Annotated in this window: 56 protein-coding genes, 1 tRNA gene and 2 riboswitches (1 of these 59 only partly in view); of the genes, 30 read left to right on the top strand and 27 right to left on the bottom strand. The window is 57.2% G+C overall.

Features of this window, described 5'->3' with window-relative positions; genetic code table 11:
* Both Z945_RS0108365 and Z945_RS0108370 read right to left on the bottom strand, forming a co-directional pair.
* A protein-coding gene (locus tag Z945_RS0108365; RefSeq protein ID WP_025051652.1) for a glutathione S-transferase crosses the window boundary here: on the bottom strand, positions 1–23 show its start. Its footprint begins 586 nt before the window's first position; only the first 23 of its 609 coding nucleotides appear in the window; the start codon lies at positions 21–23; its stop codon lies off the left edge, out of view.
* Between the two features lie 78 nt (positions 24–101).
* Positions 102–722 carry an FMN-binding negative transcriptional regulator gene (locus Z945_RS0108370; RefSeq protein ID WP_025051653.1) on the bottom strand — a complete coding sequence of 207 codons (621 nt, stop codon included), beginning with the start codon at positions 720–722 and terminating at the stop codon, positions 102–104.
* 61 nt (positions 723–783) lie between these two features.
* Positions 784–924: riboswitch (FMN riboswitch) on the top strand.
* 79 nt (positions 925–1,003) lie between these two features.
* On the opposite strand from Z945_RS0108370, the gene Z945_RS0108375 reads away from it, so the two are divergent.
* A complete protein-coding gene (locus Z945_RS0108375) occupies positions 1,004–1,456 on the top strand; it encodes a 6,7-dimethyl-8-ribityllumazine synthase (RefSeq protein ID WP_025051654.1) in 453 nt (150 codons plus the stop codon).
* A gap of 50 nt (positions 1,457–1,506) precedes the next feature.
* Here the strand turns inward: Z945_RS0108375 and Z945_RS0108380 are convergent, their stop codons facing one another.
* From Z945_RS0108380 to Z945_RS0108395, 4 genes are all read right to left on the bottom strand, one after another.
* On the bottom strand, positions 1,507–2,199 hold the full coding sequence (locus tag Z945_RS0108380; protein ID WP_025051655.1) for a thiamine ABC transporter ATP-binding protein: 693 nt from the start codon (positions 2,197–2,199) through the stop codon (positions 1,507–1,509).
* Entirely contained in the window at positions 2,186–3,742 is a 1,557-nt protein-coding gene (locus Z945_RS0108385) for a thiamine/thiamine pyrophosphate ABC transporter permease ThiP (protein ID WP_025051656.1), read from the bottom strand. The genes Z945_RS0108380 and Z945_RS0108385 overlap by 14 nt, the downstream gene beginning before the upstream one ends.
* Positions 3,718–4,698, bottom strand: coding sequence for a thiamine ABC transporter substrate binding subunit (gene thiB / locus Z945_RS0108390; RefSeq protein ID WP_025051657.1), 981 nt, complete (start codon positions 4,696–4,698; stop codon positions 3,718–3,720). Before thiB ends, Z945_RS0108385 begins: the two co-directional genes overlap by 25 nt.
* Before the next feature lie 34 nt (positions 4,699–4,732).
* Positions 4,733–4,914, bottom strand: a riboswitch (TPP riboswitch).
* A 55-nt stretch (positions 4,915–4,969) separates the two neighbouring features.
* A complete protein-coding gene (locus Z945_RS0108395; RefSeq protein WP_025051658.1) occupies positions 4,970–5,542 on the bottom strand; it encodes a TetR/AcrR family transcriptional regulator in 573 nt (190 codons plus the stop codon).
* Between the two features lie 101 nt (positions 5,543–5,643).
* On the opposite strand from Z945_RS0108395, the gene Z945_RS0108400 reads away from it, so the two are divergent.
* From Z945_RS0108400 to Z945_RS0108425, 6 genes are all read left to right on the top strand, one after another.
* A complete protein-coding gene (locus tag Z945_RS0108400) occupies positions 5,644–6,210 on the top strand; it encodes a carboxymuconolactone decarboxylase family protein (RefSeq protein ID WP_025051659.1) in 567 nt (188 codons plus the stop codon).
* A gap of 163 nt (positions 6,211–6,373) precedes the next feature.
* Complete coding sequence (gene aroC, locus Z945_RS0108405) at positions 6,374–7,477, top strand: chorismate synthase (RefSeq protein WP_025051660.1); 1,104 nt, start codon at positions 6,374–6,376, stop codon at positions 7,475–7,477.
* 69 nt (positions 7,478–7,546) lie between these two features.
* The gene (locus Z945_RS0108410; protein WP_025051661.1) at positions 7,547–8,521 is read left to right on the top strand and encodes a DMT family transporter; all 975 of its coding nucleotides are present in this window, start codon (positions 7,547–7,549) and stop codon (positions 8,519–8,521) included.
* A 9-nt stretch (positions 8,522–8,530) separates the two neighbouring features.
* Positions 8,531–9,124: a cob(I)yrinic acid a,c-diamide adenosyltransferase gene (gene cobO, locus Z945_RS0108415; RefSeq protein WP_025051662.1), complete on the top strand. Its 594-nt coding sequence runs from the start codon at positions 8,531–8,533 to the stop codon at positions 9,122–9,124.
* A gap of 2 nt (positions 9,125–9,126) precedes the next feature.
* Entirely contained in the window at positions 9,127–9,897 is a 771-nt protein-coding gene (locus Z945_RS0108420; RefSeq protein ID WP_025051663.1) for an SDR family NAD(P)-dependent oxidoreductase, read from the top strand.
* A gap of 109 nt (positions 9,898–10,006) precedes the next feature.
* Positions 10,007–10,954: a cyclase family protein gene (locus Z945_RS0108425; protein WP_025051664.1), complete on the top strand. Its 948-nt coding sequence runs from the start codon at positions 10,007–10,009 to the stop codon at positions 10,952–10,954.
* A gap of 62 nt (positions 10,955–11,016) precedes the next feature.
* Here the strand turns inward: Z945_RS0108425 and Z945_RS0108430 are convergent, their stop codons facing one another.
* A complete protein-coding gene (locus tag Z945_RS0108430; protein WP_025051665.1) occupies positions 11,017–11,886 on the bottom strand; it encodes a branched-chain amino acid aminotransferase in 870 nt (289 codons plus the stop codon).
* A 159-nt stretch (positions 11,887–12,045) separates the two neighbouring features.
* On the opposite strand from Z945_RS0108430, the gene Z945_RS0108435 reads away from it, so the two are divergent.
* From Z945_RS0108435 to dxs, 5 genes are all read left to right on the top strand, one after another.
* Positions 12,046–12,558, top strand: coding sequence for a MarR family winged helix-turn-helix transcriptional regulator (locus Z945_RS0108435; RefSeq protein WP_025051666.1), 513 nt, complete (start codon positions 12,046–12,048; stop codon positions 12,556–12,558).
* A complete protein-coding gene (locus tag Z945_RS0108440; protein WP_025051667.1) occupies positions 12,555–13,256 on the top strand; it encodes a response regulator in 702 nt (233 codons plus the stop codon). The genes Z945_RS0108435 and Z945_RS0108440 overlap by 4 nt, the downstream gene beginning before the upstream one ends.
* 127 nt (positions 13,257–13,383) lie before the next feature.
* On the top strand, positions 13,384–13,626 hold the full coding sequence (locus Z945_RS0108445; RefSeq protein ID WP_025051668.1) for an exodeoxyribonuclease VII small subunit: 243 nt from the start codon (positions 13,384–13,386) through the stop codon (positions 13,624–13,626).
* Between the two features lie 6 nt (positions 13,627–13,632).
* A complete protein-coding gene (locus Z945_RS0108450; protein ID WP_025051669.1) occupies positions 13,633–14,499 on the top strand; it encodes a polyprenyl synthetase family protein in 867 nt (288 codons plus the stop codon).
* 9 nt (positions 14,500–14,508) lie between these two features.
* The gene (dxs, locus tag Z945_RS0108455; RefSeq protein WP_025051670.1) at positions 14,509–16,437 is read left to right on the top strand and encodes a 1-deoxy-D-xylulose-5-phosphate synthase; all 1,929 of its coding nucleotides are present in this window, start codon (positions 14,509–14,511) and stop codon (positions 16,435–16,437) included.
* Positions 16,438–16,444: 7 nt separating this feature from the next.
* Here dxs and Z945_RS0108460 read toward each other — a convergent pair whose 3' ends face one another.
* The 7 genes from Z945_RS0108460 to Z945_RS0108490 form a co-directional block, all read right to left on the bottom strand.
* On the bottom strand, positions 16,445–17,224 hold the full coding sequence (locus Z945_RS0108460; RefSeq protein WP_025051671.1) for an ion transporter: 780 nt from the start codon (positions 17,222–17,224) through the stop codon (positions 16,445–16,447).
* Between the two features lie 73 nt (positions 17,225–17,297).
* A complete protein-coding gene (locus Z945_RS0108465; protein ID WP_025051672.1) occupies positions 17,298–17,882 on the bottom strand; it encodes an exopolysaccharide biosynthesis protein in 585 nt (194 codons plus the stop codon).
* Positions 17,883–17,889: 7 nt separating this feature from the next.
* Positions 17,890–18,750, bottom strand: coding sequence for an SDR family oxidoreductase (locus Z945_RS0108470; RefSeq protein WP_025051673.1), 861 nt, complete (start codon positions 18,748–18,750; stop codon positions 17,890–17,892).
* 41 nt (positions 18,751–18,791) lie between these two features.
* A complete protein-coding gene (locus Z945_RS0108475; RefSeq protein WP_025051674.1) occupies positions 18,792–20,042 on the bottom strand; it encodes a glycosyltransferase family 4 protein in 1,251 nt (416 codons plus the stop codon).
* Between the two features lie 66 nt (positions 20,043–20,108).
* Positions 20,109–21,071: a sterol desaturase family protein gene (locus tag Z945_RS0108480; protein WP_025051675.1), complete on the bottom strand. Its 963-nt coding sequence runs from the start codon at positions 21,069–21,071 to the stop codon at positions 20,109–20,111.
* An 11-nt stretch (positions 21,072–21,082) separates the two neighbouring features.
* Positions 21,083–21,838 carry a class II aldolase and adducin N-terminal domain-containing protein gene (locus tag Z945_RS0108485; protein ID WP_025051676.1) on the bottom strand — a complete coding sequence of 252 codons (756 nt, stop codon included), beginning with the start codon at positions 21,836–21,838 and terminating at the stop codon, positions 21,083–21,085.
* Positions 21,839–21,849: 11 nt separating this feature from the next.
* Positions 21,850–22,269, bottom strand: coding sequence for a VOC family protein (locus tag Z945_RS0108490; RefSeq protein WP_025051677.1), 420 nt, complete (start codon positions 22,267–22,269; stop codon positions 21,850–21,852).
* Between the two features lie 49 nt (positions 22,270–22,318).
* Here Z945_RS0108490 and ade point away from each other — a divergent pair, with 49 nt between their 5' ends.
* The 5 genes from ade to Z945_RS0108515 all read left to right on the top strand — a co-directional run bounded on the left by ade (position 22,319) and on the right by Z945_RS0108515 (position 28,330).
* Entirely contained in the window at positions 22,319–24,121 is a 1,803-nt protein-coding gene (ade, locus tag Z945_RS0108495) for an adenine deaminase (protein ID WP_025051678.1), read from the top strand.
* On the top strand, positions 24,118–25,581 hold the full coding sequence (locus Z945_RS0108500; RefSeq protein ID WP_025051679.1) for an AMP nucleosidase: 1,464 nt from the start codon (positions 24,118–24,120) through the stop codon (positions 25,579–25,581). Before ade ends, Z945_RS0108500 begins: the two co-directional genes overlap by 4 nt.
* A 140-nt stretch (positions 25,582–25,721) precedes the next feature.
* Positions 25,722–26,012, top strand: coding sequence for an HU family DNA-binding protein (locus tag Z945_RS0108505; protein WP_025051680.1), 291 nt, complete (start codon positions 25,722–25,724; stop codon positions 26,010–26,012).
* A gap of 144 nt (positions 26,013–26,156) precedes the next feature.
* Complete coding sequence (locus Z945_RS0108510; protein WP_025051681.1) at positions 26,157–27,296, top strand: histidine kinase dimerization/phosphoacceptor domain -containing protein; 1,140 nt, start codon at positions 26,157–26,159, stop codon at positions 27,294–27,296.
* 113 nt (positions 27,297–27,409) lie between these two features.
* Entirely contained in the window at positions 27,410–28,330 is a 921-nt protein-coding gene (locus Z945_RS0108515; protein ID WP_025051682.1) for a DMT family transporter, read from the top strand.
* On the opposite strand, the gene Z945_RS0108520 is transcribed toward Z945_RS0108515, so the two are convergent.
* A complete protein-coding gene (locus Z945_RS0108520) occupies positions 28,296–28,814 on the bottom strand; it encodes a glutathione peroxidase (RefSeq protein WP_025051683.1) in 519 nt (172 codons plus the stop codon). The genes Z945_RS0108515 and Z945_RS0108520 overlap by 35 nt on opposite strands.
* A gap of 138 nt (positions 28,815–28,952) precedes the next feature.
* On the opposite strand from Z945_RS0108520, the gene msrB reads away from it, so the two are divergent.
* Complete coding sequence (gene msrB / locus Z945_RS0108525; RefSeq protein ID WP_025051684.1) at positions 28,953–29,402, top strand: peptide-methionine (R)-S-oxide reductase MsrB; 450 nt, start codon at positions 28,953–28,955, stop codon at positions 29,400–29,402.
* Positions 29,399–29,914 carry a peptide-methionine (S)-S-oxide reductase MsrA gene (gene msrA, locus Z945_RS0108530; RefSeq protein ID WP_025051685.1) on the top strand — a complete coding sequence of 172 codons (516 nt, stop codon included), beginning with the start codon at positions 29,399–29,401 and terminating at the stop codon, positions 29,912–29,914. The genes msrB and msrA overlap by 4 nt, the downstream gene beginning before the upstream one ends.
* A 54-nt stretch (positions 29,915–29,968) precedes the next feature.
* Here the strand turns inward: msrA and Z945_RS0108535 are convergent, their stop codons facing one another.
* The 10 genes from Z945_RS0108535 to Z945_RS0108580 form a co-directional block, all read right to left on the bottom strand.
* Positions 29,969–31,972 carry a hydantoinase/oxoprolinase N-terminal domain-containing protein gene (locus Z945_RS0108535; RefSeq protein ID WP_025051686.1) on the bottom strand — a complete coding sequence of 668 codons (2,004 nt, stop codon included), beginning with the start codon at positions 31,970–31,972 and terminating at the stop codon, positions 29,969–29,971.
* Positions 31,973–32,037: 65 nt separating this feature from the next.
* Positions 32,038–33,066: a tRNA epoxyqueuosine(34) reductase QueG gene (gene queG, locus Z945_RS0108540; protein WP_025051687.1), complete on the bottom strand. Its 1,029-nt coding sequence runs from the start codon at positions 33,064–33,066 to the stop codon at positions 32,038–32,040.
* Positions 33,067–33,129: 63 nt separating this feature from the next.
* Entirely contained in the window at positions 33,130–33,795 is a 666-nt protein-coding gene (fzlA, locus tag Z945_RS0108545) for an FtsZ-binding protein FzlA (protein WP_025051688.1), read from the bottom strand.
* A gap of 56 nt (positions 33,796–33,851) precedes the next feature.
* Positions 33,852–34,571, bottom strand: a complete 720-nt coding sequence (mtgA, locus tag Z945_RS0108550; protein ID WP_025051689.1) for a monofunctional biosynthetic peptidoglycan transglycosylase — start codon at positions 34,569–34,571, stop codon at positions 33,852–33,854.
* 16 nt (positions 34,572–34,587) lie between these two features.
* A complete protein-coding gene (locus tag Z945_RS0108555; protein ID WP_241434484.1) occupies positions 34,588–35,190 on the bottom strand; it encodes an SGNH/GDSL hydrolase family protein in 603 nt (200 codons plus the stop codon).
* 88 nt (positions 35,191–35,278) lie between these two features.
* Positions 35,279–39,811 (bottom strand): glutamate synthase large subunit, encoded by a 4,533-nt coding sequence (gene gltB / locus Z945_RS0108560; protein ID WP_025051691.1) that lies wholly within the window; start codon positions 39,809–39,811, stop codon positions 35,279–35,281.
* Positions 39,808–40,251 (bottom strand): GFA family protein, encoded by a 444-nt coding sequence (locus Z945_RS0108565; RefSeq protein WP_037970811.1) that lies wholly within the window; start codon positions 40,249–40,251, stop codon positions 39,808–39,810. Before Z945_RS0108565 ends, gltB begins: the two co-directional genes overlap by 4 nt.
* Before the next feature lie 92 nt (positions 40,252–40,343).
* The gene (locus Z945_RS0108570; RefSeq protein ID WP_025051693.1) at positions 40,344–41,777 is read right to left on the bottom strand and encodes an NAD(P)-dependent oxidoreductase; all 1,434 of its coding nucleotides are present in this window, start codon (positions 41,775–41,777) and stop codon (positions 40,344–40,346) included.
* Between the two features lie 155 nt (positions 41,778–41,932).
* Positions 41,933–42,739, bottom strand: a complete 807-nt coding sequence (locus Z945_RS0108575; protein WP_025051694.1) for an undecaprenyl-diphosphate phosphatase — start codon at positions 42,737–42,739, stop codon at positions 41,933–41,935.
* Positions 42,739–43,725 carry a complex I NDUFA9 subunit family protein gene (locus tag Z945_RS0108580; protein ID WP_025051695.1) on the bottom strand — a complete coding sequence of 329 codons (987 nt, stop codon included), beginning with the start codon at positions 43,723–43,725 and terminating at the stop codon, positions 42,739–42,741. The genes Z945_RS0108575 and Z945_RS0108580 overlap by 1 nt, the downstream gene beginning before the upstream one ends.
* A 171-nt stretch (positions 43,726–43,896) precedes the next feature.
* Here Z945_RS0108580 and Z945_RS0108585 point away from each other — a divergent pair.
* The 4 genes from Z945_RS0108585 (at position 43,897) to Z945_RS0108605 (ending at position 46,646) form a co-directional block, all read left to right on the top strand.
* Positions 43,897–43,982 (top strand) — tRNA-Leu (locus tag Z945_RS0108585).
* An 83-nt stretch (positions 43,983–44,065) separates the two neighbouring features.
* A complete protein-coding gene (locus tag Z945_RS0108590) occupies positions 44,066–44,506 on the top strand; it encodes a DUF6538 domain-containing protein (protein WP_152541092.1) in 441 nt (146 codons plus the stop codon).
* Between the two features lie 365 nt (positions 44,507–44,871).
* A complete protein-coding gene (locus tag Z945_RS0108600) occupies positions 44,872–45,426 on the top strand; it encodes a site-specific integrase (protein ID WP_152541093.1) in 555 nt (184 codons plus the stop codon).
* Between the two features lie 185 nt (positions 45,427–45,611).
* The gene (locus Z945_RS0108605; protein ID WP_025051699.1) at positions 45,612–46,646 is read left to right on the top strand and encodes an AAA family ATPase; all 1,035 of its coding nucleotides are present in this window, start codon (positions 45,612–45,614) and stop codon (positions 46,644–46,646) included.
* A gap of 981 nt (positions 46,647–47,627) precedes the next feature.
* Here Z945_RS0108605 and Z945_RS0108615 read toward each other — a convergent pair.
* Together Z945_RS0108615 and Z945_RS0108620 are read right to left on the bottom strand one after the other, a co-directional pair.
* The gene (locus Z945_RS0108615; protein ID WP_025051701.1) at positions 47,628–48,521 is read right to left on the bottom strand and encodes an MBL fold metallo-hydrolase; all 894 of its coding nucleotides are present in this window, start codon (positions 48,519–48,521) and stop codon (positions 47,628–47,630) included.
* 26 nt (positions 48,522–48,547) lie between these two features.
* Positions 48,548–49,189, bottom strand: coding sequence for a DsbA family protein (locus Z945_RS0108620; protein WP_025051702.1), 642 nt, complete (start codon positions 49,187–49,189; stop codon positions 48,548–48,550).
* A gap of 96 nt (positions 49,190–49,285) precedes the next feature.
* Between Z945_RS0108620 and Z945_RS0108625 the strand changes: the two genes are divergently transcribed.
* The 7 genes from Z945_RS0108625 (at position 49,286) to Z945_RS0108655 (ending at position 57,315) form a co-directional block, all read left to right on the top strand.
* Entirely contained in the window at positions 49,286–50,218 is a 933-nt protein-coding gene (locus tag Z945_RS0108625) for a LysR family transcriptional regulator (protein WP_025051703.1), read from the top strand.
* Positions 50,219–50,349: 131 nt separating this feature from the next.
* Positions 50,350–51,297, top strand: coding sequence for a LysR substrate-binding domain-containing protein (locus Z945_RS0108630; protein WP_241434492.1), 948 nt, complete (start codon positions 50,350–50,352; stop codon positions 51,295–51,297).
* 121 nt (positions 51,298–51,418) lie between these two features.
* Positions 51,419–52,948 carry an amidase gene (locus Z945_RS0108635; RefSeq protein ID WP_025051705.1) on the top strand — a complete coding sequence of 510 codons (1,530 nt, stop codon included), beginning with the start codon at positions 51,419–51,421 and terminating at the stop codon, positions 52,946–52,948.
* 4 nt (positions 52,949–52,952) lie between these two features.
* Positions 52,953–54,236 (top strand): TRAP transporter large permease, encoded by a 1,284-nt coding sequence (locus Z945_RS0108640; RefSeq protein WP_025051706.1) that lies wholly within the window; start codon positions 52,953–52,955, stop codon positions 54,234–54,236.
* A 23-nt stretch (positions 54,237–54,259) separates the two neighbouring features.
* Positions 54,260–55,234, top strand: coding sequence for a TRAP transporter substrate-binding protein (locus Z945_RS0108645; RefSeq protein WP_025051707.1), 975 nt, complete (start codon positions 54,260–54,262; stop codon positions 55,232–55,234).
* Between the two features lie 57 nt (positions 55,235–55,291).
* A complete protein-coding gene (locus Z945_RS0108650; RefSeq protein WP_025051708.1) occupies positions 55,292–55,819 on the top strand; it encodes a TRAP transporter small permease in 528 nt (175 codons plus the stop codon).
* A 68-nt stretch (positions 55,820–55,887) separates the two neighbouring features.
* Entirely contained in the window at positions 55,888–57,315 is a 1,428-nt protein-coding gene (locus Z945_RS0108655) for an FAD-binding oxidoreductase (protein WP_025051709.1), read from the top strand.
* Positions 57,316–57,428 lie beyond the last annotated feature (113 nt).

Raw genomic sequence — 57,428 nt, forward strand, 5'->3', positions numbered from 1 at the left:
GTCGGGGAAAAGGCCAGTTTCATGGGGTCACTCCAGTTTGGGTTTGTCTTAGTATCATCCGTGCTGCCGCAAGGCGCAATCGTGCCGTTCCACGGCTGTCGCTATTTACCTGTACCTTGCATCAGCGCGGCAAGGATGTCGGCCTCGCTGCCAAAACCATAGGCCGCTGCCCGCCCTGCCGCGGCCATACGCACGGCGTCGGGTTTGTTCTGGCCCAGTTTCCATGTGCCATCCACCCCCATGATCCGCATCCGGCACGGCACAATCATGCGCATCATCTTGTCCATCGCGTCTGGCGTCATCTTGGTCGTCTTCCACGGTACCTTTGGCAACAACCTGTCTTCATACATCGCTGACTGACGATCCAGCAAATTACGCAGCTCGTCTTGCGGACGTCGCTCGACCGTGCCTGACAGATGCACCGCAACATAGTTCCACGTCGGAACCTGATCCGGAACGCCGTACCAGTCAGGCGAAACATAGCTGTCTGGTCCGGACACGGCGATTTTTGCTGCCATCGGGGCCTTTAGTGCGCGGACGATCGGATTGGACCGCAACAGATGCAACTCAGCCGTGACGCCATCATCGCTCAGCAGAAACGGAATATGGCTGAGCAACGGCGTGTCTGCACCGTTCACCGCCAAGACGCCAAAGCCACGCTCGCGGGCAAACGCCAGATTACGCGCAGCATCAGCGTCATGGTAAACCGGGTTGGGATGCATGACCGATCTCCTCTGACGGTACGTCTGCTCTTGCACAGACCACAGGACAGGTGCAGGCTGCAAGTATTCTCAGGGCGGGGTGCAATTCCCCACCGGCGGTAGGGGGCACGCCCCAAGCCCGCGAGCGGCCTTTCACGAGGTGCCAGCAGATCCGGTCAAATTCCGGAGCCGACGGTCATAGTCCGGATGGAAGAGAATGCACGCAATGCGGGGGCTTTGGGCCATCTGAATTGTGCGCGAATCGCCTTGGGTGGACGTGTCTGAACCAAAGGAGATTCATTATGACGACACATGGCAAAATTGCCCCCGCCCGCTTTGCATTCATCAAGGCCCGTTGGCACGCGGATATCGTGGACCGCAGCCTAGACGGGTTTAGCGAAGCGATCCCCCTTAACCAGATCGACGTCTTTGACGTGCCCGGCGCTTTCGAGATGCCCCTGATGGCACAGAAGCTGGCCGGGACGGGCCAGTATGCGGCAATCATCTGCGCAGCTTTCGTGGTCGACGGCGGCATTTACCGCCATGATTTCGTGGCCAGTGCGGTGGTGGACGGGTTGATGCGGGTCGGTCTGGATACCGGGGTTCCGGTGCTTTCCGTCTCGCTGACGCCGCATCACTATCAGGAAACCGATCATCACAATGCCATCTACCGCGATCATTTCGTGGTGAAGGGCCGTGAAGCGGCGTCCGCAGCACTTCAGACACTAGAGGCTATGAACAAGGTTCCGGCTTAGTCGTTTTCTTTTAGAGAAAACGGCCGGAAACATTGAAAGTTTCCGCGCCCTTATCCAAGGTAGGCCTTCAGCTCCGGCGGTGGATTGTCCATCAGTTCTGCCGCCGGTTCAGGTGCCCGCGCGACACCATCGTCGACAAATATCACCTGATCCGCAATCCGGCGCACATCTTCGGGCGTATGGGTGACCATGATCAGACCGGCACCTGTTTCGGCCACCAGCCCGGCGACCAGATCCAGCATCTCCAGACGCAGCGCCGGACCCAGCGCTGCAAAGGGTTCGTCCAACAAAACCCAGGGCCGTGCCTGCACCAACACCCGTGCCAGCGCCACGCGGCTTTGCTGCCCACCCGACAACGCACCTGGCTTTTTGCCTGCTTGATCGGCAAGGCCGACGCGCGCCAAAGCGGCAGCCACACGGTCCTTGTCCTCAACACTCAGCCGCATATCTGGTCTGATCCCCAATCCAACGTTCTGCGTGACACTCAGATGCGGGAACAGGTTATTGTCCTGAAACAACATGGTCATAGGCCGTTCACCGGGGGGCGCGGTCGTAATATCCTGGCTTTGCCAGACCACCCGACCCGCTCTCAGCGGTACAAACCCACAAAGCGCTCCCAGCAAGGTAGACTTGCCCGCACCAGAAGGTCCGATCACAGCATAGGACTGCCCTTGTGCCAACTCCATCTCGGCACGCAGGCGAAAGTCCCCAAGTGCAATCTCGATCCCCTCAAGCCGCAGCATAGTGTTTCCCCACTGCATCACAGGCCCAGAAAGCACCCAGCGCCATCACCAGCAACAGCAGGGCCGCACCGGACGCCGCTTGCATCTGATAGGCCCCCATCAAACGATACATTTGCAGGGGCAAGGTCGCACGATCCATATCCGCAAATAACGTGATCACTCCCAAATCCCCCATCGACAGCGCCCCGGTCAGCCCCGCCGCAAATCCCAGTTGCGGGGCGAGACGTGGCAAAATCACCCAGCGCCACAGCGGCCAACCCCTCATTCCCAGTGTTTCGGTCACCCGTCCAAAATCCTGCAAGGTATCGCGCAGACGCGGCACGATAATCCGCAACACAAAGGGCAATGCCATCAGCGCATTAACCAGCGCCGTCACCGGCAAGGCGAGCGCCGCCGGATTCATCAGCGGATTGATCACGATAAACCATCCCGTCCCGATCATCAGCGGGGAGGCGGAGAGACCCAGCAGGCCAACCGCCTCGACCCCGCCTGCCCTGCGGCTGGCGATCCAACCTGCCATCGGCAGCGCAATCGCACCCAACACCAAGACGCTAAGCACGGAGACATAGAAGGAAGCACCTGCAGCTTGCCAAACGCTGCCCGGCATCACCACAATACCCGTCACACCGCGCAAGACGACCGCGCAAAGTGGCACCAAGAGAAATCCGGCGGCCAGGGCGATCACGCAACCGTCCCATAGCCTTTGCCAGCCGCCCCGCGCATCCCAGCGCAGCAGCGGACGGTCCTGCCCGCTGCCCATCGAAATCGCCGGAATGATCCATAGCGCCAGCAGCGCGGCACCGCCCGCCATCACCAACTGCACCACCGACAAAAGCGCAGCCCGCCCCAGATCAAAATCAAAGCGGAACGCCTGATAAATCGCCAGTTCCAACGTGGTCGCACGCGGCCCACCGCCCAGCGTCAGGGCCACAGCAAAACTGGTCAGGCAAATGACAAAGATCAACGCCGCTACCCCCGGCACCACCTTCCGCAAGAGTGGCAATTCCAGCGTGCGGAACACGGCCCAAGGGGTCAGACGCAATTGCGCGGCCAAACGAAACCGCTCTGCCGGAACGGTCTGCCAGCCTTGCAACAAAAGCCGCGTGGCCAAAGGCAGGTTGAAGAAAACATGCGCCAGAACTACACCTTGAATGCCATAAATCGACACCGCAGGCAGGCCCAAGCCTTCAAGCAAAAGGTTCAGCCAGCCGCTGCGTCCAAAAACCGCCAGCAACCCCAGCACCGCGACGATCACGGGCAAGATGAACGGCGCGCCCAAGAGCGTCACAAGAACCCCGCGCCCCAAAAACCGCCGCCGCGCCAAAGCACGGGCCACCGGCACGGCCAACAGAACCGAAAACAGCGCCGATAGAAACGCTTGCCAGACCGTAAACCGCATTGCCGCCCAATCGGACGGCGCAAAGCCCGTGCCTGCTTCCGCCCGGCTCAGCACAGCAATCAACGCCCCAAGGATCAGCACAACGACCAACGCCGCCATGCTGACCCCTGATTTTGTGCTTACTGGGACAGAGCGCCAAGCCATTCGGCCAATGCCTCATCTCTGAGGGCCGGTACTTTGTCCGCCTCGATCAGACGGGCGTTCTCTGGCTGGACCAGCGCCTCGAACCCCTGTGGCAGGCCACCCGATGGCATCACCGCCGGATACATCCAGTTGGTTGTGGGCAGGATCGACTGCGCCGCGTCGGAGACCATGAATTGCATGAACTCTGCCGCCAACTCGGGCTGGTCAGATCCTGACAGACGCCCGACAACTTCGATCTGCATATAGTGGCCTTCGTCAAACACCACTGCCGCCTTGGTTTCGTCCTCTTCGGCGATGATGTGATAAGCGGGCGATGTCGTATAGCTCAGCACCATATCGGCCTCGCCTTCGAGAAACAGACCGTAGGCTTCGGACCAACCCTTGGTCACGGTCACGACATTGTCGGCCAAGCCTTCCCATATTGCGGGGGCCTTATCGCCATAAGCATCCTTGACCCACATCAGCAGGCCCAGCCCGGGAGTAGATGAGCGTGGGTCTTGGATCACGATCTTCAAATCGCTTTCACCCAGCGCCTTGAAATTCGCGGGCGGGGTCATGTCCTTGTTATGGACAAACGCGAAATAGCCCCAGTCGTAGGGCGCGAACGTGCTATCGGTCCATTCGATCGGCAGCGCGTAATCGGCAGTGACATCGGTATCAGCAAACAGCCCTGTCTCTTTGGCGGCTGCAATCAGGCTGGTGTCCAGCCCCAGCACCAGGTCCGCGTCCGACCGTTCGCCTTCCAGCTTGAGCCGCGCCAGCAATGCAGCACCATCGCCGTTGCCCACGAATTTCAGATCACAGCCGCAGGTTTCCTCGAATGCCTTTTCAATCTGCGGGCCGGGACCCCAGTCAGAGACAAAGCTGTCGTAGGTATAGACGACAAGTTCAGGTGTTTCGGCCACGGCTGCGGACGCGGCGATAAGTGTTGTAGCAGCAAGTGTAAGAGCCTTCATGGCATCCTCCAAAATGCGGCGACGAGAAGTGCAGGAGAAGTGCCCGTACCTTCCCTCCGCCGGTGTTAACCGGTTCAGGTTCGACGGGTCAGCTTGCGCTATCTCAGCTAGGCACTTTCAGAATTCGAAAATCATCATGTATTCGGGTGCGCGCATTCATGGCGGCATCCAGATGCTTCAAAATCCGAAGGCGCGTTAGCCCCCCGAGGTAAGGGAAGGGATAGGTGGGAAGCATCTGAATGACAAGGGGGCAGGAACGTGCCTCGTTTTGTCAAAGCCTGTCGAGGCTATCTGCAATTTCGGATGCAATCGCCTTTGCATCCACGCCTTCTCTTTCGGCCGAGACGCGCAGGCCCAGGAGGTCGGATTGATAGCGGCGGGCAAGCGCCATCGGATCATGGGACGCAGCAATATCCCCCGCAGTTTGCGCTTCTTGAAAAAGCTCTGCAAAATTAGCCTCCATCTTCAGCAGATGTTGGTTCGCCTCCTGTGCCAAAGGATGGTTTTGCGCATGCAGCTCAAGCAGCGTCTTGGACAACATACAGGCCTTTGCGGGGGCCTCATCATTTTCGACCACCATCTCTGGGAACCGTTGCAGCGCTTTGATCGGACCGTTTCTTTCAGCCAAATCCTTCAAACGTGCACGACCGTCTTGGGCATACTTCTCCATAGCGAGCGCAAACAGCGCCTCCTTTGACCCGAACGCCGCATAAAAACTGCCCGGTTTCATCTGCAAGGCAGCTTCAAGGTCTTTCAACGATGTGCCTGCCCAGCCGCTCTTCCAGAACAAATCCCGGGCGCGATTGATTAGCTCATCTCGGTCGTAATTCGGTTTGCGTGGCATGTTGTCACCAATACTTGAATGATCGCTCAATTATATACTTGAGTGATCGCTCAAAAAAGCCTAAATGGCAAGTAATCGTAATTTATACAGGATGCCTGAACATGAACTTCCCCTCACACGATCTCGAAACAGCGCCAGAAGCTTCCAAGCCCCTATTGGAAAACTCACAGAAGGCCTTTGGCCGCTTGCCGGGTCTGCACAAGGTTCTCGCGGAACGCCCGCAAGCCTATGAGGCCTATCAAGTCCTGCACAAACTTTTCACCGAAACCGATTTCGATGCAGAAGAGCTGACCGTCGTCTGGCAAGCCATCAACGTCGAGAACGCCTGCCACTATTGTGTTCCGGCCCACACGGGCATCGCGAAAATGATGAAGGTTTCGGACGAGATCACCGAAGCCCTTCGCAACGAGACCGCCCTGCCGACCACCAAGCTTGAAGCGCTCCGCACGTTTACCATCCAGATGGTGCGCGAACGCGGCAACGCGACCGAAGACCAGCTGAACACTTTCTTTGAAGCTGGATACAGCCACCGCGCCGTGCTGGACGTCATCTTGGGGATCGCTCAGAAAACCATGTCGAATTACGTCAATCACGTCGCAGAAACGCCCGTTGACGAAGTGTTCCAGCCTCTGAAATGGGAACGCAGCGACACGCCGCTCAAGGTTTAAGCCTATCAGGACGCGCTGCACATCAGGTGGAGCGCGTTTTGACCGCAGATCGCTTGTACAGCCAGAGACACCGTGTCTCGCCAGCTCATTTTGCATATATGCCAAAACCCCTTGAGGCACCTTTCCCCGCCCGTTAATGCAGTCCCTAACAGGAGTGCACCGCATGTCGATCAACAGCTTTGGCCATCTTTTCCGTGTCACCACTTGGGGCGAAAGCCACGGGCCTGCTTTGGGTGCAACCGTGGATGGCTGCCCTCCCGGTGTGCCTGTTGATGCCGATATGATCCAACATTGGCTCGACAAGCGTAAACCCGGCCAGAACAAATACACCACTCAGCGGCGCGAGGCAGACGAGGTGCGCATACTGTCCGGTGTGTTTGAGGGTGTGACGACTGGCACGCCCATTCAGTTGATGATCGAGAACACCGATCAACGCTCCAAAGACTACGGCGACATCAAGGACAAGTTCCGCCCCGGGCATGCCGACATTACCTATTACCAGAAGTACGGCATTCGCGACTATCGTGGTGGCGGGCGGTCTTCGGCGCGTGAAACGGCATCCCGCGTGGCAGCCGGTGGACTGGCCCGCGAGGCGATCAAGGCACTGGCCCCCGACATGCAGATCACCGGTTACATGGTGCAAATGGGCCCCCACCAGATAGATCGAAGCAGCTTTGATTGGGACCAAATTGACCAGAACCCTTTTTGGGTGCCTGATGCCAAGGCCGCGACTGAGTGGGCTGACTACCTTGATGGGTTGCGCAAGTCCGGCAGCAGCGTTGGTGCAATCATCGAAGTCACCGCTCGGAACGTACCTGCCGGTCTTGGCGCGCCGGTTTATGGCAAACTCGACACCGATCTGGCGGCGGCAATGATGTCGATCAACGCTGTTAAAGGTGTCGAGATTGGCGAAGGCATGTCTGCTGCGATGCTGACCGGAGAGTTGAACGCGGACGAGATATTCATGGGAAACGATGACCAGCCCCGCTATTCCTCCAACCACGCGGGCGGCATCCTTGGTGGTATCAGCACCGGACAGGACGTTGTTGTACGCTTTGCGGTCAAACCCACCTCCTCCATCCTGACCACGCGCAAGACGATCACCAAATCGGGCGAGGAAACCGAGATCATCACCAAAGGCCGCCACGACCCTTGCGTCGGCATTCGTGCAGTGCCGGTGGGCGAGGCGATGATGGCCTGCGTGCTGCTGGATCACATGCTGCTGCACCGGGGCCAGATTGGACAGAATCGCGGTCACATCGGTTAAGCGGAAGGAAACTTCCAAAGTTTCCGACCCCGCCTTGCACTTCCCTCGACAGGGGCGCATTAAATCCGCATGGCGGCATCGCGTATTCAAAATCTTCCCGGTCGCGCAATTGCGTTGAAAACCGGAGCAGTCTTTTTGTTCATGGTCATGGCCGCCCTGATCAAGGCAGCATCGGGCGAAGTGCCGCCCGGACAAGCCGTATTTTTCCGCTCATTCTTTGCAATTCCGGTCATTGGGGTTTGGCTTTGGCAATCGGGCCACCTGCATGACGGGCTCAAGGCTAACAACGTCATGGGGCATGTCTGGCGCGGGCTGATCGGCACGTCGGCGATGGCGCTGACCTTTGCGGGTCTGGCGCTGCTGCCCTTGCCCGAAGTTACCGCCATCGGCTATGCTACGCCCATGTTCACCGTCATATTCGCCGCAGTTCTTCTGGGCGAACGCGTGCGGTTGTTTCGACTTTCCGCCGTGGCACTAGGCCTGATCGGCGTGATGATCGTCATTGCACCGCGTCTGTCGATGGATCAAAGCTATGGCAACCTTGCGACCATCGGGGCCTTGATCGTGCTGACGGCCTCGATCCTGCGGGCCTTGGTGCAGATCCATGTGCGCCGGTTGGTGCAAACCGACTCCACCAGCGCCATCGTGTTCTACTTCTCGCTGACCGCTACCTGTCTGTCGCTAATGACATTGCCACTGGGCTGGATCATCCCCATTCCTACGCTGGCATGGACCCTGCCGGACATCAGCGTCTTTGCCCAGATCAGCTGCGCGGGTCTGATCGGTGGAGTGGCGCAGATCATGGTCACGTCGTCCTACCGCTTTGGCACCGCATCTATGCTGGCACCTTTCGATTATTCCTCGATGATCTTTGCCGTGCTCATCGGCTGGGTGGTCTTTAGTGAAGTCCCAAGCAGCACGATTTTGATCGGTGCCGCCCTTGTCATTGCCGGTGGTGTGCTGATCATATGGCGCGAACGGCAGTTGGGTCTGGACCGCAGCAAATCCAAACCCAGCATCGCGCCTTCGGGCACCCCGAATTGAGGAACAAACATGTCAGACGATCACAAAACAAAGATGCAGGAACGCCAGACCGAACAGCGCAAAAAGGTCTCAGAACTGGTCGATCCCGACAAGGGTCTGGTGCTGGTCCATACCGGCGCGGGCAAGGGCAAGTCGTCCTCTGCCTTTGGTGTGATCGTGCGCGCCTTGGGCTGGAAGCAAAAGGTAGGTGTGATTCAGTTCATCAAGGGCAAATGGAAGACCGGCGAACGCCAGTTCTTCGACCGTCTGGGCGAGGTGACCTGGCACACGATGGGCGAAGGCTTCACTTGGGACACCCAAGACAAGGACCGCGACATCGCAGCCGCCCAAGCCGCATTCGCCAAGGGGCGCGAAATGATGGAAAGCGGCGACTACGACTTGATAGTGATGGACGAGATCAACATCGCCATGCGCTATGATTACCTTTTGGTCGAGGATGTGATCGCGGGGCTGGATGCACGTGATGAACGCACCGGTGTGATCCTGACGGGCCGCGATGCCAAGGCTGAGCTGTGCGACTACGCCGATCTGGTGACCGAGATGACCGAGGTAAAGCACCCGTTCAAAGCCGGGATCAAAGCCCAGCGCGGCGTGGATTATTGAATATGACACAGACGCCGCAAAAGGTTGCCCTGATCACCGGTGCTGCCCGTGGAATCGGGCTGGCCACCGCGCAGCTGATGATCGAAGACGGTTGGCGCGTGGCCCTGCTGGACCGTGACAAGGATGAATTGAGCAGCGCCGCAGCACCTCTCGGCGATGCCGCACTTTGCCTGCCGCATGATGTGTCAAACCCGCAGGCCGCACCGCTAGCGATCCGCACCTGTCTTGATCATTTCGGGCGACTGGACGCTCTGGTCAACAACGCTGGCGTCGCGGATTTCGGGCCAATCGAAGACACCGACTTTGCCCGTTGGCGGCGCGTGATGGAAACCAATCTGGATGGCGTGTTCCTGATGTCACAGGCAGCCACGCCCGCGCTGCGCGAGACCTCTGGTGCCATCGTCAACATCGGCTCCATCTCTGGTCTGCGGGCATCGACCCTACGCGTCGCTTATGGCACCTCCAAGGCTGCGGTGATCCACCTGACAAAACAACAAGCGGCAGAGCTTGGCGAATACGGCATCCGTGCCAATTGCGTTTGCCCTGGCCCCGTACGCACCAAACTGGCAATGGCGGTACATACCCAAGACATCATCGACGCGTATCACGATGCGATCCCGCTGAACCGCTATGGCTCAGAACGTGAGATCGCCGAAGTCATCGCGTTTTTGTGCAGCACAAAGGCAAGTTATGTGACCGGTCAGATCATTGCCGCGGATGGCGGATTTGAAAGCACGGGCGTTGGCCTGCCGTCCTTGCGACGCCCCGACTGACGCCACAACACTATGATATTCCGGCTTCGGTCTAGGGCACCGAACCTTCGAAAGGCTCGCGTTTGCAGCGAATCGTGCTAGCCTGACCTCCTCTAGGGAGGAGAAACACATGAATACGAAACTACTTATTGGGGCCGCATTTGCGCTGAGCCTTGGCAGTACGGCGGCATTTGCGCAGGACTGCGCACCATCCAAATGGGGGGCGGATGACACGATCGGTTCGGCCAACCTTGTGTCGCCAGAGCGTACCTTGGCCGCGACCAAACTGATCAAACAGGGCAAAAGCATGCCGCTTGGCATCACCATCGGCTCAGACACACCTGCGTTTCCACCACGGTCGCTGAACCTGCAAGTTGTGCAGCCAAACCAGCAGGGCGGCGTCAAGTTGTCCGGTTTCGGATACGAAGGAAACTACAACGATGACATTCTGCAAACATGGATCGGTATCGGCTCGCAACTCGACGGCCTGGGACATCTGGGCGAAGGCGGGATGTATTATAACTGCCTGGACGAAAAAGAGATCAGCGTCATCACCGGCCTGACCAAGCTGGGAACCCATGCCGTGCCGCCACTGGTCGGCCGTGGTGTCGTGCTTGATATGGCAGCCCAGGCAGGTGTCGATGTGATGCAAGCAGGGCAAAGCTTTGGCTCTACCGAGATCAAGGCCGCCGCAGAAGCTCAAGGCGTGACGATTGGCGAAGGCGACATCGTGTTGTTTCACACCGGTTGGACAGAAGGCATGTTCGAAAGCGACCCGACGGCATGGGGATCTGCCGAGCCGGGGATCACTAATGAAGGGGCGGTCTATATGGCCTCGCTAAACCCGATGGCCGTTGGTGCGGATACTTGGGGTCTGGACGTGATCCCGCCAGCCGAAGGCGACAAGGTGTTCTATGGCCACGTTACCCTGCTCAAGGAAAACGGCATCTACATCCTTGAGACGATGAATGTTGGCCCACTGGTGCGCGAAGGTGTGTCCGAGTTCATGTTCGTGCTCGGCCAACCACGTATCCAGGGCACGGTACAGGCGATGATCAATCCGGTCGCTTTGTACTAATTACAAACGAAAACGGGGCAGTCTGCGCTGCCCCGTCCCTAGGTTCGGCTTCAAGGCCGGGATTAGACCCGGACCAGCTTCTCGTAGCTCTCCGCAATATCGCGCGTCATCGCGCCGACCTCAAAGGTATAGTCCCCGATCTGGCCGACGGGTGTGACTTCGGCGGCGGTGCCGGTTAGCCAGCATTGCTCGAAGCCTTCCAGTTCTTCGGGCATGATGTGGCGCTCGTGCACTTTGATCCCTTTGTCTTTCAGCATCCCCACAACAGTCTGGCGGGTGATCCCGTTCAGAAAGCAGTCGGGGTCCGGCGTGTGTACCTCACCGTCTTTGACAAAGAACACATTGGCACCCGTCGCCTCGGCCACATAGCCGCGATAGTCGAACATCATCGCGTCAGAACAGCCTTTGGCCTCCGCCGCGTGTTTAGACATGGTGCAAATCATGTAAAGCCCTGATGCCTTGGCGTGACAGGGGATGGTCTCGGGTGATGGACGCTTCCATTTGGAGATGTCCAGCTTGGCACCTTTCATCTTGGCATCCCCGTAATAGGCACCCCATTCCCAAACAGCGATGGCCAACCGGACAGGGTTGCGGGCCGAGGCCACGCCCATGTCTTCGCCCGCACCGCGCCACGCAATGGCCCGCACATAAGCGTCCTGCAAACCGGATGCGGCCAGCACCTGGACCTTTGCCGCCTCGATTTCGTCAATGGTCCAAGGGATTTCAAAATCAATCATCTGCGCAGAGCGCTTGAGCCGTTCGGAATGTTCGCGGCTTTTGAAGATCTTGCCGTTGTAGGCCCGCTCGCCCTCGAACACCGACGAGGCATAGTGAATTGCATGAGTCAGAATGTGCACATTCGCATCGCGCCATTCCACCATTTTGCCGTCGAGCCAGATTTGACCGTCCCGATCATCATATCCACCCGCCATCGTTGTTCTCCTCGTATCGCGCCTGAATTAGGATTGTTGCGCGAAAAGGTCCGGTTCGGACATTTCCTGTCGCAAAAGCTTAATTCTGCTAGCGTTTCGTCCTTGGAGTGTCAACAAGGCTGACATAAAGTAATCCCGATCAAAGCACGGGGGCTTCACATGGCTGACGGACGCCAAAATTCCGCTGTCAGAGGTGACAGCCTGCTGTTTCTGACGGACGAGCAACTGCGGCAGGGCTCTGAAGCGATGTTCTTTGCCTATCGCGGGTTCACCGCCGACCCCGACCGTATTCTGGCTGATCTGACCTATGGCCGCGCCCATCACCGGGCCATCCACTTTATTGGTCGTGCACCGGGTACAACCGTGAACAACCTGCTCAACATCCTTGGGGTTACAAAACAGTCACTGAACCGTGTGTTGCGGACGTTGATTTCGGATGGTCTGGTCAAAAGCCAGGTGGGGCGGAATGACAAAAGGGAGCGGCATTTGCATTTGACAGACGCTGGCAGGGCTTTGGAGCAAGAGCTGTCCGATGCCCAGCGTGCCCGATTGCGGGCAGCATTTCGCGATGCGGGGCCAGAGGCTGTCGCCGGGTTTCGCACCGTGCTGGAGGCCATGATGGATCCGGAGATGCGCGCCAGCTATGCCCGGTTAAAGGAGAGCGGGACATGAGCGATATCGACGCCCATCTGCTGATCGTCGATGACGACGAACGCATCCGCACGCTGCTTCAGAAGTTTTTGGTCCGGCATGGATTTCTGGTGACCGCTGCACGGGATGCGGCCCACGCTCGACGTATTCTGGCGGGACTGGAATTTGATATGATCGTGCTGGATGTAATGATGCCCGGGGAAGACGGTCTGGCGCTGACGGCTGCCTTACGCGAAACCCTGCAAACCCCGATCCTGCTGCTGACCGCAAAGGGCGAGACCGGCAACCGGATTGAAGGCTTGGAAGCCGGGGCGGATGACTATCTGGCCAAACCGTTTGAGCCGAAAGAACTGCTCCTCAGGATCAATGCGATCCTGCGTCGCATGCCCGATACCAGCGTTCAGGACAGCGCACCAAAGGTATTGTCTCTAGGGCCAATCCGCTATGATCTGGAACGAGGTGAAATGTGGCAGGGGGAAGAGCTGGTGCGGCTGACCGCGACTGAAATACAGCTGATGAAGATATTCTCGGCCCGCCCCGGCGAGGCTTTGACCCGGTCCAAGCTTGTCGAAGAGCTGGGCCGTGACCGGGGCCAGGCGCAGGAACGCGCGGTCGACGTCCAGATCACGCGGCTGCGGCGCAAGATCGAACACAACCCCAAGCAGCCGCGCTATTTGCAGACCGTGCGCGGCGCGGGATATATGCTGGCTCCCGATTGACTGCTGACGCGCGGGCAGGGAGTGCGGGATCGGTATATAAGGCCAAAAAGAGAAAGTACGGCGCATCTGGTGAAGCCTGTGCAGTTTCTTTAATGTGCCGCCTGATGGATACCTGAAAGGCGCACGCATGACCGACACCCCCGTTGAAGAAATGAGTTTTGAGACCGCGATGGCGGAGCTTGAAAAAGTCTTGGGCCAGTTGGAAAGCGGGAACGTGGAGCTTGATGCGTCCATCGCGCTTTATGAGCGTGGCGCGGCGTTGAAGGCGCGGTGTGAAACCAAACTGAAAGAGGCCGAAGAGAAGGTCGCGGCGATCACGCTGGACGGGGACGGCAATCCGACAGGCACCAAACCCGTCGAAGGGCTCTGATCCGGCGTGTTTCGGAAAAGGCTGGATCATGCAGCGGCGGCTGTTGGCGCGCATTTCGATCACGTACTGGCGCAGTTTGATGATGTGCCTGTTGTGCGCGCGATGGCCCATGCAACCAGCGGCGGCAAACGGCTGCGCGGGTTTCTTGTGCTGGAAACGGCACGCCTTCACCGTATTGATCCAGCCGCCGCAATCTGGCCTGCGACAGCGATTGAAGCCTTACATGCCTATTCGCTGGTCCACGACGACATGCCGTGCATGGATGATGATGACCTGCGGCGCGGGCTACCTACGGTGCACCGCAAATGGGATGAGGCGACTGCGGTGCTGACTGGCGATGCCTTGCAGTCGCTGGCGTTCGAACTGGTCACCGCGCCCGAGGTCGGCTCTGGCGAAGTACGCAGCCAGCTTGCGCGCACGTTGGCTGTTGCCTCTGGTGCGCAAGGAATGGTGTTGGGGCAGGCGCTTGATATTGCTGCTGAAAGCGCAGAAGTGCCCCTGACATTGGAAGAGATTACCGCCTTGCAACAAGGCAAAACCGGTGCGCTGATTGCTTGGTCCGCTCTTGTCGGGCCACGCATGGCGGGCGCTGATACCGCGCCGCTTGCGGCTTATGCGACAGCTCTGGGACTGGCGTTTCAAATCGCCGATGATATCCTGGACGTCGAAGGCGATGCCGCTACCCTTGGCAAGGCCACTGGTAAAGATGCGGGCGCAGGCAAGGCCACATTTGTATCATTGCTGGGCCTTGATGGGGCCAAACGCCGCGCTGATGATCTCGTGCAATCCGCTTGCGACGCTTTAAATGGTTACGGGCAGGATGCAGAGGTGTTGCGGGACACCGCCCGTTTCGTGATCGCCCGCAAGAACTGAAGGAAGACAATGACCGACAGACCGACAACGCCATTGCTGGACCGAGTCCAGCGCCCTGCGGACCTGAAACAGTTTTCCGATGCGGAGCTGACAAAACTGGCGCATGAGGTCCGGGCGGAAACCGTGTCGGCGGTGTCGGTTACGGGCGGCCATCTAGGCGCGGGTCTTGGCGTTGTCGAACTGACCGTGGCGCTGCATGCGGTCTTTGATGCGCCGCGTGACAAGATTGTCTGGGATGTGGGCCACCAGTGCTATCCGCATAAAATCCTGACCGAAAGGCGTGACCGCATCCGCACCCTGCGTCAGAAGGACGGTCTGTCCGGGTTCACCAAGCGCAGCGAGTCTCCCTATGATCCGTTCGGCGCGGCACATTCGTCGACCTCTATTTCCGCAGCACTTGGCTTTGCCGTGGCACGTGATCTGGGCGGCGCGCCCCCCGAAGGTGCGGGCGACGGCATTGCGGTGATCGGCGATGGCTCGATGTCGGCAGGCATGGCCTATGAGGCGATGAACAACGCGGGACACCTGGGCAAACGCCTGATCGTGATATTGAACGACAACGAGATGTCGATTGCGCCACCTGTAGGGGCCATGTCGGCCTACCTGAGCCGCCTGTATGCCGAAGCGCCGTTTCAGGAATTCAAAGCCGCGGCCAAAGGGGCGGTCAGCCTGCTGCCCGAGCCGTTCCGCGAAGGGGCGAAACGTGCCAAGGATATGCTGAAAGGCATGGCCGTTGGCGGCACATTGTTTGAACAGCTTGGCTTCTCGTACCTTGGGCCAATTGACGGCCACGACATGAACCAGCTTTTGCCGATCCTGCGCACCGTAAAGGACCGTGCAACCGGGCCGATCCTGATCCATGTCCTGACGAAAAAGGGCAAAGGCTATGCGCCCGCCGAGGAGGCCCGCGACAAGGGTCATGGCGTTTCCAAGTTCAACGTGGTGACGGGCGAGCAGAAAAAAGCACCTTCCAATGCGCCGAGCTACACCTCTGTCTTTGCGCAGTCCTTGCTGCAAGAGGCCGCTGACGATGATAAGATTTGTGCCGTCACCGCCGCGATGCCGGATGGCACCGGACTGAACCTCTTTGCCGAACGCTACCCCTCGCGGTGCTTTGACGTGGGCATTGCCGAACAGCATGGCGTGACGTTCAGCGCCGCCTTGGCCGCAGGCGGCATGAAGCCGTTTTGCGCGATGTATTCGACCTTCCTGCAACGTGGCTACGACCAAGTGGTGCATGATGTCGCCATCCAGCGGCTGCCCGTGCGCTTTGCCATTGATCGTGCGGGGCTTGTCGGTGCCGATGGAGCCACACATGCCGGTGCTTTCGATGTGGCCTACCTTGCCAACCTCCCCGGGTTTGTCGTTATGGCCGCCGCCGATGAAGCAGAGCTGAAGCATATGGTGGCCACTGCCGCAGCGCATGACGACGGGCCGATTGCTTTCCGATTCCCACGTGGTGAAGGCACCGGCGTCGATATGCCCGAACGCGGCATCCCGCTAGAGATCGGCAAGGGCCGGATCATCGCCAGAGGCAAGCGCGTGGCGCTGTTGTCTTTTGGCACGCGCCTGTCGGAAGTCGAACGCGCCGCCGAGGCATTGGCGGCCAAAGGGGTAACCCCAACCATCGCAGACGCGCGGTTTGCCAAACCCCTGGACCGCGAGATGATCTTGCAACTGGCCGCGGATCACGAGGCATTGATCACCATCGAAGAAGGTGCCGTGGGTGGTTTCGGGTCGCATGTCGCACAGCTATTGGCGGATGAAGGCGTCTTTGACCGGGGGCTGAAGTACCGCTCTATGGTGCTGCCCGACACCTTCATCGATCAAGCTTCTCCTGCCGATATGTATACTGTGGCAGGGATGAACGCGGATCAGATCGAGGCAAAAGTTCTCACCACGCTGGGTATTGCGCAGATCGGTCAGCAAACTGCCTGAACCGCCATTACTTCTGTTGGGCCAATAGCTTGTCCAACCTTTGTTCGATTGCCATCAGCCGCGCCGACACTTCATCACGGTACACACCCGTTTCGGCGTTGCTTTCCTCTGAATGGGCGTCCTGCATCGAGTTCACGATCAGACCCACAAGCAGGTTCACCACGGCAAAGGTGGTGACCATAATGAATGGAATGAAAAATCCCCAGGCGTAGGGATAAGTCTCCATCACGGGGCGCACGATGCCCATCGACCAGCTTTCCAGCGTCATGATCTGGAATAGCGAATAGCCTGAACGCCCCAGCGTGCCGAACCAATCCGGGAAGGCCGTGCCGAAGAGCTTGGTCGCAATAACCGCACCGATATAGAAAATCAGCGCCATCAGCGAAAAGACCGAAGCCATGCCGGGCAGCGCGCTGATGAACCCCTCAACCACCCGACGCAAACGCGGCGCGGTCGAGACCAAACGCAGCACCCGCAGGATACGCAGGGACCGTAATGCCGACAGACTGTTGCCAGCGGGCACAAGTGCCACGGCAACAACAAGCAGATCGAATATATTCCACCCTTCGCGAAAGAAATGCATCCGGTAGACGAAAATCTTGATCAGCAGTTCCGCAACAAAGATCGCCAGACAGATTTTGTCGAGAAACAGCAACGCCGGCCCGACAACCGCCATCACCGAGGGAGAGGTTTCAAGCCCCAGAAGGACTGCGTTAAAAATGATAACGCTCATGATGAACCAACCAAAAGCTGGCGATTCCACAAGAGTCTTCAATGTGTTGCGCATGGAATGGGTTCGCTCTTTCACGCTTGTTTGGCGTCTATATGCGGTGCGCCGGAAGCAAGGACAAGCGGGCCTCTCAGATCACTACAAAATAAGTGATGCCCGCTATTACGACGAGGCTAAGATAGCCTGCGAGCACATAAGCTCCGTCACGCGTGAACAGCCCGAATGCCAAGAGCGCTACGATTCCCGCACCGAAAGATGTGAAAAAGGGCAGTATTTCGAGCGGTGGCCAGCTAAGGGGAACCACCACGCAAAAGAGCAAAGTGACCCAACGCATCGGCCCCGATGTCAGATAGCGCAATCGGGGTCGCGTGTGTCTGTCTACGAACGCACAGGGTTTGCGCAACCACTCTACCGCCCGATGAATTTTGTGCGAATCCAGTGTCATCCGTTTCATCCGCCCCGGCAACCACAGCCGCCGCCGCCCGAAAAGCGCCTGCGATGACAAGATCACCAGGATTATTGCCGAAGCAGTCGGCACGCCCGGTATGCCCGATACAGGCGAGATAAGGATAACCGCGACCAACAGGATCAACGGGGTAATCGCACGGTCGCCGAATTCATGCAGCACATCATCCACCGACACACGCGGTCCTTCCGCGGCATGCTCCACTCCATCCAGCAGATGGGTCAGCGTTCGTTCTTCATGGTCAGTCATATCTGCCTCAGGCACCGTTGTGATCACGCAGTAATGCATCCAGCCCGCTGCGGTAGTCGGGATAAGCTGGTTGCCAACCCAGCGCCTGTTTGATCCGATTGTTCCGTACCTTTTTACTTTCGGCATAAAAACTGCGGGCCATCGGTGTCATTTCGGCAGTCTCAAAGTCCTCGGCTTCGGGTAAGGGCAGTCGCAGCAGTTCCGCTGCATAGCCAATGACATCTTGCGGCGGTGCCGGGTCATCGTCACACAGATTATAGACAGCACCTGGATCAGGCCGCGCCATCGACAGTTCAAGCGCCAGGGCGATGTCGTCTACATGGATACGGCTAAAGACCTGACCTTGCTTGATCACCCGCCGCGCCGTGCCCTTGCGCACCTTCGCAAAAGGACCGCGCCCCGGTCCGTAGATCCCCGCAAGACGAAAAATATGCAAGGGCAGGTCCTTGATACCTTGCCATTGCGCTTCGGCGGCAACCCGCGCTTGCCCGCGTTTTGTTGCAGGGGTCAAAGCGGCATCCTCGTCGACCCAGTCCCCTTGATGATCACCATAAACGCCGGTGGTCGACAGATATCCCGCCCAGCGCAAATGCGGCGCGAGGGTCGCGATCTCATCTTTCAGCGCGGCTAACACCGGATCGCCCTCCGGGCCCGGCCCGGCAGAAATCAGCAGATAGGGTGCAGCGCGCAAAAGTGTGCCGACATCAGAACCGGGCCACAGCACAGGCTCTACCCCCGTCGCGGCGATCTCTTTCATCTTTTCCGGACTGCGGGTGGTCCCGATGATGCGCCAGCCCTGCGGAATAAGCCGATCGGCCAGCGCACGCGCGCTGTACCCATGGCCGAAAGAGAATAGTGTTTTATCCATGCGTCAAAGGTGGCCCGCCAAGCGACCATCGGCAAGGTCCGTCATGGCAAAGCAATGCGTTTATCAGCAGAGACCAGCGCATTAATCTGGCGCAGATGCTCTGGCAGGCATTTTTTCAGGAAGTCGTAGGTCCTGACAACATGGGTGCGCGCAGCCTTGCCCAGATGCGCATATTCGTCGGGCTTGCCAAGCACGTCGATCACCTGTGCCGCCAAGGCATCGGGATCAAAGAAATCCACCAGCATCCCGGTATCGCCGTGGCTGATCGCCTCGCGCACCGGCGCCACATCAGATGCGACGATCGTTGCCCCCATCGACATGGATTCAAGTAGTGACCAAGACAGGACAAAGGGCATTGTCAGATAGACATGACAGCGGCTGATCTGCACCAGCTTTTGATAGTCGGGATAGGGAATGCGCCCCAGAAAATGCAGTCTGTCCCAATCAAGCTTGTCGCCGACTTCGGCCTCCATTTCCCCGCGCAGACCACGGGGATCGGTGCTTTTCCCGCCATAGGACACTTCATTCCCACCGACAATCAGCACGCGCGCATTCGGGCGTTCTTCCATGATGCGGGGCAATGCGCGCATGAATTGATGAAAGCCCCGCGCCCGCTCAAGATTACGGGAGACGTAGGTCAGCACCTCATCGCCCGCTCGCAACGGCTGGTCCAGCCGCCCAAGGCTGAGCGAGGCGTTGGGGTTGGGCAACAGTTTGTCGGTTCTGATCCCGTCGTGGCACACATACATCCGGTCATGAAAGCTGGCCGGAAATCGATCACGCTGCCAGGCAGTCGGGGCATGCCCCTGATCAACCACTTCGATATTGGCCAACGGCACGGCATTACGGGCCTGCATCAAAAAGGGCGCATGTTCAGAAACCGGTTCTTCAGGGTCGAACCCCACCAGCCCGCCTGCCATATTATAATAGTATTCAAAGAACCCGATGATCGGAACGTCCGGCCATATTTGTTTGAAGAATGTCAGTTCCCCCCAGCCCACATGCCCGATCACAATATCAGGCCGAAAGCCCTCTGTGCGCTCCAGCTTGGCCGCAGCCGTTGCCGCACCAAAGCCGGCACCTGTGGCTTCCTCCCAAACTCTGGACAGCCCATACGCATCCTCGCGCGGCCTGCGATGCGCCTTGTAGACACAGGTTTCCACGCCCGGTAAATTCGGCGCATCTTTCTTTTGCGTTAGAAAGAAAATCCGGTGATCACCCTGTGCGGCCAGCCATTGGACCAATTCGCGGTACTGGCCCGGCATGTTTTGATGCACAAAAAGAATGTTCATGGCGGGGCTACCTGGATAATTCCACTGCCGCGCAGTTAATCGAAGCCAACCGCCCAACGCAACGCATCAACCCCGCTTTCGGGCCGCAAGCCTCGCCTTCATCGCTGCCTTGCCTTCGGCCGTACCATCGTGGAACGACCCGAACAGCTTGTCCCACGGCACATCAAGGTTGCCGTAGTTCACCTCGAAATAGCGGTGATGGATCTGATGGTGGAAGTTGCCCAGATGCACCCGCTTGGCATTGCGAAACCAAAGCCCTTCAAACCCGGTGTGCGATGTGACCGCAAGGATCGCATAAAACATCAGATGAAAGATCAGATGCACCGGATGGGTCGGTAGGACCAGATGGATGACCACCGTTCCGAAGTAGAACAGATGTTCGACAGGATGCATCGATAGCCCCGACCATGGCCCAACGTCCGTATTGCGGTGGTGCAGCGCGTGGAACCGATAAAACATTCTCGTGTGCAAGAGCCGGTGGATCCAGTAAAAATAGAAGCTCTCCCAAACAGGGATGAGCAAAAAGAATGCGACGAACCAAACCGGTGCCGCCGTGAAAGTCGTGGTCGGCGCATGGCCATTGGCCAGCAACCACCAGAACAGCACTTCGAACCCGGACCAGATCGTCGCGCCGCTGGCCAGCGTCCAGAACATGTTATCCCGCGACTGATGATCAAAGCTGAACATACGCCCTTTGCGCGGAAAGGGACGCGGATCGTATTTCATCTCCTGTCCCTGCATTGCGTAGGTATGAAACCAAAGGTGCAGACCACCGGCGATCAGCGAGATAAGGATCAGGTTACGCAGATAAACCAGTGCGACCCACGAAAAGCCCAGTGTTTGGCTCTGTTCAAATGTCGGGGAGAGCCAGAGATAGCTTAGCCCCGCCAACACCAGAATGCCCATGTTGATCGTCAGAAAGAACCAGCCGTCCGCATACCATTTCAGCGTCGCAAGCGGTTTAGGAGGCCACTGCCACAAAGGCGATACCGCAATTGGGACATCTGGGCTGTGGTTCCATTCAGCCATAAAAACAGTCCCTAATGGGAATAGTCCGATCCTTCATCGTCCAGTATAGCCTTCAGCTCTGCCAGATGCCGCGCATCCTGTTCGGGGTATGCCTCAAGCTCCTGCGCGGTCTTCTCGGCCACATCATCGGGGACGCGGCGCAAAGGCATGCCGGTTTGCAGAGCTTTGATATAGGTCTCGGCAGCGCGTTCGAAATAATAGAGCCTATTAAAGGTTTCTGCGACAGTATCGCCGATCACCATGACACCGTGCGAGCCCATGACCATCACCTTCTGCTTCGGGTCCGTCAGCAGCTGCGCACAGCGGGCGCCCTCATCCTCGAAGGCCAGTCCGCCGTATTCCTCGTCGATCACGATGCGGTTGAAAAAGGTACAGCAGTTCTGGTCGATGGGCGGCAAACGGCTGTCCTGCAGACAGGCCAGAACCGTCGCGTGGATTGAATGCACATGCATGACGCACCGCGCATGGGCGCAGGCCTTGTGCACGCCGCCATGCAGGCCCCAGGCCGTTGGGTCAGGCGCATTTGGCCCTTGGTAGGTTTCTGGATCATCCGCATCGATCAACAGCAGGTCGCTCGCCTTTATCCGGCTGAAATGCGCCTGATTGGGGTTCATCAGAAACTGGGTGCCGCTCTCGTTCACCGCAAGGCTAAAGTGGTTCGCGACCCCTTCATGCATGTTCAGCCGCGCTGTCCAGCGAAAGGCCGCAGCCAGATCAACCCGCTCTTGCCAGTGATCCATGTTCGGTTTGAATTGCGTTAAAGTCATCGAAGAACTCCTCATTTCACCCGGCTTGGCACCCAAGCATAGCCGTTGTCACATAGTATGTAAGCTTCGCGCAAACCGTGGGGCTTGTCAGTGGGCGGTTGCAAGACCGTGACCCCGGCCTTCAGCGCCCGTGCGCATGCGACGTCCGGATCGGTATCATACAGGCGTATCTCGATCCCGGTGCCGCGTGGCGGGGTTTCAGGCAGCAATGCCATGAGCGGGTTGGAATGGTACGTTCCGTCACTGTGCACCTGAAACACCTGATCACCATACTGCATGATCGCAAAATCCTGCGTAGGCTGAGACGCCTTCATATCGAAAACAGTCTCTAACATTACAACTTGCGTCCCGACGTCCCTTACCAACAGGTTCAGACCGATGCCCCGCAAGGAGGCACCAAAATCTTCTGCACCGATGCTGTCGTAGTCCATCTGCCTCACTCTCGCTTGAACCTGGCGAAACCCTGTGGCACCTTTGGACATGACGCAAGAAACTTTCCCCACATGGGCCGATATCGCCCCAGATCTGATCAATGTCGCAGCAGGGCGTGCGCCCGCTGATACGATCATCGCCGGTGGCATCTGGGTAAACGTCCACACCCGCGAAGCGCTGCCAAATCACGACATCGCCATCATCAAAGGCAGAATCGCCTTTGTAGGGCCTGATGCCAGCCATTGCCGCGGCCCAGATACACAGATCATTGAGGCAAAGGGCAGGTACATGATCCCCGGTCTTTGCGACGGGCACATGCATATCGAAAGCGGTATGCTGACCCCGGCGGAATTCGCCCGCGCGGTGATCCCGCATGGCACCACCAGCATGTTCACCGATCCGCATGAGATCGCCAATGTGCTGGGCCTTGCCGGTGTGCGCATGATGCATGACGAGGCGCTGATGCAGCCCATCAACATCTTCACGCAGATGCCCTCTTGTGCGCCCTCTGCGCCGGGAATGGAGACGACGGGCTTTGAAATCAGTGCCGAAGACGTGGCCGAGGCAATGGCATGGCCCGGCATTATCGGTCTGGGAGAGATGATGAATTTCCCCGGTGTGTCCAACGCCGACCCCCAGATGCTGGCCGAGATTGCAGCGACCCAGCGGGCGGGCAAAACCGTGGGCGGGCATTATGCCTCGCCCGACTTGGGGCCTGCTTTCGCGGCCTATGTCGCAGGTGGTCCCGCCGATGACCACGAAGGCACATGCGAGGCCGATGCGGTGGCACGGATGCGGCAAGGTATGCGGTCGATGATCCGTCTTGGCTCTGCTTGGTATGACATCGAAACGCAAATCACCGCGATCACCGAACGCGGCCTTGATCCGCGCAACATGATCCTGTGCACCGATGATTGCCATTCCGGTACGTTGGTGAATGATGGCCATATGAACCGCGTGGTGCGCCATGCCATTGATTGTGGCTGTGACCCTTTGATCGCGTTGCAAATGGCCACGATCAACACCGCGACACACTTTGGGCTGGAACGTGATATCGGGTCGATCACGCCGGGGCGGCGGGCCGACATTATCCTGACTTCAGACCTTAAAACCCTCCCGATAGAGACTGTTATCGCACGCGGTCAGGTTGTTGCAGAAAACGGCACATGTCTGGTCGATTGTCCGCATTACAACTGGCCCGACGCCGCACGCAAGACCGTGAATATGGCGCGCGACCTGACGGGCGACGACTTTACCGTAGAAGCGCCCAAAGGGGCCAACGCAGTCACTGCCAATGTTATCGGTGTCGTCGAAAATCAGGCCCCCACAAAGGCGCTGCAGTTTGAATTGCCCGTGACCGAGGGCCGAGTTCAGCCCAGCGGAGATGTCGCACAGATCGCGCTGGTCGAGCGGCATCGCGCAACCGGCAATGTGGTCAACGCCTTTGTGTCCGGCTTTGGATATACCGGCAAGATGGCGATGGCGTCGACCGTGGCGCATGACAGTCATCATATGATCGTGGTCGGCACCGATGCTGATCAGATGGCGCTGGCCGCGAACCGCTTGCGGGCCCTGGGCGGCGGTATCACGATCTTTCGTGAAGGCGAGGAACTGGCATTGATCAACCTGCCGATTGCCGGCCTGATGTCCGACAGCCCCGCAGCCGAAGTCGCCGCCAATACAGACCGGATGATGCAGGCGATGCGCGACTGCGGGTGTACGTTGAACAACGCCTATATGCAGCATTCCCTACTGGCTCTGGTCGTGATCCCCGAATTGCGCATCTCTGACTTGGGGCTAGTAGATGTCCGCTCGTTTGAATTTATCCCTGTGTTAGAGCCACAAGTATGACCAAAATCCTGACCCCGGATGCCCCCAAACCGGAATCATTCACCGATGCCACCGCAGCGGTTGACCGCCTGACAGAGCTGTACATGCAGGCCACAAAGTTCCTGCGCCAACATTTCGATAGTGTTCTGGAAACGCCACCCAAGGAAACGCGCATCCGTGCCTTTTATCCGCAGGTCAGCTTTCGCACCTCGTCTTATGCACAGGTCGACAGCAGGCTGAGTTTTGGCCATGTCTCCTCCCCCGGTACCTTTGCCGCGACCATCACGCGGCCCGATCTGTTCCGGCATTACCTGATCCAGCAGATCGGTCTTCTGATCGAAAACCACGACCAACCTGTGATCATTGGCCTCTCCGACACGCCGATGCCTGTGCATTTCGCTGTCACCGGCAATAACGCCGCCAATATTCCACAGGAGGGTGCCGCCGATTTCACCCTGCGCGACATTTTCGATGTGCCGGATCTCAGCACGACGAATGACGACATCGTTAACGGCACCTATGATGCTTCGGATGGGTTGCGCCCTCTGGCACCCTTTTCGGCGCAGCGGGTGGATTATTCACTCGCGCGTTTGGCTCATTACACGGCCACCGATGCGGAGCACTTTCAATGCCATGTGCTTTTCACCAACTACCAGTTCTATGTGACCGAATTCGAAGACTACGCCCGCAACCAGTTGCGCGATCCGAACAGCGGCTATGTGTCATTCGTATCTACCGATAATGCGGAAATCACAGATGGCGATGCGCCGCTCCCCGAGGCGATCAAAACGCCCCAGATGCCGACCTATCACCTCAAGCGTGAAGACGGGTCTGGCATTACATTGGTGAACATTGGCGTTGGCCCGTCGAACGCGAAAACCGCAACGGACCATATTGCCGTATTGCGGCCCCACGCCTGGCTGATGGTCGGCCATTGCGCCGGGCTGCGGAACACGCAGGCCTTAGGGGATTTCGTGCTGGCACATGCCTATTTGCGCGAAGATCATGTGCTGGACGACGATCTGCCCGTCTGGGTGCCTATCCCAGCGCTGGCAGAGATACAGATCGCGCTGGAGAAAGCGGTCGCGCAGGTCACCCAGCTGGAAGGGTACGAGCTGAAACGGATCATGCGCACCGGCACGGTTGCCACCATCGACAACCGAAACTGGGAATTGCGTGACCATTCCGGCCCTGTGCAACGTCTTAGCCAGTCCCGGGCCATTGCGCTGGACATGGAGAGCGCCACAATCGCGGCAAACGGGTTCAGGTTTCGCGTCCCCTATGGTACGCTTCTATGTGTTTCTGACAAGCCGCTACATGGGGAACTTAAGCTGCCGGGCATGGCCTCGGACTTTTATAAAACCCAAGTTTCTAGGCATTTGATGATCGGAATTCGCGCGATGGAGTTGTTGCGCAGCACCCCGCTGGAACGCATCCATAGCCGGAAATTGCGCTCATTTGACGAAACGGCCTTTCTCTAGGCCCGTCAAAACCCTAAAAAACAGCGGAAAAGCGCCTTTTTCACTGAAAATCGGCGCATTCTTCGTTGTGTTACACTACAACATACCGTTACTTTCTGCGCAGGAGGCCCAACATCGGGCGGTCTAAGGAGAAAAAAACAATGGCAACCAAACCAATGACAAAGACTCAGCTCGTCGCCGCACTGGCAGAAGAGATGGGTTCCGACAAGAAATCCGCAGGCGCAGCACTGGAAGCGGTCTGTGATCTGATCACCAAAGAAGTATCCGGCGGCGGTGCCGTGACCCTGCCCGGCGTTGGCAAAATCTACTGCCGCGAACGCCCAGAGCGTATGGTTCGCAACCCGGCAACCGGCGAACAGTTCAAGAAAGAAGCGGACAAGGTTGTGAAAATGACCATTGCCAAGGCGCTGAAAGACAGCGTAAACGGCTGATCCGCGACCACTACCTTAAGTGTAAAAGGGTCGCTTTAGGGCGGCCCTTTTTAATTGGTCAAATGGTGGCCTGTGACAATGACGAGCCTTCACTTTTAGGCATGGACGCATCGTCGACTATTTTAAGAAAAATGGGCCCTGAACATGCTTGCTAACCGTCATCCTGCAAATCCCGAGCGTCTGCAGACTTTGCGCGACTACGGTGTTCTCGACACCGAATACGAAGGTGAGCTGAACGAAATCGTCGAACTGGCCTCTGAAATTTGCGGCATGCCCGTTTCTCTGGTGTCTTTGGTCGATCACGACCGCCAGTGGTTCAAAGCCAAGGTCGGCATGGAAGAACCCGGCACGCCGATGGATCAATCCATTTGCTCCCATGCGATCCTGCAAGATGGATTGCTGGAAATACCTGATACGCACGAGGATCCGCGCACCATAGACAACCCTTTGTGTACAGGCCCAAATCCGATCCGGTTTTACGCCGGCGCGCCGCTGGTTGCCTCAAACGGCCTGCCCATAGGCACCCTTTGCGTGCTGGATCGGGAACCGCGCAAGCTGACCGGTTTACAGCGCCGAACCCTTTTGGTTCTGGCGCGTCAGGTGATGAAGCAATTCGATCTCCGTGTCGCTCTGCGCAATCAGGAAATACTTCAGTCCGAAGCCGACCATCGCGTGAAAAATTCGCTGCAATCCGTGTCGGCCATCGTGCGCATTTACACCCGGACAATCTCGGATGGTGATGCGCTCGAGGCTCTGGACGCGATCCAGCGGCGCATTGATGCTGTCGCGGCACTGCATCAGGAATTACAAAGCACCGATGGTCACAACACCATCGATACTGCCGCCTATCTTGATCGCGTTGTGCTGCTGCTGCGCAAATCCGCACCCGAGAACGTTGTTATCGTCTCTGACTTCGAGCCTGTTGTGATGCCTTCGGCTCATGCTGCGAACTTGGCGATGATCATCAGTGAATTTGTCGCCAATTCGATCAAACATGCCTTTCCAGATGGTAAGGGTGGCGAAATTAACCTGCGCTTATCAGTCACCGGCGCGGGACAATACCAGTTGGCCTGCCGCGATAACGGGATCGGCAATCAAGGCGACGCGCCCACCTCCCCCAACCGGACCACGGGCATCGGCATTAACCTGGTCTCTGCCGCGGCGGCCAATCTTGGCGGCAAGACAAACACGGAGATGACAGCAGACGGCAGTCAGTTGATTGTTGATTTCCGCGATGCGCCGGTCGTCACGGATGATACCGCACCGAATGCGCCCATGCGCTAAAGGCGATTGATCGTAGCCTACCAGTTAAGTCGCTATTTTACGCCGCAGGTGCTTAGGCGCTTGCCGTTCTCGCTCAGTTGGTGGACTTTGCGCAAAAGCAAAGGTGAGGCAGCATGGACATTCGCGCAATATTGATGGGTCTGATCTTTGCGATGATGTGGTCCTCGGCCTTTACCTCGGCACGGATCATCGTCGTCGATATGTCCCCGCTTTTCGCACTATCTGTCCGCTATCTCATCTCCGGTCTGTTGGGCGTGGGCATTGCGTTGGCTCTTGGGCAATCCATGCGCCTGACACCGGCACAATGGCGGGCCACCATCGTTTTCGGCATATTGCAGAACGCGGTGTATCTGGGCCTGAACTTCGTCGCGATGCAGACGGTTCAGGCGTCACTTGCCGCTATTATCGCCTCTACTATGCCGTTGCTCGTTGGCTTTGCCGCCTGGGCGTTTCTGGGCGAGAAGCTGAAGCCACTGGGCATCGCTGGGCTGGTCGCAGGGGTCATCGGCGTTGCAATTATCATGGGTGCGCGGCTGGGCGGCGGTGGTGTTGATATGATCGGTGTGGGCCTATGCGTGATCGGGGTGATCGCCTTGACAGCTGCGACGCTATTGGTACGAGGCGCAACCTCGGGCGGGAATTTCCTGATGATCGTTGGATTGCAAATGCTGGTTGGCTGCGTTGCCCTAGCGCTGGCGACCCTGGCATTTGAAACACCGCGCCTGAACCCGACGTGGCCATTGTTTTTCGCATTTACCTATACCTGCCTGATCCCGGGCCTTGCCGCGACGATCATATGGTTCTGGCTGGTAAACCGGCTCGGTGCCACACGCGCGGCAACCTTCCATTTCTTGAACCCGTTCTTTGGCGTTTTGGTCGCTTTCCTCCTGCTGTCCGAATCCTTGGGTGCACGCGATCTGCTGGGCGTTGCCATCATCACTGCGGGTATTCTGGCCGTTCAACTGTCACGCCAGAGACAAGCGGCCGTCACGGAAGCCCCTAGTCCAGAAGTGGTTCAATCGCGCCGACGATAGCCCTGCTTTGCGGCTTCGCGGAAGAACCCCATGTTTGTACAACCGCGCCATCCGGCCCAATCAAGACCTTGTTAAAGTTCCAACGCGGGACAAAACCGGTCTCGGCTTTGACCGCACGGTAGAACGGATGCGCTTTTGATCCTCTGACGCGGGTAATATCCGCCATGGGGAGATCCAGACCAAAGGCAACCTCGCAAAATTCCTTCACCTCTTCAGAGGTGCCAAGCTCTTGGTTAAAGTCATCGGAGGGCACGGCAAAGACCACCAGCCCCCGCTCCTTGTAGGTGTCATAAAGCGCCTGAAGCCCTTCGTACTGCCCGGTAAAACCACATTGCGATGCCGTGTTTACCACCAGGACAGGCTGCCCGGCCCATTGGCTCAGGTTCAGCGTGCCCCCATCAATATTTGCGAATGTCATGTCGGGAGGGGCCGCCCAAGCCGCGCTGGCGATAACACTCAGCACAAATCCGAAAATCCAGCGCATTTTCATCTCCCTTGAGTGACCCATCGTAGTACGCATGGCCTTTTGACCTCTTTGACGGGCCGCGCTATGCGATTGTCCTTTAATTTCCAAGATAGCACCCCATTTAATAAGGCAACCCAAAGCGCCAAGGAGGACACAATGTCAAAGTACGAAAAACGCGCCGAAGTGGTGGACAGCCTGTCACCCGAAGAATTCTACGTCACCCAGGAAAGCGGCACGGAGCGCCCCGGCACCGGCAAACTGCTGAACAACAAAGAACCCGGCATCTATGTCGATATCGTATCGGGAGAGCCGCTCTTTGCCTCTGCGGACAAATACGAAAGCGGCTGTGGCTGGCCCAGCTTTACGAAACCGATTGAACCCGCCTATGTGGTGGACATTGAGGACCGCACCTTGGGCATGGTCCGCACCGAAGTACGCAGCAAGCATGGCGACAGCCATCTTGGCCATGTCTTTCCAGACGGCCCGCAGGATCGTGGCGGCCTGCGCTATTGCATCAACTCGGCCTCGCTCCGCTTCATCCACCGCGATGATATGGAAGGCGAAGGTTATGGCGAATATCTGAACCAGGTGGAGGACGCAGCATGAGCGACACAACAGAACGCGCAGTACTCGCAGGGGGATGTTTCTGGGGAATGCAGGATTTGATCCGCAAACGCCCCGGTGTCATCTCGACCCGCGTGGGATACAGTGGCGGCGACGTGCCAAACGCGACCTACCGCAACCATGGCACGCATGCGGAAGCCATCGAAGTGATCTTTGACCCAAGCGTCACGTCCTTTCGCGAACAGCTTGAGTTCTTCTTTCAGATCCATGACCCCACAACGCTGAACCGCCAAGGCAATGACCGCGGCATGAGCTATCGTTCCGCCATCTATTACGTGAACGAAGACCAAAAAGCCGTGGCGCTTGATACCATCGCCGATGTCGAAGCGTCAGGCATCTGGCCTGGCAAAGTCGTCACTGAAGTCGAGCCTGTCGGCGATTTCTGGGAAGCAGAGCCAGAGCATCAGGATTACCTTGAGCGCATTCCGAACGGCTATACCTGTCACTTCCCCCGTGCTGACTGGGTCTTGCCCAAACGCGCCGCGGCGGAATGAGCTTTCGGGCCACTCAAATTTAGGGTGGCCCGTCAAACGAACCTGTCTTGGTCATCAATGAGCAACCTTTGGTCGCCCCGATACTTCGACCGTAACCTCCGCTTCGATAAAGACTTCACGCGCTTCTACACCAGCAGTACGCAGGTCACGTTTTACATTCAGCGTGAGATCCTCGGCCCCTGCTAACCTTGCCTGTGCCATCGCTTCATCTTTCAAAACAGTCTCTAAAAAAGTCAATGCGGCTTCCTGATCTGCAAAATCTTGCGGACCGTCCTGCAAATGCACTCGAAACTTGCCTTCACTTGGCGAAGTTACCGTACCGCTTCGACGCATGGTGACTTTGCCCACCACAGCCCCGATGGCATTGGCGACACCCGCGTATTCCGGCACGATCATCTCGCACCCGAGCAGATCGCCAACGGCAGGGTAATAGGCCGCCGCCGAGGCACCAAGCCCCACAACCGACACGCTCAGTCCGGTCTCTAGCTTGACAAATCCGCGATGCCCCGCCATTCCGCGTTGCATCAGCACATGCCGCGCCAAAGCTTCTGGTGGCGCGTCAAAAGGCTGTGCTTCTTCGGCAAAAGCAGTCTCTAACAAGGCCAAAGCAGTCTGCTGCGTCAGCCGGTTGACAATCGTCTGTGCCACGTCTTCGGCGGTGTTCGACAGTAGATTTCCCGCTCCGGTCCTGCGCCGCCCGAACAATTGCAACGCTTTGCGTGCAGCATACGCATCCCAGTCTTTCACGCGGCCGAGGGCGTGGCTGGCATCCGATGGCGTGACACCGGCGACCTGCACCAGACCGCGCTCAACCAACCGGTTCAAAGCGCTGTGTTCAATCCGCGCCCGCAGGATGTCGCCCAAAGGATGCACCCTGTCCCCGATCCGCGCCAAAAGCTCGGCCTCTCGCGGTCCAAGGCCCTCGCGGCTCGTCCCCTGCACAGCTCGCACAAAGCGACCATCATGCTCACCAGGCGTCACAGCACGCAACTGTGCATCTAGTGCGGAATGCACGACCTCCGGTGCCTCAATGGCGACCAAGGATATCGGCAGCAACCGCTTCGGCCCGAGTGTGACCCCCCCTTGCAAACCTTCCGCGGTGAAATGAACTTCACTGTCGCCGCCCAAACCGGTGGTCCGCATTGCGACAGCTTCGACCATGGTGCGGAACGGCCCAACACGTGCACCCGCAGGATCAATCATCGGCCGTCCATCCCGTAGCAAAGCGACATCCGTTGTGGTCCCGCCAATATCGCTGACCAACGCGAGATCGGCCCCGGTCAACCATCGCGCCCCTACAATGGATGCTGCTGGCCCGCTCAATATCGTTTCAATCGGGCGTTCGCGGGCCTGCGCGCTGGAGATCAGGGCACCATCGCCACGCACCACCATCAAAGGGGCCGTGATGCCCAGCGCGATTAGCTTATCCTCGGTCTGGCTAATCAGCCGGTCGATCATCCCGATCAGCCGCGCGTTCAACACCGCAGTCATCGCGCGTTTTGGCCCGTTCAATTTGGCCGACAGCTGATGTGACGCCGATACCGGCCGCCCTGTAATCTCTTTGACCGAAGCCGCCACGCGAAGCTCATGTGCAGGGTTGCGCGTGGCGAACTGGCTGGCGACTGCAAAGCCGCTCACATCATCCTTATATGTCTCTAAAAATCGAATTAGACTCTGTTCATCCAGTGCTTTCGCCTCGCCTCCGGCGTGGTTGTGGCCACCCTCCAACAGCAGATAGGGATCCCCGCGCAGCGCCTCCGCCAAACCCTGTGCGGCAATATCCTTTTCCCTGAACCCGATGTAGATCAACGCGACCCGCCCGCCCTGACCTTCGACCAAAGCGTTGGTCGCAAGCGTTGTCGACAGCGACGCCAGCACGATCTCCTCTGGCGCAACTGCAGCCTGTTCCAAAACAGCAGAAACCGCCGCACCGACCCCGATGGCCAAATTGTGCCGGGTGGTCAATGATTTGGCAGATGCGATCACCGCTTCTTCATCGCGCAACAAGACTGCGTCCGTGTATGTGCCACCGGTATCAACACCCAAGAGCAAAGGCATGACGTCCCCTCTTTCTGCTTAATGACTGTGTAAGCAGAACAGCGCGACCGTCCAGCCCCTTAGCGTCAGTGCGCAGAGAGTTGTGTCACCGCCCAACGGGCCGCATCGGCAACTGTGGCATCTGCATCGTCCGTGAGACCCTGAGCCACGTGGCATAATGCAGGCAGACCGGAGTTTCCAATCGCATACAGCACATTGCGCACAAACCGGTCGCGCCCGATACGCTTGATGGGTGAACCGGAGAACCGCGCACGGAACCCCGCATCGTCCAAAAGCGCCAGGTCCGCCAAATTCGGCGCGTCGATCGCGGTACCATGATACCGCATATCGCTCGCCGCGACGGCAAACTTGTTCCAGGGACAGATCGCCAGACAATCATCACAGCCATAGATCCTGTTGCCCATTCTGGCCCGCAGATCGATGTCCACCGGCCCCTTATGTTCAATCGTCAGATAGGAAATACAGCGCCGCGCATCCAGTTGGTAAGGGACCGGAAACGCATCTGTCGGGCAGATGTCCTGACAGGCGGTGCAAGACCCGCAGTGATCAACCTCCGGCGTGTCGGGTTCTAACTCCAGCGTGGTAAAAACAGACCCTAAGAAGGCCCAATTGCCCCAGTCCCGGCTCAACACATTGGTATGTTTGCCCTGCCATCCCAGCCCCGCAGCCTGCGCCAACGCCTTTTCAGGAACGGGTGCGGTATCCACAAACACCTTCACTTCGCAGGGCTCCTGCGCAACCAGCCAACGTGCCAGACGCTTCAGCCGTTTCTTGACTATATCGTGGTAATCCCGCCCCTGCGCATAAACGGAAACCGCCGCTTTCTCGGGGCTTTCCAACACGGCCAAGGGATCAGATTTAGGCGCATAGCTTTCGGCCAGCATGATCACAGACCGCGCTTCGGGCCAAAGGGCCGCCGGATTGCCGCGCCAGGCCATCCGCTCGGTCATCCAGTTCATCTGGCCGTGATAGCCCGCCTCGACAAACCCGGCCAATCGTTCAGGCACCTCCGGTACCGCTTCAGGGCGGCACACCCGGCAGGCAACGAACCCTTCGGTCAAAGCCTGCGCGACAAGGCGTTCTTTCAGATCCATTCTCTGTTTGGCCTTATATACCGTCCGCACCCTCGACCGCAGCAGGGGCCAGCAATGAAGCGCCTAGAAATCCAGATCATTGTAGTGCTTGGGCGGCGGAAATCCGGGCACCTGATCGGCCAGCAAAGCCCGAAAGGCAGGGCGCGATTTGATCTTTGCATACCAGTCTTTGACAATCTCCGAGCGGTTCCAATCCACATCAGAGATATAATCCAGCGACGACAAATGCGCCGCCGCGGCGAAATCCGCCAGCGTCATATGATCGCCCGCCAGCCAGCGTCGGTGGTCCAGCAGCCAGTGCATGTAATCCAGATGATACTTGATTGCCTTGGCCCCGGCTTTGACGTTCTTGCTGTCGGGATAGCCTTCTTTCATCACCTTCTTATTGACCCGCTCGTACAGCAATTTTGACGTTACTTCGCTGTGGAACTTGTCATCAAACCAACTGACCAACCGCCGCACTTCGAGCTTTTTTGTCGAATCGGAAGGCAGCAACGAAGGCTCGGGCCGGGTTTCTTCGATATATTCGCAGATGGCGGCGCTTTCGGACATCATAATGCCGTCCAATCTCAGCACGGGCACTTTCCCGGCCGGATTGCGCCGCATGAAATCGGGGTCTTGCTCCCAATAGCGTTCCTCAACCAGCTCAACCTCGATCTTCTTCTCAGCGAGGCTCAGGCGAACCTTGCGGCAGAACGGAGAGAGAGGGACATGAAACAGGCGCGCCATTGGGGATACTCATGCAAATTGTGATAAATACTCAATGCCTGCTTACAGGGTCCAGTTCAACTCTCGAAACAGGCCGCCCGCCCGTCCGCGCGAATGGTCGCCGCTCCGTCACGGATCTGCCGAGCTCTGGAGTGTACGAAATTACTGGGCCTAGAGGCAGATCGCTTTTTGGGAGAAGGCAGGACCGCCGCGAGCCGGGCCGCCTGTGTTGCGGACAGATCGGCGGCAGAAACGCCAAAGTAGTGTTGCGCCGCTGCCTCGACACCAAAAACACCAGCATCGAATTCAGCGATATTGAGATAAACCTCGATGATCCGCCGCTTGGTCCACACCGCTTCGACCAAGGGCGTCATCATCGCCTCAGCCGCCTTGCGCACCCAAAGCCGGCCGTGCCAAAGGTAGACATTCTTGACCGTTTGCTGACTGATCGTCGACGCCCCGCGTGAGGACCCTTCGGCGATGGCCAGTTTGATCGCAGCCATATCAAATCCCCAGTGTTCACAGAAATTCGCGTCTTCCGCCGCAACGGCAGACCGCGCCATCACAGGGGCGATCCTGTCAAGCGCGACCCATTCATGTTCGACCCCTCCCAGCCTGCGACCTTCTGAAAACATATAGGCGTTTGTCGGCGGGTTGATCACAGCCCCCAGGGCGACCAGAAGCACAGCCACCAGAAAAACCACAGAAATCACTCGCAAAAAGAAACGACGAATCCGCTGGTCGATCCGCAGTTTCGGTTTCGTTTTCTTTTTCACGGATTTCGCGGGTTTGGCCATACCCCAGCTATAGGGGTCAGTCGGCGCTTTGTGAACGCTTGGCAATCGCCTGTGCCAGATATGTCCCGATCAGGGCCGATCCTTTGACTGAAGGGTGCGTGTTGTCCGAGGCAAACACCGTGGGATCAGCTGGATCAATCACATCTTCGGAATCAATAAATTGGACACCCGGCGTCGCCGCTGCAAACCGTGCGATCCGCGCTTCCATCCGCACCAGATCGTCCCGGCACCCTTTGAACGACCCCTTGCCGTTGCCCGCGTAATACCCCATCCAGATCACTTGTGCCCCGCTTTCAGCACGCATACGCGTGATAAAGGAGGGGATTAGACCGCTGGCTGCATCGGCGGCGATCAAACGGTCAACCGCCGCTGTGCAGTTTCCACAGCCACAATCACCAAAACCCAGATCATTGGCCCCGCCATCCAGCACAATCCAGTTCCAGCTGCCGCCTGGATATTGCCGCTGTATGTCAAAGCCGACAGCGCCAGCCAGACGCGAGGCATTGTCAAACTGTGCACCTGAAACGGCACGGCTGATGACTTGGCGGTTCAAGGTTCGTTCAATGACATCAGGAATGGCATTCGAGCCGTTCCACGCCATGATTGAATCGCCAAGCACAAGGATATCCCCGCGTTCTTTGGGTGCCTGCCCAGCGCATCCCGCAAGAAACGCAAGCAGGCACCCTATGATCGCAAAGATCCGCATCCTATTCGGCTGGCACCGCGGATTCTTCCACGCTAAGCGGAGCAGGCAGATGGATCAGCATTTCCTTCGGGCAAACCTGCAGGAAATTGTGCTTTTCGCTGTCCCAATGCTGTAGGATATCCGCAGCCTTGCGGCTGTTCGTTTCATCCAGATGCCGTTCCAGCAACGCCTTAAGTTGTGACATCCAATGGTCCACCGCAACAGGGCAGGTCACCAGTGTTTCGTGGTTCATCAACGGAGGTGCCTTGCCATCCGGGTCATAGAGGTAGGCCATCCCACCTGTCATCCCGGCGCCAAAATTCGCTCCGATTGAACCAAGGATGACTGCAACACCGCCGGTCATATACTCACACCCGTTGCTGCCGCAGCCTTCGATCACCACTTTGGCACCGGAGTTGCGCACGGCAAAGCGTTCACCAGCGCGGCCTGCTGCGAACAGATATCCATCGGTTGCCCCATAAAGGACGGTGTTGCCGATGATGGTGTTGTCCGCCGCAACGATACTGCTCGACATGGTGGGGCGCACAACAATTGTGCCGCCCGAAAGGCCCTTACCAACATAGTCATTGGCATCACCCGCCACTTCCAGCTTGAGCCCCGGTGCCGCAAAGGCACCAAGCGACTGTCCGGCAGACCCGGTCAGCTTGACCGTCAGGTGATCCGGTTGCAAATTGTTGCGCATCCCGAACTTCTTGACGATATGGCTCGACAGCCGTGTGCCAACCGTGCGGTGTGTGTTCTGAACCGCATAAGACAGCTGCATCTTTTCGCCATCCTCAAGGAACCGCGCCGCATCGCGCACGATTTGTGCATCCAATGTATCAAGCACTGCGTTGCGCGGCTTGTCGCGGTCATAGACGTTGTCATGCGCCCCATCGACAGTGACGAGCAGCGGGTTCAAGTCCAGATCATCCAGATGCGCGGACCCGCGAGAGACTTGCGTCAGCAAGTCAGCACGGCCAATGACATCGTCCAGCGACCGCGCACCGATGCTGGCGAGGATCTCGCGTACTTCGGTGGCATAGAAGGTGATAAGGTTCACAACCTTATCCGCACTACCGGTGAACTTGTCGCGCAGGGCTTCGTCTTGGGTACAGACCCCGACAGGGCAGGTGTTGCTCTGGCACTGACGCACCATAATACAGCCCATCGCGATCAGTGCCGCAGTACCAATACCGTATTCCTCGGCTCCCAGCATCGCCGCCATCACGATATCACGCCCTGTGCGCAGCCCACCGTCGGTGCGCAGCGTCACACGGTCCCGCAGATTGTTCATGCTCAACACCTGATGCGCCTCGGTCAGGCCCATCTCCCACGGCAGACCCGCGTATTTGATGCTGGTCGCAGGGCTGGCACCCGTGCCGCCGTTGTGCCCGGAAATCAGGATCACATCCGCCTTGGCCTTGGCCACACCCGCCGCAATCGTGCCAACGCCCGAGGACGCAACCAGCTTGACTGTCACCTTACAGCGCGGATTGATCTGCTTGAGGTCGTAGATCAGCTGCGCCAGATCCTCGATCGAATAGATGTCGTGGTGCGGCGGCGGTGAAATCAGCGTCACACCCTTGGTCGAATGGCGCAACCGCGCGATCAGGTCGGTGACCTTCATCCCCGGCAACTGCCCACCCTCACCGGGCTTGGCGCCCTGTGCGACCTTGATCTCAAGCTCTTCGCATTGGTTCAGATATTCGGCGGTCACACCGAAGCGACCCGAGGCGACCTGCTTGATCTTCGCGCTCGGATTGTCTCCGTTCGGCTCCGGCACAAAATGCGCTGGGTCTTCGCCGCCTTCACCACTGTCAGACTTCGCTCCGATCCGGTTCATCGCCACGTTCAGCGTCTTGTGCGCCTCGGGGCTAAGTGCCCCCAGCGACATGCCCGGCGTCACAAACCGCTTGCGGATCGAGGTGATGCTTTCGACCTCTTCCAGCCCGATGGCATCGCCCAAAGGTTTGATGTCCAGCAGGTCACGCAGATGGATTGGTGGGTTGCTTTGCATCTTCTTCGAATACTGCTGCCACATCTGGTAAGAGGCTCTGTTGCAGGCCATTTGCAGCAAGTGCATCGACGAGGCTTCCCAAGCGTGCGTCTCGCCGCTGGTGCGGGATTTGTAGAAACCGCCGATTGGCAGCACCACGCCGTCGCCCTGCCAGCCCTTCGCATGGACCTCTTCGGCCTTGCGCTGAATACCGGTGACACCGATGCCGGAAATCCGGCTGGTCATGCCGGGGAAATATTCGGCACACATGGCGCGCGACAGGCCCACAGCCTCAAAGTTCAGACCACCGCGATAGGACGACACAACGGAAATCCCCATCTTGGCCATGATCTTGAGCAGACCCTGATCAATCGCCTCGCGGTAACGCTGGATGGCCCCGGTTAGGGTCTGATCCAAGAGACCGCGTTCGATCCGGTCATTCAGCGAATCCTCGGCGAGGTAGGCGTTGACCACGGTCGCACCACAACCGATCAGCACAGCAAAATAATGCGGATCGACACATTCAGCCGACCGCACGTTCAGCGAGGTAAACGTCCGCAGCCCTTTGCGCGTCAAATGGCTGTGCACTGCCGAAGTCGCGAGGATCATCGGCATCGCCACATTGTCCGCATCACTCAGATGATCGGTCAGGATGATATGCCCTGCACCCGAACGTACGGCATCCTCTGCCTCTGCGCGGATACGCTGCAAACCCTCGTTCAACGTTCCTTCACCAGCGGGGAAGGTACAGTCGATGGTGACCATCTGTGCGTTAAAGTGCTCAAAGAGCGCCTCGAACTGGGCATTGCCGACAAAGGGGCTGTCCAGCACCAGGATTTCGGTCTGCGAGCTGTCTTCGTCCAGCACGTTCTTGAGGTTCCCGAACCGTGTCTTGAGGCTCATCACACGGAATTCGCGCAGGGAGTCGATTGGCGGGTTTGTCACCTGAGAAAAATTCTGCCGGAAATAATGGCTTAGTGGACGGTACTGTTTGGACAGCACAGCCGAGGGCGTATCATCGCCCATAGAGGCCAGCGTTTCCTTGGCGTCCTCGGCCATCGGGGCCAAAATCTGCTCAAGATCTTCGATGGAATAGCCCGCGGCGACCTGACGGCGACGCAACTCGGTTCCGGTAAAGACAGGGGTCTCGGTCACCTCCGCCAAAGGCGTATCAAGCTCGACAATCTTGTCGACCCAGTCGCCAAAGGGCAAAGCAGCAGACAGCTTGTTCTTGATCTTGGTATCGGTGAAGAGCTTGCCCTTCTTCATATCCACCGCGATCATCTGACCGGGACCAAGCGCGCCTTTCTGCACAACATCCGCTTCATCGAGTGGCACCATGCCCGCCTCGGACCCGGCGATAAGCATACCGCCCGCCGTTACGACAAAACGCATGGGCCGCAGACCGCTGCGGTCCAGTCCGGCGCAGACCCAGCGCCCGTCGGTCATCGCCAGCGCAGCAGGACCATCCCAAGGCTCCATCACAGAGTTGCAATAGGAATACATATCCTGCCAGGCCTTTGGCAGTTCAACGGTCTGCTTGGACCACGACTCCGGTACCAGCATCGTTTTGGCCATTGGCGCCGAACGCCCAGCGCGAACCAAGACCTCAAACACCGAATCCAGCGCGGCGGAGTCGGACGACCCTGCGGGCACAATCGGCTTGATATCATCAGCCATCTCACCAAATTCACCTGAGGCCATGCGGATCTCGTGGCTCTTCATCCAGTTAAGGTTGCCCTTCAGCGTGTTGATCTCGCCGTTGTGCGCCAACATGCGGAACGGCTGCGCCAGCCACCACTGCGGGAAAGTGTTGGTGGAATAGCGCTGGTGATAGATCGCAAAGGCACTCTCGAAACGTTCGTCCAAAAGGTCGGGATAGAACTCCGCCACCTGTTCGGCCAACATCATCCCTTTGTAGATGATGCTACGGCAGGACATTGACGCGATGTACATTTGGGGTACCTGAGCGGCAATCGCGGCCTTCTCGATCCGGCGGCGGATCACATAGAGTTCACGCTCGAAAGTCTCCTCACCCACACCCTTGGAATTTGAAATCAGGATCTGCTCGATCTCGGGCCGTGTTGCGTTGGCCTTCTCGCCCAGACAGGAAATATCCACCGGCACATGACGCCAGCCATAGATGTAATACCCCATGCGCAGAACTTCGGTTTCCACGATGGTCCGGCAGGTTTCCTGCGCGGCAAAATTGGTCCGGGGCAGAAACACCTGACCCACGGCAATCAGCTCGTTCTCGCGGGGCTTGTGACCGGTGCGGCGCACTTGATCATAAAAGAACGGCACCGGTATTTGAACATGGATGCCCGCGCCATCGCCGGTCTTGCCATCGGCATCGACAGCACCGCGATGCCAGATCGCCTTGAGCGCCTTGATCCCGTTTTCCACAACAGACCGGCTGCGCGATCCGTCAATGTTGACGACCAGACCCACACCGCAAGACGAATGTTCCTCTTCGGGAGAATACAAACCCGTCTCGGCCATCATCGCCCGCTTTGCTTCTTCACGTGCGACCCATGCGTCATCATACTTGGTCATCGGGTTTCTCCTTCACTGGGCGCAAACAGCGCGATTGTCTCTTGTGTCGTCATCTTCCGGTGGTCTCCGGCCAGATGATAGCCTTGCGGACAGCGGTCCGCGAAGTATTCCAATTCCAATGGGGCACCGCCTGCGTTATCGAACAACCCCGCCGACAGGTTGCGTGCCCCATCATGTAGCGTGCGGTAAAAGATGGTCGATCCGCAGGAGCCGCAAAATCCACGCTCTGCCCAATCTGATGAGGCGTAGGTTTGAACATCCCCCGCCACCTCAATGCTGTCCGTGTCGAGTCCAATAGACATGAACATCGAACTGGTGTGCTTGCGACACATATCGCAATGACACGCCCGAACCATCGGCCGCGCCATCGTACCGCGCACCGTGATTGCCCCGCACAGGCAGCAACCTTCGATCTGGTTCAGGTTTGGCGCATCGCCCATGCTTCACCCTTTTTCAAATACCATCCGACACCGGCCACGGGCTAAAACAGATACGTTCAGCCCCAGTGCCGAATGCCGTGCCATGACCCTGTTTATTCCGCCGCCATCATCGCGTTGCTGTCGAATTTCTCAAGGATCGCCTGCGCACAATCGCGTCCGTCCTTGATCGCCCAAACGACCAACGATGCACCGCGCACAATATCGCCAACCGCATAGACACCCTCGACCGCCGTGGCACCGGTCACATACTCGGTCTTTACCGTGCCCCAGCGTGTGACCGGCAAATCGGGCTCCCCCCACAGCGTGGGCAGATCTTCGGGCTCGAACCCGAGCGCCATAATCACCAGATCAGCATCTTCGACGTAATCTGCGCCCTCGATCACCTCCGGAGCTTGCCGCCCGGTCGCATCGGGCGCGCCAAGGCGCATCTTTTGCACCATGACACCCGTCACCGGATCGCCGACAAAACCCTTGGGCGCTGTCAGCCATTCGAACTGCACGCCCTCTTCTTCGGCATTTGCCACCTCGCGCTGGCTGCCCGGCATGTTGGCGCGGTCACGACGATAAAGGCACTTGACGCTTTCCGCACCCTGCCGGATCGACGTGCGTACGCAATCCATCGCAGTATCGCCACCGCCGATCACCACGACCCGCTTGCCCTTTGCATTAAAGCGCCCGCTCTCGAATTCTTCGACCGCATCGCCAAAGCTTTTGCGGTTGCTGATCGTCAGGAAATCAATTGCCCGCTCTACGCCGAGACCGCCAACACCGGGGGCCTGTAGGTCTCGTGTTTTGTAAACGCCCGTGGCGATGATCACCGCATCATGCTTCGCGCGGATGTCAGCAAAGCTGATGTCGGTGCCCACATCGCAATTCAGCTCAAAGGTTACACCACCCTCTTGCAACTGATCGTTACGGCGCATGACGACGTCTTTTTCCAGTTTGAAACCGGGAATACCGTAGGTCAGCAAACCTCCTGCGCGGTCATAACGATCATAGATCGTGACCTGCACGCCTTGACGGCGCAACACATCAGCCGCCGCCAGACCACCGGGGCCGGCACCGATGATACCCACGCTTTCGGTCCGTTCCACCTGTGGCTTGATCGGCTGAACCCAGCCTTCTTCCCATGCGGTATCGGTAATGTATTTTTCGACGGACCCAATGGTAACGGTGCCGTGACCAGATTGCTCGATCACGCAGTTGCCTTCGCACAGACGGTCCTGTGGGCAGATACGTCCGCAGATCTCGGGGAAGGTGTTGGTCATCTGGCTGACCTCATAGGCTTCCTGCAACCGCCCTTCGGCGGTCAGACGCAGCCAGTCGGGAATATTGTTATGCAGCGGGCAATGGCTTTGGCAATAGGGCACGCCGCATTGGCTACAACGGCTCGATTGCTCCGCCGCCTTTGCAGTGGCATATTCCGCATAGATCTCTTTGAAGTCGGTGCGACGCAGGTCCGGTGGCCGCTTTTCCGGCATATCCCGTTCAATCTTGGTGAATTTCAGCATCGGCTGCTCTGCCATCGTACCATCCTTCGTAAACTGCCAGACCCAACCCCTATCCGAAGTGGTATCCAGATAAAAGACAGCAATGCTGACCTATATTCACGATAGACGGCAAGAGAACTAAAATACTTTGGGCAAACACCGCAAAACTAAGTCCGAAACGGACCCAATTCCTAATAGCCGGCCCACAGACCCGCCACAGCAGCCGCTCCCACTATGATTCGCCACCAGCCAAACAGCGCGTAGCCATGCTTGCTTACGTAGTCCAACAACCACTTCACCACAAAAACCGCCGAAATGAAGGCCATGACAAAGCCGATCGCAATCTCATTCAGCGCCGTCGCGTCCAGTAAGTCACGGTTCTTGTACAGATCATAGGCAAAGGCCCCAGCCATCGTTGGCATTGATAGAAAGAACGAGAATTCCGCAGCGGCGCGCTTGCTTGCCCCCAGCATCAGCGCCCCCGCAATGGTCGAACCCGAACGGGACGTGCCTGGTATCATGGCGAGACATTGAATGAACCCGATCTTCAACGCCATCGACAGCGGAAATTGCATGGCGTCCTCGTGCCGCGGCTCCGGCGCAACCCGCTCTACCAGCAACAGGATCACGCCGCCGACGATCAACATAACGGCAATCAGCATCGGCGTTTCAAACAGCACCGTTTTGATAAAGCCATGCGCCAATACGCCGATCACCACGGCAGGCACAAAAGCGATAAGAACAGACCAGATGAACCGCCGCGCCTGCGGGTCGTGAGATGCGGCAGAAAACACCGCCCACAAGCGCCCGGCATATATCGTCAGAATGGCCAGCACTGCTCCGAGCTGGATCACAACCTCAAAGGTGCGCCCCGCACTTTGGAACCCCAGAAAATGCCCGGCCAACAAAAGGTGACCCGTCGAGGATACCGGAATGAATTCTGTCAGCCCTTCCAGCAGTCCAAGAAATGCTGCAACCAGCGATGTAGACTCGTCCATCAGCCGTTGCGCAGGTTCTGCGCCGATTCCTTGATCGCATCATACTGGCCCGAAGGGCGGAACCGCCACAAGTAATCCGGCAGGACCGATCCCATTGCGACGGGTTTGATCCCCAGATCGGCAAAACCCTTCATACCGTCCGCGACCACATTGTCCTGAGTCAGGTTTTTGACCTGATCACGGGTCAGAACACCGTTGCTGAACACGCCAAAGGTGATGGCCTGCAGCATATCGAACCCGAACGCCATGATCCGCGCGATCCAGACCGGCATATTCACGATCAGGCGTCTGCGGTGGATGACCTTGAGCATGCGCTGCATCAACCCACGGAAACTGTCCACTTCGGGACCACCGAGTTCGTAGATCCCAGCGGGAGCCTGCCCCATCACCGCCATCGCTGCCGCTTGCGCAACATCGTCGACATACACAGGCTGGAACATCGTGTCGCCACCAACAACCGGCAACATCGGGCTGACCCGCGTCATGCCTGCAAAGCGGTTGAAAAAATCATCTTCGGGTCCGAACACGATCGAAGGCCGCAGGATCACTGCATCCGGCATATGCTTGAGCACGCCTGCCTCGCCCTCGGCCTTGCTGGAAGCATAGTCGCTGGCCGCTTCCATGTCCGCACCGATGGCCGAGATCTGTACCATCCGCGTAACACCGTTCTCGGCTGCCAGTCGCGCGATTCGCGCCGGACCTTCGGCCTGCACCGCATCAAATTTATTCTTGCCGCTTTCCACCAAGAGGCCAACGCAGTTCACAACCGCATCCGCACCCATCAGCGCAGCCTGAACAGACGCATCATCGCGGATATTGCACAAGATCGGCTCGACCTGCCCGACAACACCATATGGCTTGACGAACAACGCTTCATTCGGATTGCGCACGGCCACCCGCACCCGCCAGCCCGCCTTCGCCATCCGCTGAGCGATATAGCGGCCCACAAACCCGGACCCACCGTAGATTGTTACCAGCTTGGCCATCAAAACCTCTCCTGCATGCGCATTTTCACCTTGTCATCTACCCGTCTGGCTTGTCTCGAACAAGCTGCAATTGGATCATATGCCATCAACATCCCCGCGAAGTTCAGTTTTGCGTCAGATAGCAATTGACAGCATGGTCACTCCCCCTTAGATCACCGCTTCACGTGACCTGCCCAGGTGGCGGAATGGTAGACGCGCTAGCTTCAGGTGCTAGTACTGGCAACGGTGTGGAGGTTCGAGTCCTCTCCTGGGCACCACTTTATCCCATATAAGCCTTTGTAATACTTGGATAATATAGGGTGGTTGTTGTCTTGGGGTCCACATTTGGGTCCACAATCGCATGACCAATGCACTGATGATACGATATCTCAAACTCGACAAAGCTAGGGGCGTTTATAAGTACCGACGCCGTGTGCCAGATAATTTGAAGCCTGTTCTAGGTAAGGCTGAGTTCGCCAAGAAACTTGGTACAACCGAAGAAGAGGCGATGCGGAGATACCCTGCTTATCACAAGCAGGTTGAAGGCGCTCTCGCTATGGCTAGACGGGACTTAAATAGCCGAGACACCCATCAGATCAAATCTGATATTGAAGCATACTTGCTTGAAAAGGATGCAGACCCATACTCTTCGGGTTATGACGAAAGCGAACGCTTTGGGCGACAAGAGGAAGCCGAACGCATTTTGAGTAAGTACCCTACGATGAGGAAACGGGTTATACCGATCCTGGCTGGCTCCCTGTTGCTGACAAGGCCGTGGTGGATGCTTTGTATGGAGGCTTAGACGCTGTTAAGGCCACGATGACCATCAAGGGTGCATACGCATTCTATCTGGCCGAAAAGAAGATAGCTGACCCTCACAAACGAAAGAAGCAACTAGAGCGGTTCGCTCGGAGCGAAAAGGCGCTACTGTCAATTACCAAGGTTGACGTACCTTTGAAAAACGTCAAGCGAATACATGCCAGAAAGTTGCGTGATCATTACCTTTAAACCTTGTCAGTCTCATCGACCAAGCGAAATATCACCGATGCTAAGTCCGTCTTCTCCTTTGCAGACAGGGAACACGATCTCGGCCTGTCAAACCCTTTCGCTAAGCTTGACTATCCCAAAAGAGACAACGCCGCCATTGATGATCGACACCCTTTGCCAATGAGCGTCATTGAAGCGATGTACAAGGAGCTTGAAGGGCAACAGACTCTTGGCGACATCTGGACACTAATGCACCACACAGGTGCGCAGAACGCAGAAATCCTCGGCTTGAAACGAAAAAACCTGTTCCTTGACAACACTATACCCCACGGTGAATTTACTCCTGATGGTTTGCGAACGCTGAAAACCGCGTCAAGACGGCGTAAAGTCCCACTGGTTGGCAGAGCGTTGGAAGTAGCCCAGCGCTTGGCTTCAACTTACACAAACGATCAAGATCTATTCCCCAAGTACGCCGATACGGCCAAACACGACAACTTTAGTCAAGTGATGCGCAAGCGCCTGCGTAAGTTCACCACAGACAAAAAACATGCCGTTTACAGCTTGCGTCACAACATGAAAGATTCTCTGATCAAGGTGAATGCTGGTCACAGAGTTGAACTCAGCATCTTAGGGCACGGTTTAGGAAAGGGTTCGGAAGCCAGCTATGGGTCAGGTGTCAGCCTTGAAGCCATGTTGGAGGCAATGAACCGGATTGATTTCGGTCAGAACTCCTAGTTCGCAGCTGATGAAGTATCCCCCGAAATGCTGATGCGATGGGAAAAGTCCTGTTCAACAGAGGTGCGGCAAAACGCCTCACCCAGTCAATCAGTTGATTCTAGACGATAAGTGCCGGAACATATCTGCTGCACTTCCAAGTCATTTTTAGCCTACTTGGTCCCCATCTAAAAAAGGATGGATAAGTGCATAAATTACTTGGACTGAAATCAGAGACAGTAGGCGGTCTATTGGACCGGCAATTTGAACCCCGGACTGTTATCCTCGACCCGTGGCTTCGGGATGAGGAAACCTGCGTCGTCTGGGCTGCGACAGGCGTTGGTAAAACCATGTTTAGCCTTAGCATCGCCGTCGCTGTTGCGGGCGGTGGCAAGTTGGGTGACTGGGATGCTCCAGAAGCAAGAAAAGTCACTTACATTGATGGCGAGATGAACGTCCGTGATCTTCAAGAACGACTTAGTCAGATGGTTAACGAAATGGATTTGCTTAGCGGGAAGGCACAGGTCGAACTGGCAAGGCAAAACATGACCATCATAGCCCGACAGGACCAGTTGGAAGCATCAGAGTTCCTAGACATCACGAACCCTGAACATCAACAAAAGTTGGTGAAATCGATAAAAGGCAATTGCGATTTATTGATCTTGGATAACTTCACCACCCTTTCGACGGGCTTGGCTGACGAAAACGACGCCACTGCATTCAAGCAGGTGCAGGAGTTGTTCATGAAGCTGAAAAAAGCGAAGATATCTGCGATCCTTGTTCACCACTCTAACAAAACTGGCGGCAACATGAGGGGATCAACTGCACTTGAAGCCACATTCGAGATCATTTTGGCGCTGAAACGGCCAAAGGTATCAGCTGCAGGGGAAGCAAGATTTCGTGCTGAATTCACTAAGTTCCGCAGCAAGGGCGACGAAAGTCAGACATCAAGAACTTGGACGCTTACAAAAGACGGTTGGGACGTCACTGACGATGTGATGGACGATCCGAAAGAAGATCGGGTGTATCTGGCGCTTAAGAGCCTAAACTATACCAGTCTACAAGCTATCGCTGATGCGCTTAAGATGAGCAAAAGTGCCGTCCACCGGAGGGTTCAGCGGCTTGAAGCCATGGGCACATTGTCACGGAGAGAACGGAACGAGTGTTTCGGCAAAGCCAAGGATTTGAAGTATCCTGACGGTCATACGCCATTCGATGAATTCATCGAAGAAGAGTATTGAGGCAAGAAGGGATTCAGGAGGGGGACGTCAGTCCTCCTTCATAGGAGATATATCCGTGTCTCTTGTCCCTATATCTAACTGGGACGGGAAATCGGGACGGATACGGATGTCAGCTTTGTCACTGTGATGCTCAGAACAAACCTCTAACACGGCGTATCCCAATCCGACTTTATGCCGAGAACCAAGGCTATTGCGTCTGGCCACATTTGTTCGCTATCTGTTCCCACATGCCTCTCCACCCAGTCACCTATGGTTTTCGCTTCGACGTCAGGATCGAAGCCTTAGTAGCTGCGGATGTGGTTGAGTTCATTTGTGCCGGTTGCAGCAAGCGATATCTAATCGCCCCTTACCAGCTGCTACTAAAGTTCAGACCATCTACGCACCTCAACATCGTAGGAGATCGTTTTCACTGCCGTTCATATGGGCAGCGAGGTAAGGCAAGATGGGCTGTGTATCGAGCAGAAACGCTGCTGACGAATGTAAGCAAGACAGATTGATGAACGGCAGAGCAGCCATCGTTAAGACGCGTATATGGTTTTAGCGGTAACAATCGAGCCGCTAAGATGAGACGTTCGCTTCCGGCCCAAAGCTGCCGTTGGTCGATCTGATCAATGCTGCGACGCAACTTCTCCGAAGCAGACCTTCAGCCGTTTCTCCAGACTGTGGTTGGGCGATCGACACGACGTGTAGATATCGACCTTTGCAAAGCCCCCAGTGTCAGAGCGTGGTCGGCGTTACTGAATTCTTGGAAACACGACCGATGTCGCTGCGACTTCCGCGAGGCGGTGTTTGAGATGGCGAGCAATACAGTCCGGCATGTCGAATACCGTAGCGCTGGCGATGGCGCTATCGCTTTGCATTTTTAGAATATTTGCCATGAGCGTTGATTCAAAACGAAGGGTGAGCGCCCTGAAATGACGGGCGCTCTCTTTTCTCATAAATGCACAAGTGGCTCACGTTGCGAGCGAAATCATGCGCGGGTTATCCCCAACTCATCTCACCAGTCAAAACCTTGGCACCGACGTTCAGTGCAACATCCATTCCAAGATCAGGATAGCGCGCGGTCATCGCGGCAATCAGGTCTTCGGACCCGTTTGCTTTTTCAAGTTCATTTTCAAGAGCCAAAAGATAGCCCTTTGTGAACTCGACGGCTTCAAGGCCCATCGGTGCGTCCAGCGTCATGTGACCCGGAACAACGACCTGCGGGTTGCGGGCGATGATGGCGTCCAGATTGGCGATCCATGCGGCGCGCTGTTCCTTGGTCGGTGTGTCTGCAGTCCAGACATGGGTGCCGGAAAAGACCATCACGCCACCGAGCACGGCTTGCAGATCCTCGACCCAGAGGTATCGGCGGTTGGCCAAACCTTCGGCAGGCACGATCTCGATCTGATGGCCATCCACCGTCAGGGTCGCGCTGTCGTTGGCGACCGGAATGATGACGTCATCAACCGATGCCGGACCGTTTTCGCCCAATTGCGGGCCCCAGGTTTCGACCTTTTTCGCCACATTGGCATTGACGGCAGCAACGGTTTCGCTGGCTGCAATAACGCGGGCCTCGGGGAAGGCTTCGGTGATTGGACGCAGGCTGAAATAGAAGTCGGGGTCGCTCTGGCTGATGTATATCGTGGTCAGGGTCTTACCCGTTGCTTTGATTTCCTTGGCCAGCGCGCGACCGTCCGGAAGGGTAAATCCGCCGTCGATCAGCACGGCCTCGGTCTCGCCATGCACCAAGACCGGCGCGCGGAAGAAGCCGTTCTCGCCGGCGGGGTAATGGGTCCAGGTTAGGCCCTTTGCGTCTGCGAATGAAATGGTGGGTGCAATCAGGGCTGCGGCCCCGGCTGCGGTGGTGAGTTTCAGCATGTTTCTGCGGTTCATTGTCGTGTCCTTTCGTTAAAGTGGGATCAAGCCAGCCCGAGGGCGGCGATGACCGTATCGGGTCCGGAATAAAGCGTGCTGGCATCCAGCCCACGGCTGGTGCCATCAACCTCGGCAATCAGGGAGGGAACGCCCTGCATGTTGTAGGTCTCCATAAGGTTGCGAGCCTTTTTGGTGCGATCGCGCAGCTGGTCTGCAAGGGCGGCGTCCGGGCTCAGAATCCGCGCAGAAGCGTCCACAAGACCGAGGTCTTCAAGCAAGCTTGCGACCACAGCAGCGGATGTCACATCCTTGCCGTCGACATAGCGCGCCGTCTGAATGGCAGAGAGCGCCTCAATCACCCGATCGGGGGCGGTGTCCGCCACAGCCGTGACGGCGAACGTCGCCACCGTGGAGTCCAAAGAGGCATCGTCGGCCCCCAGAACGTCGCGGCGGTACGCTTTGGAGAATCGGCGACCAGTCAACGCGGCAATACGCTGGTCATTCGCCCATGCCTGCGTCGCGAAGCTTTTCATCGGCCGCGCTCCGCTGCCGGCGAACAGCCCAGTGGCATGTGGCCGTAGGTCGACGGCGGGGTGCTTCGCAAGCGTGCCGATGATCGCCGAAGCGCCGTAGCACCAGCCGCAAAGCGGATCGAAAAGGTAATGCAGTGTCGCTGTCTGTGTCATGGTCTGTCTCCTTGGGGACGGATATAGGCGCATCCATTTCCCTTGATAAGGCAAACGATTCTGACATAGCGTATGCGAAAAGCTAACAGTGAAATCATGGCCAAATCACACAATCTTAATCGGCTGGCCTATTTCGCGGCGGTGGTCGAAACCGGGTCCTTCACCAGCGCCGCAGACCGCCTCGGCGTGACCAAGGCCGTGGTCAGCAGCCAGGTGACTCAGTTGGAGCAAGAGCTCAAGGCGACGCTATTGGTGCGCAACACGCGCAAGGTCAGCGCCACCGAGGCGGGCAAGCTGTTCTATACACGCTGCGCGTCGATACTGAACGAGGCCGAAGAGGCCTTCAGCGAGCTGTCACAACTCTCGGAGCAGCCGGTAGGCACATTGCGTATGACTGCCCCGAATGATTACGGCACTGCGATTGTGGCACCCCTGGTCGCGGCGTTCCGACGCAAACACCCGGATTGTCAGGTGGAGCTCTACCTGGGGGATGAACACAGCGATCTCATGGCGGGTGATCTTGATCTGGCCATACGGGTCGGGTGGCTTCGCGACTCAACCCTGTTGGCCCGCAAGTTGGGCGGTTTCAAGCAGCTTCTTGTCGGCACGGGCGACAGCCCCGATCGTTTCGAACACATCCGACATCCCAACGATCTGGCCAATGAACCCTTCGTTGCAAATAGGGCGCTATCTGCCCCGCTACAATGGCTGTTCAAAAACGCTGCCGACGAAACGGTTACCGTCAAATTGCAAAGCGACCTTTCCATCGACAGTGCGCCCGCGATCATGGCAGCTGTCAAGGAGGGAGCAGGTTTGGCGATTCTGCCGGACTATCTGGTACGCGATCATCTGGCCTCAGGTGCACTGACCCATGTACTGCCCGGTTGGCATCTGCCCGAAGGGGGCATCTTCGTGGTTCTTCCTGCGTCGAAGTTCCGCGCCGCGAAGGTGTCGGTATTTACGGAAATGCTTCGGCAAGCAGAAAAGAGACGGCTCTGGGGGGTGAGCGGCCAATCGGCGACCGAATGACCTGACTCATCCTGAATTGTCGCGGAACTACTTTCCTCGGCCGCAGTGAACGCTTGAACCGATGTCTATCTGTACGATCTTTCTATGTTAATAGTGTCTCATCCAATCACCCATCGCAGCGAGCAACGACTATCTCCAATAATGAATTCCAGAAGGCTATAACGCTTCGCCACTTGCGCGTAATCGCCGCCTTGTCCGACCTTAAGCTGGTGGCGCGGGTGTCGGAGGAGCTCAATGTGACTCAACCTGCAGTCTCCAAGCAGATTGCAGAGCTGGAAAAAATTGTCGGCGTGCCGATCGTGACCCGTGATCGGAACCGTCTATTCTTGACGGCAATAGGGCGGCGTCTGGTTGATCATGCCAAGCAAGCTCTTAATCAGCTTGATCGGGCGGCTTTTGATATCGAGGCTATGGCGAGCGGGATTTCGGGTGCCGTTACTGTTGGTGTCGTCAGTTCGGTTGCGCCGACCCTTTTGCCCGGCACGATTGCTCTTTTCAAAAGCAGTACGCCTCAGGCAAACATTTCGGTCAAAGAGGGGCATTTCGTAGAACTTCTGCCAGAGTTACAAGGTGGCGCATTGGATTTGCTGATCGCAAGGATCTGGCAGCCTCGGGAATTGTCTGGCATTGACCAACTCAATCTTTTTGCGGAACCGATTGTTGTCATTGCAGGCCGCAATCACCCGCTGGCAGGGCAGCCTGATATCGAGTGGAGCGACGTTGTCGATTTTCCTTGGGTTATGCCGCAGGCAAATTCGGTTGCCCGAAGAGCGGTTGATGCACTCTTTGCAGAAAACGGATTGGCCCCACCTGCGAACACAATAGCCTCACTTTCTATGATGCTGAATCTGGCAATGTTAGAAGCGATTCCGGCTCTGGGGCTGATGCCGCAACGTCTTGCACAGTCCCATGCGGCACGTGGAGACATTGTTACAATTCCACTGGACACGCGCGGATTTCTGTCCGAGGTCCGATGCTTCTGGCGAAGCGATCAGGTCGAGAGCAATCACGCATTAGGCTTTTTTCTTAAGTGCTTGCAGAAAACAACTGGGGACTTCAAAACCATTCCTTTTGGTTAAGGTTGCGGGTCGGTTTTTCATTATTATCGCAGCGAGCACCATATTATCATAACTTCAGTCATTTTCTTGGGAGGGATAAAGTGACTGAGTTAAATTTACGAGATACGTCATCGGTGCGGGGATGAGTGCAGCCGGATTGATGGCCCTCTCGGCGCGCGATGTCCTCAGACAATTTGCGGATCGTAGGCTTACGCCAACCGAATACCTTGCGGTATGTCTTGAGCGTATTTCCAAGGTAAACCCCAAGATAAATGCCCTGACAGCCATCGATGTGGACCGTGCGATCTTTGAGGCGGCGCAGGCATCCGGCCGCTGGAGCGCTGGAACCCCTAAGGGGCCGCTCGACGGGTTGCCCATTGGCGTAAAGGATCTTCAAGATACCGCAGGACTACTTACGAGCCATGGTAGCCCGCGTATGCGATCACATGTCCCCAAAAGTGATTTTCCCATGGTTGCGCGACTGCGTGAGGCCGGAGCGATCATTCTCGCCAAGACAAACGTTCCTGAATGCGGCGCTGGCGGTAACAGCCGTAATCCGGTCTGGGGTGCCACGGCAAATCCGTTTAACGCCAACCTGATCGCCGGCGGTTCTTCAGGCGGATCTGCGGCTGCGCTGGCGGCAAATCTCTTACCTGTATGCACTGGGTCAGACACTGGCGGCTCGCTCAGATTGCCCGCGGCGCTCTGCGGGATCGTTGGGTATCGCCCATCGGTAGACGTTATTGCGCATCCGACCCGACCGCTGGGATGGTCAGGTGTTTCGGTTCTTGGCCCGATGACCCGTACCGTGGATGATCTGACATTGATCTTGAGTACGTCACATGGATACCACCCTGACGATCCGTTATCGGCACAGTCCGCGCAGACCCGGTTTATGACCTTGCCCGACGTCGACCTTAGTACCTTGCGGGTCGGTTACAGTGAGGATTTCGGTGGCGCGCCAGTTGACCCGGTAATTCGGGAAACCTTCCGCAATCGGATCGAGAAGATTGCACCCTACGTTCAAGACTGCCGCCCGGTTAACCTTGATCTTGGAAAGATGGACCGATGCTTTGACATCCTGCGTGCCGAAAGCTTTCTCGCCGCCTTCGGTGAAGTTACGAAAACAGAGCCCACAGCTTTTGGTTCGGATATTCAAACGAATGTTGAGTTGGGCTGGTCCATGTCTTTGGCTGATCGGGCATGGGCGCATGCCGAGCAAACGCGCATTCTGCGCAGCTTCAACGCGCTGATGCTGGATTTTGATGTTATCCTTCTGCCCACTGCACCGGTATCCCCATTCCCTTGGCCCCAGGGGCATGCAGTAGAGATCGAGGGGCAGAGCATGGACATCTATTACCGTTGGTTGGCCCTGACCTATCGGGGTTCACTGGCAGGCGGCCCATCGATCACCCTGCCCTGTGGACGCGACCCCCATGGCATGCCCTTCGGACTTCAGGTTCTGGGCGCTGTCCGTAGCGACGAAGCGCTTCTGGCTGCGGCGAAATCGCTGGAAGCACTCTTTGCGGGGCATCCGGACATGGCGCGGCCCTGCCCTGATATGACAAGCCTCACACCGTCAGACATACCTTTACGTTCAATCGTAACACACCCGCCGATCATGGATCGAAATATTCAATCCAAGACGGCACCCCTCGGAACGGCAGTTTAGCATTATGTACTTTATTCCGATCATCTTCATTCTCTTGCTTATTAGCGGCACTGCCTTTGCCTATCTCATGGGTGCGGTATCCGTTCTTACATTTGTCGCAGTCGATAAAGCGCAGTTTTTATCCATCCTGCCGCAGCGTATTTTTGCCCAACTTGATGTCTTCGCCTTTATGGCAATGCCGCTGTTCATTCTGACCGCCGAGATCATGAGCCGCGCAGGCGTCACCCGCAGCCTGATCGATTTTGCCATGTCCATTGTCGGCCGGTTTCGCGGTGGATTGGGCCATGTGAACATTCTGACCAGCGTATTCTTTGCGGGCATCTCGGGGTCGGCCATCGCGGATAGCGCAGCATTGTCGCGCACATTTGTGCCGGAAATGAAAGCACGCGGTTATGATCCCTATTATGCAGGCGCAATCACAGCGGCCTCTTCAATGATCGGACCGATCATTCCACCATCGATCATTATGATTATTTATGGCGGCCTGACTGGTGCCTCGGTTGCGGCACTGTTTATCGCGGGGGTCATACCTGGTCTGGTGTTGGCTGTATCGCTCATGGTGTTGAACGCGATCATTGCGCATATCAAGGGACATCCGGGTGGTGCCTCTGACGATCTACCGCGCTTTCTGCCCAGCTTGTTGAACGCGGCACCGGCCCTGTGCCTGCCCATTGTGATCCTTGGCTCGCTTGTCTTTGGATTGGCAACGCCCACCGAAGGGTCGGCGATCGCGGTCGTCTTCGCGCTACTGGCGGGCCAGTTCTACAAAGGGCTGAACTGGCGCATGATCTTTGACGCGGTCGAGGCTACGGCAAAGATGACTGGCACGATCTTTATCATTCTGGCAGCGATTTCGGTGTTGGGCTATCTGGCAGGCCAGTTGGGCTGGTCCAGTGCGCTGGCCAACTGGGTAGAATCCTTCGGGCTGACCGGTACAAAATACCTGTTCTTCCTTGTGGGCATCTTCTTGATCGCAGGCATGTTCATGGATACCCCCGTGGCCCTGACCCTGCTGATCCCGTTGTTCGCCCCCCAAGCGATGGAGCAAGGCATCAGCCCGATCCACCTTGGCATCGTGCTGTGCTTCAACCTCTGTGTCGGCCTGATCACGCCCCCACTGGGCAAATGCCTTGTGGTCGTATCAGCGCTGACCAACCTCAATTACTGGCGGCTGGCCTATGCGGTGCTGCCCTTCATTCTTGTTCAGGTGCTGCTATTGCTGGCGCTGGTCTACTGGCCGGCACTCAGCCTCACACCGCCGCGCCTGTTCGGATTTTCTGTGAATTAACTAAACCAAAGGGAGGAATACCAATGAAACTCAAGGCACTTACACTGGCGACACTGCTTGCCATGGCCACATCTGCATCCGCAGAGGTCAAAATCGCATTAGACGGAAAACCTGATCTCGAACAATCAGGGTCCTACAACTGGTCCTATGCCTTTGCCAAGGCGCTGAACGAAGGTGGCATGGAGACACGTGAAATGCCACGTGGTTCCGTCGGCAACGAAGCCGAGAAATTCGATCAGGTCTCAACCGGCCTGCTGGAAATCTCGATGTCCGACGTGCGCGCCGTCGCACAGGTCGAACCATTCATCTACGGCATCCGTTTGCCCTATGTCTTCGACAACATTGAACATATGGATCGGGCGTTGGCTGCTGGGGATGTTTACACCCGTGTCAACGAAAGCCTCGCTGCGCAAGACGCGATCCTGCTAGCGCTGGCCCCGCTTGGACCAGCCTCGGGTGTGATCACCACAACCCAAGCCGTGCGGTCGCCAGCCGACATGTCCAGCCTGCGCATGCGGGCCTTGGATGATGCACAAATCGCGATGTATGAGGCATGGGGCTCAAGCGGTACGATCGTGCCTTGGGGCGAAGTGCCTGCCGGTCTGCAAACCGGCGTGATTGACGGCTATCTGAATTCGCCCTTCGTACCTGTGATGTTTGGCCAGACCGACTTCGTCAAAAACTTTGCCACGGCTGATGTAATCTGGCCATTGCGCGCCGTCATTGCGTCAAAAGACTGGTACGATGGTTTGTCCGATGTGGACCGTGCGACTGTGGATGCTGCTGTTGTGACCGCAGACACTGCAGCACGTGCTTGGCTGAGCGAAGCAGCCGAAAATGGCCTGACAGCGCTTGAGGAAAAGGGCGTGACAGTTCAGCGCCTGACGTCAGAAGAACGTGCCGTATTCCGCGAGGCTTCCTTGCCTGTGTACAATACGGACCTGATGTCGGCAGAAGACACCGCGCTGTGGAAAAAACTGTCTGACGAGAACCGCTAATACAACGGGCGGGGCGCTATACCTGCGCCCCGCCCGATCCAATACCGGAGATTGAGAATGCGCCATTTCATCATCAGCATCAGTGATCGTTTGCATCATCTAATGCGCCGCGTTTCCGTGTTTGCGGTATGCCTGATGTTCCTTACGGTGGTTGTGCAAATTATTGCGCGGTATGTGTTTTCGTCCCCGCCTGTCTGGACGGAAGATGTCGCCCGCTATGCGATGGTCTGGACCGGATTGATGGGGGCTACGCTGTCGTTCAAAACTCAATCCGATGCGGTTTTGATGGAAAGCGTGTTTCCAAAGCCACCGCATGCTCTGGCGGTCTTTTCAAAAGCCATCCAAAGTGCCGCGGTTCTTACCTTTATCCTACCCGTGATCTATTTTTGCTTCATCGGACTAAGGGGCGGTTTTGCAAAGGGATACCTTGCGCGGCAATCTGGTCTGACGGCAGATACCCTCGGGATCCCGATGGTATGGATTTCCGTGGCCGTGCCGATCTCTATGATCATCATTTTGCTGCACCTCTTTGCCAGATGGGCTGGTGATGAAACCGCAGAGCCCGCCAATACACAACTGGATTAAGCGGCACGGATAGGAAGACGACCGCGCGCGGAACGCGCCCAAATCTGATGGAAACCAAGGACACCAATATGACTACGGACCACACCGATCTTGCACTTCCTGCCTTGAAGGAAATGCTGGGCGAGCGGCTTTCAACTGGCGAGTCCATCCTCGAACTTCATAGTCATGATGAGGCGTATTCCGAACCTGCCCTACCGGATGCTGTAGCCTTTCCTGAGACCACCCAAGAGGTGAGCGAGATCATGAAGATATGTTCCCGCTACGGTGTTCCGGTCGTGCCTTTCGGTATCGGTACCTCGCTTGAAGGTCACGTGATTCCAATTCACGGGGGTATTAGTGTGGATACCAGCCGCATGAACAAGATTTTGGAAATTCACGAAAGCGATCTGGATGCAGTCGTTCAGCCGGGTGTGTCGCGATCAAAGCTCAACGAGGAACTGCGCGCGACCGGGCTGATGTTCACTGTGGACCCTGGCGCGGATGCAACACTTGGTGGCATGGCCGCCACGCGGGCGTCCGGCACCAATACAGTGCGCTATGGCACCATGCGCGAGAATGTTCTGGCACTCGAAGTTGTGCTACCGGATGGCACAATCATCCAAACCGGCTCGCGCGCCCGCAAATCCTCGGCTGGATATGATTTGACGCATTTGTTTGTCGGCTCTGAGGGCACGCTTGGTATCATCACGCAGTTGACGGTACGACTGTTCGGACAGCCCGACACAATTCTCGCGGCAACCTGTTCGTTCGAGACTGTCGATAACGCGGTGAATTCTGTGATTATGGCGATCCAGATGGGTATCCCGATGGCGAGGATAGAATTGCTGGACGAAGTTCAAATGGAAGGGATGAACATATTTAATCCCGACCTGAACCTGCCAGAAAAACCACATCTGTTCCTTGAGTTTCATGGGTCGCAAGCCGGTGTAAAGGAACAGGTTGAACTGTTTGAAAGCGTTGCCGAAGAATTTGACGTGGGCGGCTTTCAGTGGGCAACCAAAGCCGAAGATCGCAATTGGCTGTGGACCGCACGTCACAACGCTTACTATGCTGGAAAATCCCTTAAAAAGGGCTGCGAGGGGCTCATCACCGATTGCTGTGTGCCGATTTCAGCTTTGGCCGACTGTATGGCAAGGTCCAAGGAACTGGTCGCAGAGTCTGGGTTGATTGCCCCGATTGTGGGCCATGTCGGGGATGGCAATTTCCACCTTATGATCCTGTTCGACCCGAATGTTCCCGACGAACTTGCTACGGCAAAATCACTGGCCGCAAAGGTGAACCATGTCGCTTTGTCATATGGCGGCACAGTCACGGGAGAGCACGGCGTCGGCACCGGTAAGAAGAGCTATATGGCTAAGGAGCACGGTGCGGCTTACGGGCTCATGGCGGTCCTGAAGCGGGCGGTTGATCCAGAAAACATCATGAACCCCGGCAAAACTGTCGAGGTTACTGACGCAGAGCCGGGCCTTTTTCCATCAGAGTTTCGCGATCCTTAACGGTGAGGAGGTGTCCAACGGCATAGCGGGCGGCGGTCAAATCCCGTGCGCAGAGTCGAAGACGCTAGACAGTTCGTTTGGACTTAACACATCGCCCTTGCTCATAGATAGCT

The organism is Sulfitobacter noctilucae, from assembly GCF_000622365.1.
Lineage (GTDB): Bacteria > Pseudomonadota > Alphaproteobacteria > Rhodobacterales > Rhodobacteraceae > Sulfitobacter > Sulfitobacter noctilucae.

Coding starts and splice junctions, on each gene's coding strand:
- Z945_RS0108370 (WP_025051653.1), bottom strand. CDS start 722: ATGCATCCCAACCCGGTTTACCATGACGCTGATGCTGCGCGTAATCTG.
- Z945_RS0108375 (WP_025051654.1), top strand. CDS start 1,004: ATGACGACACATGGCAAAATTGCCCCCGCCCGCTTTGCATTCATCAAG.
- Z945_RS0108380 (WP_025051655.1), bottom strand. CDS start 2,199: ATGCTGCGGCTTGAGGGGATCGAGATTGCACTTGGGGACTTTCGCCTG.
- Z945_RS0108385 (WP_025051656.1), bottom strand. CDS start 3,742: ATGGCTTGGCGCTCTGTCCCAGTAAGCACAAAATCAGGGGTCAGCATG.
- thiB (WP_025051657.1), bottom strand. CDS start 4,698: ATGAAGGCTCTTACACTTGCTGCTACAACACTTATCGCCGCGTCCGCA.
- Z945_RS0108395 (WP_025051658.1), bottom strand. CDS start 5,542: ATGCCACGCAAACCGAATTACGACCGAGATGAGCTAATCAATCGCGCC.
- Z945_RS0108400 (WP_025051659.1), top strand. CDS start 5,644: ATGAACTTCCCCTCACACGATCTCGAAACAGCGCCAGAAGCTTCCAAG.
- aroC (WP_025051660.1), top strand. CDS start 6,374: ATGTCGATCAACAGCTTTGGCCATCTTTTCCGTGTCACCACTTGGGGC.
- Z945_RS0108410 (WP_025051661.1), top strand. CDS start 7,547: ATGGCGGCATCGCGTATTCAAAATCTTCCCGGTCGCGCAATTGCGTTG.
- cobO (WP_025051662.1), top strand. CDS start 8,531: ATGTCAGACGATCACAAAACAAAGATGCAGGAACGCCAGACCGAACAG.
- Z945_RS0108420 (WP_025051663.1), top strand. CDS start 9,127: ATGACACAGACGCCGCAAAAGGTTGCCCTGATCACCGGTGCTGCCCGT.
- Z945_RS0108425 (WP_025051664.1), top strand. CDS start 10,007: ATGAATACGAAACTACTTATTGGGGCCGCATTTGCGCTGAGCCTTGGC.
- Z945_RS0108430 (WP_025051665.1), bottom strand. CDS start 11,886: ATGGCGGGTGGATATGATGATCGGGACGGTCAAATCTGGCTCGACGGC.
- Z945_RS0108435 (WP_025051666.1), top strand. CDS start 12,046: ATGGCTGACGGACGCCAAAATTCCGCTGTCAGAGGTGACAGCCTGCTG.
- Z945_RS0108440 (WP_025051667.1), top strand. CDS start 12,555: ATGAGCGATATCGACGCCCATCTGCTGATCGTCGATGACGACGAACGC.
- Z945_RS0108445 (WP_025051668.1), top strand. CDS start 13,384: ATGACCGACACCCCCGTTGAAGAAATGAGTTTTGAGACCGCGATGGCG.
- dxs (WP_025051670.1), top strand. CDS start 14,509: ATGACCGACAGACCGACAACGCCATTGCTGGACCGAGTCCAGCGCCCT.
- Z945_RS0108460 (WP_025051671.1), bottom strand. CDS start 17,224: ATGCGCAACACATTGAAGACTCTTGTGGAATCGCCAGCTTTTGGTTGG.
- Z945_RS0108465 (WP_025051672.1), bottom strand. CDS start 17,882: ATGACTGACCATGAAGAACGAACGCTGACCCATCTGCTGGATGGAGTG.
- Z945_RS0108470 (WP_025051673.1), bottom strand. CDS start 18,750: ATGGATAAAACACTATTCTCTTTCGGCCATGGGTACAGCGCGCGTGCG.
- Z945_RS0108475 (WP_025051674.1), bottom strand. CDS start 20,042: ATGAACATTCTTTTTGTGCATCAAAACATGCCGGGCCAGTACCGCGAA.
- Z945_RS0108480 (WP_025051675.1), bottom strand. CDS start 21,071: ATGGCTGAATGGAACCACAGCCCAGATGTCCCAATTGCGGTATCGCCT.
- Z945_RS0108485 (WP_025051676.1), bottom strand. CDS start 21,838: ATGACTTTAACGCAATTCAAACCGAACATGGATCACTGGCAAGAGCGG.
- Z945_RS0108490 (WP_025051677.1), bottom strand. CDS start 22,269: ATGGACTACGACAGCATCGGTGCAGAAGATTTTGGTGCCTCCTTGCGG.
- ade (WP_025051678.1), top strand. CDS start 22,319: ATGACGCAAGAAACTTTCCCCACATGGGCCGATATCGCCCCAGATCTG.
- Z945_RS0108500 (WP_025051679.1), top strand. CDS start 24,118: ATGACCAAAATCCTGACCCCGGATGCCCCCAAACCGGAATCATTCACC.
- Z945_RS0108505 (WP_025051680.1), top strand. CDS start 25,722: ATGGCAACCAAACCAATGACAAAGACTCAGCTCGTCGCCGCACTGGCA.
- Z945_RS0108510 (WP_025051681.1), top strand. CDS start 26,157: ATGCTTGCTAACCGTCATCCTGCAAATCCCGAGCGTCTGCAGACTTTG.
- Z945_RS0108515 (WP_025051682.1), top strand. CDS start 27,410: ATGGACATTCGCGCAATATTGATGGGTCTGATCTTTGCGATGATGTGG.
- Z945_RS0108520 (WP_025051683.1), bottom strand. CDS start 28,814: ATGCGCTGGATTTTCGGATTTGTGCTGAGTGTTATCGCCAGCGCGGCT.
- msrB (WP_025051684.1), top strand. CDS start 28,953: ATGTCAAAGTACGAAAAACGCGCCGAAGTGGTGGACAGCCTGTCACCC.
- msrA (WP_025051685.1), top strand. CDS start 29,399: ATGAGCGACACAACAGAACGCGCAGTACTCGCAGGGGGATGTTTCTGG.
- Z945_RS0108535 (WP_025051686.1), bottom strand. CDS start 31,972: ATGCCTTTGCTCTTGGGTGTTGATACCGGTGGCACATACACGGACGCA.
- queG (WP_025051687.1), bottom strand. CDS start 33,066: ATGGATCTGAAAGAACGCCTTGTCGCGCAGGCTTTGACCGAAGGGTTC.
- fzlA (WP_025051688.1), bottom strand. CDS start 33,795: ATGGCGCGCCTGTTTCATGTCCCTCTCTCTCCGTTCTGCCGCAAGGTT.
- mtgA (WP_025051689.1), bottom strand. CDS start 34,571: ATGGCCAAACCCGCGAAATCCGTGAAAAAGAAAACGAAACCGAAACTG.
- gltB (WP_025051691.1), bottom strand. CDS start 39,811: ATGACCAAGTATGATGACGCATGGGTCGCACGTGAAGAAGCAAAGCGG.
- Z945_RS0108565 (WP_037970811.1), bottom strand. CDS start 40,251: ATGGGCGATGCGCCAAACCTGAACCAGATCGAAGGTTGCTGCCTGTGC.
- Z945_RS0108570 (WP_025051693.1), bottom strand. CDS start 41,777: ATGGCAGAGCAGCCGATGCTGAAATTCACCAAGATTGAACGGGATATG.
- Z945_RS0108575 (WP_025051694.1), bottom strand. CDS start 42,739: ATGGACGAGTCTACATCGCTGGTTGCAGCATTTCTTGGACTGCTGGAA.
- Z945_RS0108580 (WP_025051695.1), bottom strand. CDS start 43,725: ATGGCCAAGCTGGTAACAATCTACGGTGGGTCCGGGTTTGTGGGCCGC.
- Z945_RS0108590 (WP_152541092.1), top strand. CDS start 44,066: ATGACCAATGCACTGATGATACGATATCTCAAACTCGACAAAGCTAGG.
- Z945_RS0108600 (WP_152541093.1), top strand. CDS start 44,872: ATGAGCGTCATTGAAGCGATGTACAAGGAGCTTGAAGGGCAACAGACT.
- Z945_RS0108615 (WP_025051701.1), bottom strand. CDS start 48,521: ATGAACCGCAGAAACATGCTGAAACTCACCACCGCAGCCGGGGCCGCA.
- Z945_RS0108620 (WP_025051702.1), bottom strand. CDS start 49,189: ATGACACAGACAGCGACACTGCATTACCTTTTCGATCCGCTTTGCGGC.
- Z945_RS0108625 (WP_025051703.1), top strand. CDS start 49,286: ATGGCCAAATCACACAATCTTAATCGGCTGGCCTATTTCGCGGCGGTG.
- Z945_RS0108635 (WP_025051705.1), top strand. CDS start 51,419: ATGAGTGCAGCCGGATTGATGGCCCTCTCGGCGCGCGATGTCCTCAGA.
- Z945_RS0108640 (WP_025051706.1), top strand. CDS start 52,953: ATGTACTTTATTCCGATCATCTTCATTCTCTTGCTTATTAGCGGCACT.
- Z945_RS0108645 (WP_025051707.1), top strand. CDS start 54,260: ATGAAACTCAAGGCACTTACACTGGCGACACTGCTTGCCATGGCCACA.
- Z945_RS0108650 (WP_025051708.1), top strand. CDS start 55,292: ATGCGCCATTTCATCATCAGCATCAGTGATCGTTTGCATCATCTAATG.
- Z945_RS0108655 (WP_025051709.1), top strand. CDS start 55,888: ATGACTACGGACCACACCGATCTTGCACTTCCTGCCTTGAAGGAAATG.